The sequence below is a fragment of the Pseudoalteromonas sp. HL-AS2 genome, assembly GCF_031198805.1.
GTDB lineage: Bacteria > Pseudomonadota > Gammaproteobacteria > Enterobacterales > Alteromonadaceae > Pseudoalteromonas > Pseudoalteromonas nigrifaciens.
Genome location: NZ_CP133572.1, coordinates 57672 through 115342 on the forward strand (window position 1 = coordinate 57672; position 57671 = coordinate 115342).

The window sequence follows — 57671 nt, forward strand, 5'->3', positions numbered from 1 at the left end:
CTTTACGCCAACCATTACCGCAATGTTGGTTTATAGTATTTATTTGCTCATTAATAACGGGCTCTAGGCTGTTGAGCGTTTCGAAGTAGGGCATTGGCGGGGCCTTTGCTACATACACCGCCACGTTAAATTGCTCGTCACCTAAACCAATTAACTGCTTGCTCAAATTAGCCTGCCTTATTTTGCGCTAAAATACGATCGAGATTATTAGCAAAGTTTTGGCGATCGGTTTGGCTAAGCGGCGGCGGCCCGCCACTCATTTCTACGCCGCTCGAGCGCATGGTATCCATAAAGTCGCGTACATTAAGTATTGAGCGAATATTCTCAGTAGTATAAAGCTCGCCACGCGGGTTGAGTGCTTGCCCGCCGTTGTCTATTACTTCACTGGCCAGTGGAATATCGCCGGTGATCACTAAGTCACCTTTAGCAATACGTTTTACTATTTCGTCATCAGCAACATCAAAACCCGAAGACACTTGTAGGCGGCTAATATATTTTGATGGCGGGATACGCATGGCATGATTAGCCACTAATATGGTTTCGGTTTGTGTGCGCTCAGCGGCCCTAAAAAGTATTTCTTTGATAACCACTGGACACGCGTCTGCATCTACCCAAATTTTCATGATTAAATCTTTAAATTGCTCTAGTATTTAATTGATCCTATAGCAATTTTTTTTAATCGGCTAGCAAACTTTATTATAGCTATTACGTAATATTAATAACCACTCAAAAAGGAGCTTAAATGAACAAAATAAAATATTTTTTACTCACCATTACACTATTTTCACTCAGTGCATGTACTAGTCCGCCAGAAGGGATCACTGCGGTTAAAAACTTTGACTTACAAAAATATCAAGGTAAATGGTACGAAATAGCACGGCTAAATCATTCGTTCGAAGAGGGTATGGAGCAGGTTACTGCTAACTATACTATTAATGACGATGGCACTGTAAAGGTAATTAATAAGGGCTATATTACTAAAGAACAACAATGGAAGAATGCTCAAGGCCTTGCAAAATGTGTGGGGGATTCTGACATAGGACATTTTAAAGTATCGTTTTTTGGTCCATTTTATGGGGCTTACGTTATTTTTGAACTTGAGCAAGCTGATTACCAATATGCATTTATAACGAGTTATAACAAAGATTACTTATGGTTTTTATCACGTACGCCACAGGTAGGCGATGAGTTAAAAGAGCACTTTTTAAAAACAGTTAAAGACTTAGGCTTTGCAACTGAGCAAATTATTTGGGTTAAGCAAAAATAAATGTAAAGGGGGTTTACAGTAAATAATACCGTTAAAGCAATTGTAATAATTCTTTAAACTTCATACTCGCAATAACTAAAATGGTAAGCAATAAGCTTACCTTTTTAGTTTTTTACTACTTATTTAAAAACTACATTAGCAGATCAGTATTTTACTAACTTAGCCTAGTTTAATACTAAAAGTAGAGTAGTTAAGGCTGTTACAACCAAATTTAACACACTAAAAACTTTAACAAGCTGAGTTATAAAATTATAAAAAACCATTATAATTAAAGCACTTAGCGACATATAACCACAAAAAAGCAACGCACCATACCCGCCTTGATCATTCACACAAAGGAGCAGACTTAGTAAAATACTGATCCAAGCGGTAACTAGGAGGTATTTTCTTTGTAAATTAGTCGGCCGTTTTTTAAAAATATCTTTAAAATGATTAAATTTAGCCAACGCAAACGCGTTAAAAGCCAGCAAACAGAGGCTAAATTGTAATAACTCCATCATGCTTTTTGTCCTTTTAAGTCAGAACTAGTATTTTTTTTTATCGCTTTTGTAGTTGGCTTGGCAGTACGTAATTTTTCGGTTTGTATAAAAAACAATATGCCTGAGAGTATAAACAGCGCATCAAAGGTGAATAACGCCCACTGTTTATTTATTAAATAACTAACTATATTACCGTTAGTTGTTAGCGCATTAATTACAGGCACTGCTAAACAGGCTAAACCATTTATTGCCGCCATAACTCGCCATTGCACTCTATCACGCTTTATAAGCGCTACAATAGCCACCACAAGCCAGGTTAAAAAGAACGCCAGCACTTCTTTATCAGCACGCCCGGCAACTTGTAGGCTAAGTACTCTATTAGCAATAAAAAACGCACAGGTAGCTAAAGGAAGCCCCATTAAAGTAGCTAGGTTTAATCCTTCTACTAATTTTAAGCCAAACGATGGGTGAGCATTTTTTTTCATTCGCTCACGTAAGCGTTTTGCCCACATAATGCAGCCAGAGGCAATCATTACACAACCCGCAATACCTCCTAAAAAGTAGAGCCAACGTAGTAAGGGTTCGGCTAAACGCCCGGTATGCATTGAGTTTAACGATTCATAAAGCGCTTTACCTGCACTTAGTTCTTCATCGGTTTGGGCTACTAACTCCCCTGTGGCGCCACTAAATATTAGCCGAGGTGTTTGATCACGAAAGGCTTTTTGTGGGCTAACGAGCACAGTAATAGTTGATGCTGCCATATTAGGGTTACTTACCTGTACACGGCGAATATCGGCATTTGGCCACTTAGTATAAAGTTGATCTAAAATGCTATTTACTTTTACCATAGGCGCTGCACCCTGCGCTTTGTCAGTTACATTATTGCGTGGTGTAACATCATTAAAAAAGTCTCGCATACCTTTGTCGTAACTAGTTTCTGCCGGGTAAGGAAACAGCATAAATATTAAGGTAATTAACCCGGTATAGGTAATCATTAAATGAAAGGGCAGAGCCAATACTGAGCTTATATTATGAGCGTCGAGCCATGTACGGCTGCCTTTATTGCGCCTAAAGGTAAACATATCTTTAAAAATACGCTTGTGGATCACCACCCCCGACACAATGGCAATCAGCATAAATAAACTTGCAAAACACACAATCCAGCGCGCTGTAATAACATCTATGTAATGTAAATCAAAATGCAGGCGATAAAAAAAGTTACCGCCTTTGGTTTCTCTAAAAGGTGCAAGCGGCTGCATAGTATTTGGATCTAATTGCGTGTCTTCAAATTTACTTCTGCGCTGGCCCGGCTCTTTAGGTTTTGCAAAGCCGTAGGTTAAGTAAGGTACGCGTTGTTCAGGAAGTGTTATACGCCAATTTGGAGCATTGCTTGCTTGAGCGTTTAGGTAATCAAAACCTGTAATTATTTGCTGTTTTTGGGCACTTATACGATCAGTTTGTGCTTGAATATTATGAATTTCGGGCTGATTCCATAAACTCATTTCGTCTCTAAAAAAGCTCAACGTACCAGAAAAAAAGATCAAATAAAGTAACCAACACACTAATAGCCCAACCCAGGTATGTAACCAGGTCATTGAACGAAAAAAACTATCCTTCATACCCAACCCTTTATTAGTGCTAATAAACTTAATTGTGCTGCAGTAGCTAGTAAAATACTGATCCATACTGTTTTTAATGACTTAACATAAAAAGCGTAAATAAATACCAGCGTATAAATTAAAATACTTAACGACACGCTCATTAAAACTGCATCCGCTTTATTTAGTGGCAAAATAGCGCTCAGTAGCGAGCAGTTCACCGCAGTAAAAAAGTAGCCACCGACAATGGCAATAAAAAAGCGTAAACACACTTTAAAAGCATAACTAAAACGGCTTATGTGCTGAAATATCAAAAGCGGCTTTAATAAAAGCAGCTTAGTTGACCCTAAACTAAGTGATGAAGCCTGCATAATGAGTCAATCCCTTAAATATGGCGAAAAATAAAAGTGCTATTATATAGTTTATGAATGCAAAAGATAGTGATTCCTATTTGCATGCGTAAATTAACTTTAACTTAGTATAATATTGATCCCAAATACGCTTAAGCGCCTTGCTTGGTAGTTAACTTAGGTTTATGGTTAATTTACCCTTTAAAAATAGTAAGTAGAATAATGATGAATAATCACGAAAAGCTAAACTATGTAGAGTTTCCAGCCGCTAATTTAACCGCAACTAAAGCGTTTTTTAGCCAAGTTTTTAATTGGCAATTTACCGACTACGGCCCAGACTACACGGCTTTTAGCGGGCAAGAGCTTAATGGTGGGTTTTACCAATCGCCGTTAAAATCGAGTACTGAAGAGGGTGGGGCGCTATTGGTTTTTTACAGCAGCGATATTCATGCAACACAAAGAAAAGTAACCTTATACGGCGGTAAAGTAATTAAACCTATTTTTGAATTTCCTGGCGGTTGTAGGTTTCATTTTACCGAGCCAAGCGGTAATGAGTTTGCAGTATGGGCTGAAAAACACTAGGTTATATAACAGGTTAAGTGCATAACCAGTAATAGATCACTATTATACTAACTAGTAGTTAGGCACGCTAAAATAAACCGATTTTTTACCAACTCAATACCACAAATAACGAATAGAGGCCTAAATTTGAGTGAAAAACAGTCAAAAAAGATAGAATTGAATGAATTAGTAGCTCAAGTTAGTAAATGCGTGATCTGCGAGCCGCAATTACCGTTAGGAGCACGCCCCATTATACAATTTAACCCTAACGCCCGAATATTAATTGCAGGCCAAGCGCCCGGTATAAAAGTACACCAAAGCGGTATACCGTTTAACGATCAAAGCGGTGAACGCCTAAGGCAGTGGTTAGGGCTTACTAACGATCAGTTTTATGATGCCAATAACATTGCTATTTTACCTATGGGGTTTTGCTATCCGGGTAAAGGCAAGTCGGGCGATTTACCACCACGTAAAGAATGTGCCCCAGCTTGGCGCGCGCAGCTTTTAGCCGCCTTGCCTAATTTACAGCTCACTATTGTGCTAGGTAAGTATGCTCAGGCTTATCATTTACCCGACACTAAAAAGCTACCGCTTACTGAGTTAGTAAAATCGTGGCGTGACTATTGGCCAAGCCATTTAGTACTACCACACCCCAGCCCGCGTAATAATATTTGGCTTAAAAAGAATCCTTGGTTTGAACAGGAGGTACTGCCAGAGTTAAAAAAACGCGTAGCAGAGGTATTATTGTAGGCAAGTAGCTTGTTGCCGCGCGTATCTAATACAAACATTTAAATAATTATATTTTCGTTGAAAATATTGCGCCAGCAAGCTTAGCGCCTACGAGTAAAACCAAGTACGTTTGCTTTTGCCTTCTCATATTACGCGTATCTAATGCAAACATTTAAATAATTATATTTTCGTTGAAAATATTGCGCCAGCAAGCTTAGCGACTTCGAGTAAAACCTATTGCTGTGTTTAAAGTTTATTGTAAGTGCGACTTTAAATCGCACTTAGTACTAAACGCTTTATTTTTACTGATTTTGCAACAAAGACAATAACTGATCTTTTGATAATTGCCCGGTGTTGCTGCTGCCGCTGAGCACTTTGTCGGCAAGGGCTTGTTTGTGCTCATGCAGTTGCAGTATTTTTTCTTCTATGGTGTTTTGCGCAATTAAACGATACACGGTTACAGGGCGTGTTTGCCCTAAGCGGTGCGCTCTGTCGGAGGCTTGCTGCTCAACCGCGGGGTTCCACCAAGGATCTAAGTGCAGCACATAGTCGGCGGCAGTTAAATTAAGCCCGGTGCCGCCAGCTTTTAAACTAATTAAAAATAAAGGCGCCTCACCTGCCTGAAACTTATCAACCTGTTGCTTGCGTTTATTGCTGCTCATGCTGCCATCAAGGTAACAATATGCTATACCGCGTTTTTTTAGTCGCTGTTCAACTAATTTAAGTACATCAACAAACTGGCTAAAAATAAGTGCTTGGTGATCATTTTCAAGTAATTCTTCAATTATTGCTTCGGCGGTGTCGAGTTTGCTTGAAGGTAACTTACTGTTTTCAATTAATAACTGCGGAGCAATACACGCGCGGCGCAATTTAGTTAATGACGCCAATATAGTAATGTATTGGCTGTCTTCTTGGCTGGCTTGCTCAAGCGCGTTTAAGCGAGTGGCTTCGTAAAGGGCTTGCTCTTTATCGCTGAGCGCAAAAGTAAGGTTTATTTCGGTTTTATCGGGTAACTCGGTCAGTACCGTTTTTTTATTACGGCGTAAAATAAACGGCGCAATTAATGTTTTTAGCGTATCAGCCTGCTGCTGGTTTTTATCGGCATTACCAAAGCGCTTTTTAAACTCAGCTAATGAATGTAAAAAACCCGGCATTAAAAAGTTAAATAGGCTCCACAGTTCACCTAAATGATTTTCGATAGGTGTGCCCGAAAGCGCAACTTTAAACTGGCCATTAAGTGCAAAAGCAGCTTTAGCGCGAAGGCTTAATGGATTTTTAATGGCTTGTGCTTCGTCTAGTACAATATTGGCAAATTCGTACGCAGCTAATTGATCCCCTATTAAAGGTAATAAGCCATAACTAACAATTACTAGGTCATTAGCGGTAGCACCGGCTAGCACCTCATCAGTTGCGGCTGCATTATCAATAGTTTTAATATTGAGGGTAGGGGTAAATCGCGCAGCCTCTACCTGCCAGTTATGACATACCGATTTTGGCGCTATAACTAAGCTGGCACCTAAAGCACTGCGCATTTGTAATACGTTGAGTGTTTGTAGCGTTTTACCTAAGCCCATATCATCGGCTAAACAGGCATTTAACCCCCAGTTAGCCAGTTGCATTAACCATTTTACGCCAACCACTTGGTAGTCGCGTAATATATTAACTAAATGCGCGGGCAATACAGGCTCACTTGGGCGCTCAAATTTAGCTAAGCGCTGTTGCCAGTTTGCACCAAAGCTAACATCACTCAGTTCTGCAGCACTGTGATACAAAGGAAGAGCGCGCGCATTAGCAATACGAAGTTGATCGTCGGGGGCGTTTTTAGTTTTACTTTGCATGCCCTCTAAGCGATTTAATAAGTTAGTTAGGCGCTGATCTAATAATAACGAGTTATTTTCGTCAAACTCTATAATACTGCCACGACGCGGGGCTTTAAGGAGTGTTTGCAAAGCAATAATTTGACCATCGGGGAGCGATAATTTACCACTAACACTGAGCCAATCGTTATCATCATTTAAATTAAGAGAAAGGTGCTTACTATTGGCAACCTTCATACCTTGGGCGTTTTCATCCCAACTTAATACTAGTGCGTTGTCTTTTTGCGCGGCTTCTAATTGTATTATGGCTTGGCTAATATCTTCTGGTAAATAAAACTGCTGATGCGCGCTGTTATACTGCGGATGCTCTTGATCGGCAAATACGCCAGCTAAATTACTAAGTAGATTTTTTAAAGCGCGTTTTTCTGCTTTTAAATCACGTTTTACAACGCTGTTATCGGCTTGCTCGTTATCGCTATAGGCTAAGGTTATTGCGCCTATTGCGGGCTCAACCCATGGGCCGTCAACACCAAATGGCATAGTATAGAAGTTAACGTCTATACCCATTGGGGTTAACTTAATTACTGCGGCTAAATCAACAAGCCCTTGGCGCACGTTATTAACCGCAGAAAACTCGCTGCGGCTACTGCTAATATAATGATCCTCCGACAAGGCCTCTAATGCCGCATTAAGTTGTGGCAGTTTTTCTTCTGTTAAGTTATTAGGTTGCTGAGCAAGCAGGCTATTTAGTTTGTGTTGTTTGTCGTCTACTACAAATACTTGGTAACTATTAGCGTGGCTGTGGGTAAGTAAAAAGTCGCCGTCTATGTCGGTAATTTTAGGCTGTATAATTAATTGGTAACAGTCGTTAATATTTTGCCCAATTTCAATTATAAACTCACCTTTGTTAAGCGTAACTAAGTTACCTTTAATGTCCTCAAGCCCTTTGAAGTTAATTAGCGCTTGCAACACTGCGCTGGTTGCTTGTACTTCACTGTAACCAAAGCCCGCATGATTACTAATTACTTGCACTAAATTATGATCGGCTGGGCTAAGTAAATGTCGGTATTGATCATCGTCAAGATCATAAATATTTACTTTACGGCCTTTAGTCCATTCGCCTTTGCTGTTGTGTTTTTGCACTTTAGCTTGAATAAGTGGCAGGTCTAAATGGGTAAGGTCGAGTTGCCAAACTAGGCGCTCATTTTGCGCTGGAGTGTCTATTTTGCTTATTTCATTTAACCAACGCTGCCATTGTGGCACGCGTTTAAAATGCTGTAATAAACCGGTATCTGGCAATGGCGTATCGTGCGTTAGCCAATTTGCTAAATGCGTGCATTGCTCACCTAGCCAGTGCTGATGCTGTTGGCTTGAATGAATTAATTGGCTCAGCAGTTTACTGTTGTCTCTAAGGGTATTAATTTGCTCTTCGCTACCGTGCTTTATTAACGCCAGTAATAGGCAAAAAAGAGGCGCTAGTGCGTTTGGGTTTGCCTGTAGGTTTGCAATCGTATCGTGTAGTAAGCGCTGCTCAAAACTTATTACTTGTTCGGGTGCTAGTAACAAAAATTCAATGGCTTGCGTTGTACTACTGAGCTCGCCGAGTTGTTTGTTATACCAATTTTTATGTGTTTTTAGCTGTTTTAAATCAGCTTCTGTACCACTGGCATATAAACACACCATATACAGTAAACCGCTCATTTCACACGGATAGCTACCCTTAACAAAGGTTTTACGATAAAGCGTTAACCCCGTTTTAAATTGTTGCAGCGCTAATTCTAAATGAGTGCCGTCAATGGCAAGGCTATTAGCCTGACTAAATATTGCTAAGTTACTGTGCGACTTATCAATGAGTAGTTCATTATAGTCAGGTTGTTGCAGCAGCGTAGCTAAGCTTTCGTTTAAATAAATTCGCTTACTTGGCTCAATAGCAGTTGCAGTACTTTTTACTATTGATGGCCATGAATGCTCAGCTGTTAGATTAAAAAACTCACCGCGAATAAAATGCTCTAAACATATTTGTTGCCACTGCGCGGGTAAAGCTAACCAAAGCTGCTTACTGTATTTTGATTGTGCTAGTAAATTAATAAAGTGATGATCAATTTCAGGCTCTGCAGATGACGCTAACGGTGAACCTTCACTTTTTTCAATGCTATTAAATAGTTCAAACATAAACATTAAAGCACTGTCGTTAAAGCGGTATATGGTGGTTATTTGCGTTAAAAAGTTTTTAATTAAGCCAGGGCAGTACTCTAACAAACTTACAATTGCATATACGATGGCATCAATAGAAAGTTTATGATTTTGCCTAAACGGTTGCTCCCAAACCAGTGATTGTTCTTCTAACTCGCGGGTAATTTTTTTTACTTCGGCGAGTGAAAACGAATACCCGTTTATAAAATGATTAAATAGCAGTTTAGAAAATAGCTGAGGCGAATTTTGGTAGCTGTAAGATGAAGAACTTAAAAGTAAACTTAATAAAACACAAAGCTTTTTTTGATCATCAATCGTGGTTACTGGGGCAAAAGTAGATAAAGACATAAAACACTATAATAAACACAAGATAACTGAGTATATACTCCCGCGCCTTTAGGTTACAACCTAAAGGGCTGCTTAACCGTTAAGGGTTAAATTTACGCCAATTAATAGCTGCTTACCTTGATTTGGGTATAGTTAATTACAAATGGTACACTAGATTTTTATAAAAACTAGCTGAGTCTAATGTTAACTATTTCAAATACCGTGACCATTGATGAATGGGAAGTCGAATTAACCGCAGTTCGCTCGCAAGGTGCCGGTGGACAAAACGTTAATAAAGTAGCCAGCGCTATCCATCTTCGTTTTGATATTAACCGCTCTAAATTACCCGACTTTTATAAAGAACGTTTACTTGCACTAAACGACAGCCGCATAACCAAAGACGGCGTATTAATAATAAAAGCGCAAAGCCACCGCACACAAGAGCTTAATCGCGAAGATGCATTTAAACGCTTAAAAGATCTAATTATTAGCGCAACTAAAGTAAATAAAGCCCGCAGAGCCACTAAACCGAGCCGTAATTCGCAGCGTAAACGCATGGATAAAAAAACCAAACACGGCCAAACCAAAGCGTTACGCGGCAATATTAAGCTTTAAAAGTAAGGCGTTGAGCTTGCTGACGTGCGGGCGAAGCCCGAATATTCTCCTGATATAAGACTTCTTCTTTTTCTGATATCTATTTTATATGCGTCTGTTTTTTGTGTAATAGCCCATTAAGTAAATTATTCACAAAAAAGGGATGAGGCGCTGCGCTTTAAAGAAGAAAGGGAAGTGGGCTGCAAGCTCAGCGCTTGTAACCCAAAATCAGCATCGATGTTAACGCTAATCGTAGGTATGATGGCGTGTAGTATTAAATTTATTTAATAATCTATGCATCGCATATACCGCACTTAAGCTAATAACAACAGCCACTGTCACAGAGCTAAACCTATACAGCGCACTGTAAATCAAGTCTTGCCCCGGGGCTAACGACTGCCCAAATAAAATACCAAACGTGGTTAAAACACCAAAACCAATGCCCGGCGGCCCCCCACCTAAAATATGAAAACGACTAAATATAAACGATAAAATCCACAACACAATAACAGGAAACAGTAAAAAGTCGGTATGGGTGTATAAAAATAGCTGCGACAAAAGTGCGGCATTACAGCCTATAAGCGTGCCAATTATACGCTGCCAACTGGCTATGCCTGCGGCTTTCCAGCATAACGAAAATAAAATTAAAATAGATGCCGCCTGCGCCGAAATAGAGTCTTGTAAATCCAGTGCCTGAAAAACAATAAACGATAACGTAGCCACGCTCGAGCACAACAGCACTTCGTGACGAATACTTGCTTTATCTTTTGTTGGCACTGCACGCCCAGGGCGCGCAGTAACATCGGGAAATAAACCATGCATTAATGCTGCAATTACTACAGTTAAAATAATGGCTATACCGTTACTTAAAATAAGCGGATAAATACTGCTACTACCAGTTACATAGCTGGCAAAGTGTAATTGAATCGATAAACTAACCGCACCTAAGGCACCAAACAAAAAGCCACTTCCGCTACTCATTTGGTAAAATAAAATACAAAAGCAGGCAAATACAATCAGTACCATAAGTACCGGCAAGTGCGAAAATAACCCCTGCAATATAAGCACAACAAGCGCGCTAAATGCGGCACTGGCAAAAAACTGCCTAACCACAGATTTATTTAACGTTGGCACTAAACCTAATAGCAGCATGGGGTAAACAGTAAAAAAAATCCCATTTGGCCAGTTCATTAATTTACTAATAGCAAACCCTAACGTGCACCCGCCGGCAATACGCAGCGCTTGGCGTAGGCCGTTAGAGTCAAGTTGTGGAGACTGGCTAATTTTTTGACTCATTTTGCCTCCACTAATAAATGTAATGTAACCAGCTAATAAAACGTATTTGTGATGCGCCTAACCATTGTCCAAATTTTGACTCAGGAAGTAGTTGCACCGTAGCACGCGCGCCACTAGGCATATTAGCAATTAGCGCTTGATCGTTTTTTAATAACTGCAAATGAATACGTTGGCGCTGTGCGTCGCGTACCCAACGGTTACTGGTTTCGGTAGTGCTTAGCAAGCCATTGGCACTTAATTGGCCATCGCTTACACCCGCTTCAAAGGTACTAATTTTTGCGTCGTATACTTCACCGGGGCGGCTATCAAAAACCACTTTTGCTAAACTACCTGGGTGCATATTAAGCAGTGATTTTTCACGAAAGTCGGCTACTAAATCAGCCTTTTTAGCCACAATAGCTAACAAAGGTTGGCCACTAAGAGCATAAGCACCGTCAAGTAATTGCAAGTTGGCAACCACACCATCGCTTAAAGCACGTACTTGTGTGTACGATAAGTTAAGCTCAGCTTGCGCTAACTGATTCGCTCCATGGCGCAGCGCTAAGTTATCCTCCCCCGATGTGCCACGCGCTAAAACAGCTTCGGCTAATTGCGCTTCAAAAGCCGCTACGTTTGATTTACTTGCAGCAAAATTAGCCCGAATACTCTCCAGCTCTTGTTCCGATATAGAGTTTTGCTTATAGAGCTTTTCGCCTCTACTTTTTAATAAGCTTTGCTCATGTTGTTTTGCTTTAGCTGCACTAATTTGTGCCTCAAGCGCTTTAACATTAGTATCAAGGCGTTTATTTTGTAATTTGGCATCATCGAGGGTTAGTTTAGCTTGTTCAACAGCCAGTAAGTAAGTGCTTTGATCTATCTCAAACAATATATCGCCAGCCTTTACCGGTTGGTTATTGCTAACTAACACCTTAGTAACACGGCCACTTATTTGCGGTGAGATTTGTACTACTGGGTGGTAAACACGCGCTTGTGGCGTTACTGGCAGCCAAATATCAGCTATAACATAGTATAAAAACACTAAAATGAATCCAACGAGTGAAAGCCTCACATAGCGCGCAAATTTTTGATCAGGTGTCATTGTTAACCTTATTAGAACTGTGATATTTAATATAATTTTTTGCGTTGTCTTCCATTTTAATTAAACCATGAGCCATTGCATCTAACTGCTCATCGTTTAGTCCATTATAAAGCTGATTTTTAATATCAGTGATCTGTGCCTCTACCGCCTTTAATATATTGCGGCCTTGCTCTGTAAAATAAATTTTTTTACTGCGCTTATCGTGCTTATCAACTTGACGGGTAATAAGAGTAAGCTCTTCGAGTTGCTTAAGGGTACGCGTAAGCGACGGCATTTCTATGCCTAAACTATGCGCCAACGCTTGTTGAGTTACCCCTTCTTTAAGCATATTTATATGCACCAAAGCAATCCAACGCGATTGAGTTAAGCCTAGCGGCTCAACGGCAACTGTAACAACTTCTCGGCATAATCTATGCACTCGACCCATACTGCCACACAAGGTTAAATCGAGTGTTTCATGAAAAGGAACCGGTTTAGACATTTCAACCTCTAACTACTTAGCATGCTAAGCACTTTACCATTAGTTAGCATGCTAAGTAAATATTTAGCTAGGGTTTAGTAAAGGTTTAGCCGCTAAAACACTAGGGGTTGTTGATCTTTTAAGATTTAATTTGCAGCGTTATATTTGGTTTTAGGTAAGGCAGAGCCTGTGTAGTGTGGTTACTCCCATAAAAAGGCGGTAACCACACATAAATACCAAACACGCCCTAGGCTAAAAGTTGAGTAGGTTAGCAGGGGAGTATTGATCGGTAAGGACTTTTGTATTTTCAGGCCAATCGTGATTATTTTTTGTAAAGTGCAGCATTTGGCTAATAGCTTTAATATTTACACCGTAAGGCAATAGCAGAGGGGTTAACTCACTTACGCGTTTATTTATATGCGCTTGGGTAAGGGTACTTTTATTGCCGGCTAAAATAATACGATTACTGTGGTTTTTTCGGCTAACGTTAATAAAGTCGCCAAAAACAGCGTTATAAGTGGCCGACTCGTGCTCGTACAGTTTGCTCGATGAAAACGTATTGGCCGCAATAACGCCGTCACTCGCAAGCACACTTTTTAACTCTTCAAAAAACTCTTTAGTTAGTAAATGCTCGGGAATGTAGTCGCCATTAAATGCATCTAAAATTATCCAATCAAACTGCTGTTTTTTAAGCGCCGCACGTTTTATAAAAATACGACCGTCTTGTACTTTTGCCGTTACCTTAGTACTTTCTTTAAAATTAAAGTAATCGCGGGCCACTTTAATTACCGCAGGATCTATTTCAATATTTTCGATTATTGCCTTAGGGTAAAGCTCTGAAATGGTGTTAGACAAAGTGCCACCGCCTAAACCAATAATAAGTACTTTTTTAGGATCTTCTATTAGCAACAAGCTTGAAAACACCAATTTAGTGTAATTAAAAACTAACTTTTTTGGCTCGTTAATATACATGCAACTTTGACTACTTTGGCTAGATTTTTCATCAAACTTTAAACAGCGTAAATTACCGGTTTCTTCCACTAATATATTACGATAAAGCGAGCGCTCGCTATGTATTGTTTTAGCCACACTTAAGTGTGAAAACAACAAGCTTAATAACATCAGCACATATAAAACCATGTAAAAATTGCTTTTATGCATAACGACGCTCCGCTAAAAATAGTTTATTTACCAGTATGGCTAGTAAGCCTAATACCGCTAAAGTTAAGGCAAAACCAATTATTATGGCATTTACGTCAAACGCGAGCACCATATAAAATGAGGTAATAATAGTGCCTAGTGCGCTGCCCAAGGTACTTACAAAATATAACCCGCCAGCAACTTGGCCGCTGTGTTCGCTGTCGGTAACTAAAAGCCGAACCGAGTAAGGGGAGATCATGCCCAATATAATAGTAGGAACAAAAAATAATGCCGTAGAGGCGAGTAACGAGCCATAGCGGCTGTCTTCAATGTGAGTAAAAATAAATTCCATTATCGGGTTAGCAAATAACGCAATGGGCAACACCATAATGCTTGCCAGTAAAAAAATACTCCCGTACTTGGCTAGGCTAGGGCGCTTAATTGACAATTTACCGCCAAGTAAATAACCAAACGATAGGCTCAGCATAAATACCGTAATTATACTGCCCCAAATATGTACGCTACTACCAAAAAACGGCGCTAAAATACGCCCACCTAATAGCTCAATTCCCATAATACTAAAGCCACTACTAAAGGCCAAAAAGTAAATAAGTGCATTGGTTTTGTTTAACATTTTATAATTCTTATCGTGTTATTTTTGTCCATATTAACGTGATGCTCAATAACTGGCTATGCTTTATTTTTATACTGTAAAGGGCGTTTACAGTACTGCCCCAAATGAAGCAGCTAAGGCAACCAACTAAAACCCAATTAAGTAGAGACCCACTTTATAATTTATCAATTAAGTAGACACCCACTTTAAAAACCAGTGATTATTTAACCAAGAATAGTTTTACTCAAATATTGATAATAAGTGTAGGTGTCTACTTAACTCTCTATCTGAAATAATTATCTAGACACCTAACTATCTGAATACCCACTTTAAAACCAAAAATTAAGTAGACACCCACTTTATAATTTATCAATTAACTAGACACCCATCTTAAAAACCAGTGATTATTTAACTAAGAATAGTTTTGTTCAAATACTAACAATAAGTGTGGGTGTCTACTTAACTCTTACTTAACTCTTTTTGACACTAAGTGCTTTACCTAACAACACAACTGAAGCGGCTAACAATACCAAATCTTTTACCAAAAACTGGCCTGGTACTACGTTAAGAGCAGGGAACCCACCTAGGCTCATTTCCCAGACTGGAGCCGTTAACAATAAACTCGATGTGACCGCGAAGGTTGCAATAGCGCCTAAGCTACCAACTATACCTAAAACGCGGTTAAGTGGTGTGAGTAAAATGGCAATAGCGATAGCTATTTCTGTTGCACCAATAAAATTTGACGCACCTTGCACACTAAATATACTATACAACCAAGACGTTAAAGGGCTTGACGTGACTAGGCCCTCAATAGCGCCAGCTTCATAACCAGTAAACTTCATCGCCCCTATCCATATTAAAATAAGTGCAATTGACAAACGTAGCGCATTATCACCAAGCGAAGTAATCGAGTGGGCTATTTGTTGTTCGTTTGTTTGCAATGAATTACTGTTTGTAGCTTCGTTTTTAAAGTTCGTTGTTGGCATAGTGTTTTCCTTTATAAATAAAAGTAATTGATAAAATAGTGCTAGCTGAGATGATTAAACACGATCACCGATTAAATCAGCTAATGAGCCCGAATTTAGCGCATGATGAAAATCATCGCCGCCACCAATATGTTGGCTGTTGATAAATATTTGCGGTACAGTTTTTCGACCGCTACGTTGTTGCATTTCTTTAGTTAGTTTTTCAGAGTCAGTAATTTCAAATTCTTCAAAATCGAGACCTAAACGAGTGAGTGTAGCTTTGGCACGTTTGCAATAAGGGCAGTAGCTTTTGCTGTATATTTCAATTTTAGTCATGGGATATTTCCTATTTTATTAAATGGCTTTCTCATTGTTGATGTAGCTATTATGACGCATTCATTAGTACCAACAATGCTCAAAAGTCTTTACTTTTGTCACTAATCGTCTACATTGTGAATCAAATTTGGTTTCTGGTAGGGTTGGTATGGAAGTTTTGAGCGATATACTTAAATCACTGCGTGTGGGTGGCAGTGTATACTTCTGTAGTCATGTTGAGCCGCCTTGGACTAAGGAATTTATAAATAAGGAAACGGCATGCTTTCACTTAGTGAGACGAGGAGCATGTTGGGTAAAAGTGGGAGATATGGTGGAGCAGTTGTTTGCTGGTGATTTAATTTTTTTAGGCCCCGGCATTGATCACATATTAACCAGCGCACCAACTGATGTAAAAATGCCCATCAGCGCCGATCCAACTCTTTTATTATGTGGTGATTGCTCGTTTATAAACGATGAGCTATCACCTATTAGTGAAATGTTTGAGCAAGTCACCATTGTGCGCGAGGATGAAGTGATAAAACATCCTTGGTTAAAAAGTACCTTTGACCAATTAAGCTCAGAATTTATGTCGCAAGATATAGGTAGTGAAATAATAGTCAACAAACTGACGGAAGTAGTGCTAGTTGAGCTAATACGCATTAATTTTGGGCGTCATCAGCAACATTCATTTTTACATGCGTTACGTGATAAACGCATAAAGCAATCGCTAGAGTTTATCCATACCTCTCCTGAAAAACCGTGGACAATTGATAGCTTAGCTTCTAGTGTGGGAATGTCACGTGCTGCTTTCGCCAAGAAATTTACTACTTTGGTGGGTCAAACAGTTTTCACATATCTGTCTAATTTACGCATCCAAAAAGCCAAAGATATGATAATAACCACAACGCAATTTATTGACGATATCGCACTGGCAGTGGGTTACGAGTCAGAACGGGCTTTTAACAAAACATTTAGTAAATATGAAGGTATAACACCCAAACAGTTTCGTAAGAAAAATAAAGATATTTGAATACATTAACTTAGTTTTAAAAATTAATTACCTAAACACCCATCTTAAAAACCAGTGACTATTCAACTAAGAATGGCTTTGTTCAAATACCCTAAATTCGGATAATAAGTGTGGGTGTCTACTTAATTTTCTTAATTTTAGGCAATAAAAAAGCTGCAGTAGCTTACTGCAGCCTTTATATATTTAAATACTAGCTACACACTAACTTAGTATGCACCGGCACTATAAATAAGTTCGTAGCTGTGGCTGTATATTTCTAGGATATTACCAAACGGGTCTTCCATGTAGATCATGCGGTATGGTTTTTCACCTGGGTAGTAATAACGTGGCTCGGCCATACGTTTTTTACCACCGGCGGCTACAATACGCTCTGCTAGGCCTTCAACATCTGGGTCTTGCACACAAAAATGAAAAATACCGGTTTTCCAATATTCAAAGTTATCTTTTGGGTTTTCTTGGTTTTTAAATTCAAAAATTTCTACACCAATACGATCGCCTGTAGATAAGTGCGCTATTTTAAATTTTTCCCATTTTTCACCAAACACTTCAGTACACATTTCGCCTATTGGGCTTTTGTCTTCGAGTATTTCGGTTGGCTCCATAATAGTGTACCAACCCATAACTTGGGTATAAAACTCTACTGCTTTTTCAACGTTTGGTACCGAAATACCAATATGCGAAAAACTACGTGGGTAGGTATGACTCATAATAATATTCCTGCTTATCTTGTTACTGGTTAATGCGTTTAGTTTACGAAGCCAGTTAAATTAAGTAAAATAATCATTAATCATCATTTTGAGTACATTTTGTAATGATAAATCCCATATGGTTAAATACGTTTTGTACTTTGGTTGAGGTAAATCACTTTACGCAAACAGCCGTTCGCCTCCACATGACCCAGTCGGGTGTAAGCCAACACATTAAAAAATTAGAGCAGCACGTTAACTGTGCTTTGCTAGAAAGACACGGCAAACAGTTTTCGCTTACTGTGCATGGGCAAAATCTATATCAACAAGGCAGTTTATTACTTAAAGAGTGGCAGTTTTTAGAGCAGCAATTAAAAGACGACTCGCCTTACAGCGGTAAAGTAAAAATACAGTCGCCTGGTAGTTGTGGATTGCAGTTTTATAGCCAGTTATTAGCTTTGCAAACAAAGCACCAAGGGCTGAATATTGACTACCGCTTTGCGCCAAATATAAGTGTTGAGCAGGCTGTAGCTAACCATAATGCCGACCTTGGTTTTTTAACCCAAGCACCCACACTTAGCGAAGTAACCAGCCATAAAATAGGTACAGAGCCGTTACTATTAGTTACCCCTGCACATATTAAAACCCCAACATGGCAAGCTTTATGTGAACTTGGCTTTATTGCTCACCCCGACGCTAAACACCACGCGCAACTTTTGTTGAGCGAAAACTACCCGCGGTTTGAACATTTAGAGCAAATAAAACACACCGGTTTTTCTAATCAAATTAGTTTAATACTGGAGCCGGTAAGCTTAGGCCTGGGCTTTACTGTGTTACCTGCGCATGCAATAAGTGCGTTTAATAAGCCTAAACTTATACAAACTCATTATTTGGCAAACCCTATAAGTGAAAATATTTACGTGTGCCACCATCGCAACAGGCCATTAGCAAAACGTATGCATACAGTAATTTACACAATAAAAGAGAGTTTATAATTGCTGTAATAATAAATCCCTTAACCAGAGTTCAAATTAAATAATTTAAAGGACTTTTGAAGTACCCCTAGATAAATCAAGGGGATTCTTGTCGTCAACGGTTTAAGCATTGTAATACTAGATCACTTTAGACTTCTAAAACCTCTTACAAGCATTTAATGTGTCGGTACTACCTACCGCCACAAATTATTTAAGCTATAAGCCTTAATCCCTCATTATGGATATTAATAGCAGCATTATGATCTCTATCATGGATAGCTCCACATTCACAAGACCACGTTCTTATAGCTAATGACCATTTACCAGAATACAGCGAACCGCACTCATTACACATTTTACTTGATGGAAACCACTGGCTAATAGCTGACACTTTACGGCCATACCAATCGGCTTTATATTCTAACTGTCTTACTATTTCACCAAAATTAGCATCGTGGATATGCTTAGATAGCTTACGGTTCTTAACCATGTTTTTGACTTTCAATGACTCGATCCCTATCACTTGGTTTTCGTTTATAAGTTTCGTTGTCATTTTTTGGGTAAAGTCTTTGCGTGAGTTTGCTATCTTTTCGTAAATTCGAGCAACAACACGTTTTTGCTTGTTGAAGTTGTTGGAGCCTTTTTTCTTCTTGGCTAGTTTACGTTGTGCTTTGGCTAGCTTGCTAGCGTACTTGTTTGTTAATCGTGGATTATTGAACTTAGTGCCATCCGAACAGATAGCAAGATCTTTAATGCCAACGTCTACGCCTACCGTTTTATTCGCTACTGGCCGTTTTTTAATATCTTCTTTAACTAAGATACTAATGAAGTACTTACCTGATTTAGTTTTAGATACAGTCAGCGAACTAGGCTTACCAGTAAATGAGCGTGACCACTTAATTTTTAATGGCTGCTTCATCTTCGCAAGTGTTAACGATTGCTTATCAGCCTCCCACTTAAAGCCGTTACTCATATAGCTTACTGATTGATTACCATGTTTATTTTTAAACTTAGGGTAGCCAAAGCCAGACTTAAAGAATGATTTAAAGCCTTTATCTAGGTGCTTTAATGCTTGCTGCAATGGCACACTTGAAACATCTTTCAACCATGCAAAATCAGGGTTCTTTTTAAGCTGAGTGAGGTTTTTACTCCAATCGTTATAATTGGTTTTATTACCTAAGTCGTATTGCTCTTTAGAGTAACCAAGTGCTGAATTATAAGCGAAACGAACACAGCCAAATGTATGAGTAAGCATTAGCGCCTGTTCATTATTTGGGTAAACTCTGTATTTGTATGCTATTAAAATCACTTGGTCTTACTCCTTGCTTTTTCTTATTATATACCTAAGTATGACAATCAACTATTGGTCCATTATAATTATGACGCATAAGAATGAGGCAGAAGTAAGAAAAGGTCGGCACTGTGTTAGCGCATTACATGCACATTTAATATTCGTGACAAAATACAGGCGCAAGGTGTTTAATGATGTAATTTTAAATCGGCTAGAGGCGATACTATTAGGGGCTGTTGATCTTTGTAGTACATATATCAATCAGCCCACATTGGTAGCCACATCATAGTAAATGCTAAAGCGAGCATTGAATGATAATTTCGTTCAAGCTTTTCATACCGCGTGGCTATCCCTCTATATTGCTTAATACGGCCAAATGCATTCTCAACCAAGTGCCGATATTTGTACATGCACCAGTCAATATCTTCATTGCCTACTAAACTGTTGCCCTTACGTGGAATAACGGGTGTAGCGTTATTATCACGAACAAACGCTCTCAGTTTTTCACTGTCGTAGCCTTTATCTGCGACAACCATATTACTTGTTGGGCAATTAGCTACGAGTGACTCTGCATGGACGATATCATGCGTATTTCCACAGGATAATTCATAATAAACAGGCAACCCTCCGCTATCGACTGCAAGATGAATTTTCGTAGAATTTCCACCTCGGCTCTTTCCAATTGATTCATTGTCAGCAGTTCTTGCACCGCAACTATGTTGATGAGCCCTGACAATACTGCCATCAATGAAGACCCAATCCATGTCCGCATCACGAGATAATGCGCGAAACAGTTCATTCAAAATCCCTTTTTTGGACCATAAATTAAACCGTCTGTAGATAGCACTCCAACGGCCAAAATCAGAAGGTAAATCTCGCCATGGAATACCTGTGCGCATCTTATACAGTATGCCTTCGAGCGTTTTTCTATGGTCGGGCTTATTATAAATTCGACCACTTAAGTACATTACTTTTGATAAGACATTCCATGTCCCGTCTGTTAACATTAATCTTGGCATGTAGGTTCGGTGTAAAGTTTTCTGGCGAATTCAATTATACCTTATCTTCATGCTGTTTGTTTTTCATACCACAAAGATCAACACGCCCTAGATGTGTATAAAGATTTTGAAGTTGATTTAGTCGAATTTAACGGTGAGCAAGATCACGTTCATTTGTTAATTGAATACCCTCCTAAAGTACAATTAAGTAAATTAATTAATTCGCTTAAAGGTGTTAGCTCAAGACTAATGAGGAAAGAGTTTACAGAAATACACCGCTACTTATGGAACGGTGCGCTTTGGTCGCCTAGCTACTTTGCTGGATCTTGCGGTGGCGCGTCATTGGACGTATTAACAGCCTATATAGAACAACAAAATAGAGCTAAGTAATGTTAATGCTACGCATTAAAGACTTACACCCTCGACATAAATGACGGGGGTTTTCATCAGGAACGATAAATAGTTACAGTCCATAATGGTTTTTCTGTTACGTTATAGTTACGTTAAAGCTAAGTGATTGAAGTAAGGAAGGTCATAATGCAAGTAAAGCAACTCCCAAGTATAACTTTAACTGGTTTAAAGGTAAGAACGTGTAACGCCGATGAAATGAACTCTGGCACTGCAAAAATAACGGAGCTTTGGCAAAAATTTGGTGAAAAGCATGGACAACAGCTAACAAAAAATACAAAAACGTATGGTGTTTACACTAACTATGAAAGCGATGTAACCGGTGAATTTGATGTAATAGCCTGTTGCGACGACTTATCGATTGGAGATCAAAAGTCAGTAAAAGTAACTACCGAGGCAGGGAGTTATTTAGTATTTAACGGGACAGGTGAAATGCCCGATGCGGTAATCGACCTGTGGGGCGAAATTTGGCAATACTTTAGCTCAGACGACTGTCGTTTTACTCGTACCTACAGCAGCGACTACGAATATTACAAAAGTGCTGATGAAGTAGAAATAGCCATAGCGGTTAAAGAATAAAGCTTTAGGCTTTAGGCATAATTAAAAACGCTAGCTTAACTTGCTAGCGTTTTTTTATGCGCGTAAATATTAATTTTAGCGACTAGCACTTTTAAAGCCCTATATTACTAAGCTTCTAGCGCCATTGCTGCCATTTTCATCGCACTTGCAAACGACTTTGCGCCAGCAATAAATAAACCGTTATGACAAAAAACAGCATCTTCAAGCCCAGTTTCGTCCTGAAATTCTTTATCAGATAAACCAGCCCACGGTTTTGGGAGTGACTTGCGATCTTCAAACGATCCTGGCTCAACCGGTACAGTTTGCACAATCCACTGGCCAGAGTGCGAAGGATAAACCATATATAATGCTTTATCAGAAAGCGCATGCACGGTTTTTTTCCACGGTGTGTATTGCTCTAACACAATTACGCGTGGATCAGCTGCATTTTCAATCGCTTTAGCAACAATTGCTTTTGCATTAATGCCACCGTTAGCCGCAGCTATAAAGCGAGTTAAAATGCGCGATGCAAACTCAACCGCTTCATCAAAACAGGCATCAAAGTTACTCTCTTCTTGCCACGTTGGGTTAAACATTGAAATAGTTTGGCTAAGGCTAATGCCTTTAGCAACGCCTTCAACATGGCCGCAGTCAATTGCATCAATAGTAGAGACTAAACCAGAGTCAATTGCATTGGCTGTTTCTTGGCTGCCTTGGCATATTTCAAGGCCATATTTTTGCCAAATTAAACCAAATGAAGAAAAAGGAATACCATTTTCACGCGCCCCGGCACCGCCACGTTGGTGGTGATCAAAACGGCCTGTCTCTGGGTTATGCTCGCCACCTACATCAATCACAACATCGGCTTTGCTTATAAGCTCCATATCGCGGGTGCGTATAAGTTTAAAAGAAGGATAAATATACTTAAGTGCAGCTACACTAAAAACATCATCTGCATGAAAAGTACCGTTGTGGGTTGCTATCGTTATATCATTCATTGGTTTTGTATCATTTTCTAAAAGGATAAGAAGGTCTCGCTATTTAAACGTTACGGTTTTGAAAATACTTAACAAGTAAAAATCATAAGGCGGATTCTATCTGATGAACGCTAACAAAAACAGTAAACTGTTTTTTATCCTTGTTAAAGCAATTAAGCTCGCATGCAATAGCCCACTAATTATAGAGAGATGCAAAGCCACACGTTATTATTTTGCTGCGTTATTTTTGTATCAACAACCAAACTTTAGTTAAATTATCAGCTAAAGCATGGCTAAATGCCCTATTTTCTTAAACAACATAATATAAATGCAGATAAAATTATTTTAATTTTTATTATTGCTGTAAGTGCTAAAAAACAACGCATTGCACTTTAACCTTTATAAAAATAAGCTAACCATATGTTTAAAAACAATAAAAACTACATTTAACATCAAATACTACATTCAGCTATAGGTATATAAATGTTACTAAATAGTTTCATACAAGACCTTTGACTAATCGTAATCTGTTGCTAGCTGCTTTATCCTGCCGCCTCAATTTTTATTTGCTTTAAACAAAGCTGTATTTTTATTTTGAGTGAGCAACTATGTTGCAGGAGAAGCCATGAATACCACGCCGCAAGATGATATTTCATCTGATGCCAAACCAGGAGCGGATACTCAAACCGCTACCAATAGCTATAAAAATCTACACAAGCCTAGCTCTGAGTTTAATAGCCGAGACGAATACCTAGAACACGAGCTGCAAATTATGCAGCCTAAACGCTGGCGCCCAAACTTACCCTTTAGAGACTACAGATTCGAATTTGAAGACGCTATTCCTGCAATGGCTGCCACCATAGGTAAAGTGGTTATGGTTGCCGCTATTGCCGCAACGTTTGCAAGCCCACTGGGTTTAAGCGACGCTTTTGTTTTAGAAAACGTGCGTTACGAATTACTTATCGTCGCCTTTTTTATTATTTTGTTTTCAGGCTTTATTTTACCTACCGCTAACTTAGCCGGTACTCATGGCCCTTTAATTCCGTTAATTCCAATTGTAGTTGCAGCAGGGGGGCACCCTATGGCATTTGGCTTGCTCATAGCAGCCTTTGGTTTAATTTTGGCAATAAGTAAAGGCGGAACCCTACTGGCTAAACTAACCAGTAAAGGCGTATGTGGCGGCCTTTTACTCTACCTAGGGTTTATAGGCATAACCTCGCAAGTTAAAAAGCTGTTTGCATGGGCCGAAGCCATCGATATGACCCACATTGCCTTTATTGTTATTTTTTCCACTATAATTTTATATGCCATGTTAGAGCATTTTAAAAAGCGTTGGTTAGCCGTACCACTTAGCTGTATTTTAGGCGGCGCAATAGCCTTTGCATTAGGCGCACCGTTTGAGTTTCATACTGCACCGGGGCTACCAAACATGGACCCTATGTACTGGTGGGGCGAAGACACCGGCTGGATGTTAGGCCTACCTACTCTAGAAAGCTTTGTAGTAGTACTGCCATTTGCAGTGCTTGCTGTTGCTATGTGGTCGCCGGACTTTTTAGGCCATCAGGTATTTCAAAAAATAAGCTACCCAAAACGTACCGAAAAAGTACAAATGAACATAGACGACACCATGCTTAGCGCATCAGTTAGGCAAACCTTTGGCTCGCTACTGGGCGGCGCTAACTTTGCGTCATCGTGGGGCACTTACATAGTGCCAGCAGCCATTGCTAAACGCCCAATACCAGCAGGCGCTATTTTAACCGCACTATTTTGTATTATTGCCGGCGTATGGGGCTACCCTATGGACCTTGCAATTTGGCAACCTGTGCTGTGTGTAGCGCTAATAGTAGGGGTATTTATTCCACTACTAGAAGCCGGCATGGAAATGACCCGCGTAGGTAAAACCACCCAATCAGCTGCTATTGTAGTATTTGCTTCAAGCTTAGTTAACCCAGCATTTGGTTGGTCACTCACCATATTGCTAGACAACTTAGGCTTTATTGGCTGTAAAGAAAGAAGTAAAGAACTCACCCGCATGAGCCGCTGGATCATTCCACTGGTCATGTTTGTACTACTAACCAGCGTAATGGCCATGGTAGGCATGCTGCCAGGTATACCCGCGTTAGTATCAAGCTTTAGGCACTAACTTTAAAAGTTAGCTTAAAGTAAATTACTCCCAGTAAGCGCATTTTATATGCGCTTACTGCGTTTTAAAGCTTAATTTTTTAGGTGGCAGCATAGAGCGATAAGCGGTCATTCAGGGAATTGGTATTGGCGGAGCGATACTAAGAGGAAACTTTCCCCTTTTTCACATGTTAAATAAGCTACAGTAGGCATAATAACTTACACTATTTGTTATTAATGTAAGTTCATAGTATGACGACGTTTTCGCGCTAAAACAGGGAAAGTGTCCCCTGATAAAGCTGTTATAACACTTCGTCACAGTCTGGTGTTAAAACCTTAGTTATAATAATCTTCCACTTATCTTATTGAGGAATTTGAAATGTACGTTTTAGTAACTCCCAACATAAAGGGTTATCAGGCTCGTAATGCAAAACACGTTATTTATGCACATAAAAATGAAAAGGGTCACGTATATATCGGGCAAAGTGGATGCATGGTTAACCGATGGAATGAGCATCTACAAATAGCTAAATCAAAATCTCACCCTGAATACGGGCAAAAGTTTAAGAAATCATTGCGTGAAAGTAAACGATGGGAGCACTATGTTATAGGTATTGCTGAAACTGCAAGTATTGCAAATGATGTGGAATCAGCTGCGATAGTTTTCTATAAGCCTGCTTTAAATTCTATTCCTGGAACTAGTTCAAATACAGAAAATTTATACTATTTTCAACCGCTTGATGGAAATGGAAGAGAAATAAAATTAGAAGGAAAAACAATCGACAGGTATCGAAAACAAGAACGTTACAGTGATAAAGAAAGAAAAACTATCAAATGTAGAGCTATAAACAAATCAGGTAAATCTCATGTTAGCTTTGAGTGCATTGACGACGGTATGAGAGTTAATATCTCACATGATAAACGGATTGGCTTTTGTGCAGGTGATACCGTAAAAATTTCCTTTGCAGCTAAAGGAAAAACATTTTATACAACAACAGAATATAGTCAGGTGCAGAAAGTGTTATAACAAGAGTCTAAGGTCACGACAGTCCGCAATTGGCACTTTCCTGAAGCCTGCTGTGAGCGAAAACCGGACTGTCGGGTCAACTCGTTTTTGGACATTTTCGAGTTAGGACTTTTGCCTTAATGACACCATTTCAGATTACCAAAACTATGAAAAAGCTCTAATACCTGTGGCCAGTTTTATTTGACCACTACAACTGTTATTCTTCGTCCGCCTTAAGCTTTTTATAAATAAACAGATCATCTTCTATTTTAAAAATAACTAAGATTAAAAGCTTTAAGTAAAGTAAATAGGAATTTTCATGTAGATGAATTTCTGTCGGATTTGCCTGTGTACCATGTAAATAGCTATTTCTTAAGTCGTGCCCGTTTGTAAACTCACTTTTGTTTAAATAGTAATTGAAGTAATTTTGCTCAGGTATTGCGAAAAGTGAACTTCCAAAAAACACTACTCCATCATTACTCATATGCAAAACTTCGTCTTGAATATCGGCAGAATAATGGTGTAACGAGGCGACCTCATTTTCAAAAACATCTCTTAATATTAAAATTCTGTTCCAATTTGTAACTTGAACGCAATTATTTTCATCGACAGATATATAATTGCTATCTATCAAATAATTTAAATGCTCATGCTGATGTTCTTCATAATTTCCGAAATTTATTTCTTCTTCATTCACCAATAAATCAACAAAGTTCTTATATTTCTTGTCTTTGAACGGGTCAACATAAGTCAACAGAGTCTGATCCGAAAATAGCAGAAAGGTTAGAAAATTAACTTCTTTGTCATCCTTATTGATATATATGTACTTATTGCTGTTTAAGCTTGGGATGTCTTTGATGGCTGTAGGGCCAGATGACATTTGTAGAAGTTCAAAATCAATATGTCCATTTTCTACAAATAATTTGTATTGCTTCAATATCGACTCGAACTCAGGTGCGATTGTTCTTATTTTCTCTAAAGCAGAAGCATTTTGAGTAGGAATTGTAAAATTGACGTTACTAGGTAAGTCAAATAATTCCGGTAGAGTATTAGTGAAAACTGTTTTTAGAATATCTTCTAATGAATACCCAAGCCCTTTTAGTACGTTGGAATATGTGTAAATTTGGCCCATAGATGCCATTTCTAATTGTGTGAACGCTACACCAAAAACGTATTCAGTTTTTGATCTAACACCTAAAGTTCTTTCTAAAATTCCAAGCTGATTTTCTTTACTGGTTAGAGCTACAATATTCTGTTCATCCACGTACTCAAAAAGTGTCTCGAAGTTTCTGTACAGAATATATGGGTGATTATTTTCTTTAATGTAATCTAAGCTAAATTCGTGATGGACTGTACCCTGCTCAATCCAAGCATGTTTAATTTTAGAAGCATTTTCGGGATAACTGATAGCTACCCCGTATTTAAATGATGAACTAGAACCACTATCGAAAAACTCTTTAACAGACTGTTGGTATTTTCTCTTAGCTGCTAATTTAGTTTTATCTGAGATTCGGAAGCCACTATGTTTTTTAGCATTTTGTATTATTGGCAGGTAATTACTATTGCAATGCTCTGAGTCGATGTACGAAGCAATTATGCTTTCTTTATCTTGAATAGTTAAACAACTAGGTAGGTACAACTTCGTTTTATTAAAACTATTTTCGACTTCATATATAGAAAGGAGGATCTCTGCACTTTGCTGGTCACTTTTTAAAAACTCACAGAGAACAAGCTTATATTTATCCACCAAATTTTTATGGCTCAACAAGTGCCCCACTTGATGAGGGGTTTTCTTCAAAACTTCTTCTATTTTAGATGGCGATATCTTTTTATATTGTTGATAGTTATTTATTAATAACCAGAAACTATCATAGTAACCGTAAACTATATTTTCAAAAGATGACAGGAAGTTACTATCATCAATATTAGTTATGAATTTCCCAATTAAAATTTTAAAAGTATTAACTTTTTCTTTGTAAGCAACAATATCTGTATATGACCAACTTTTAAGGTATATGCCGTTTTCGAAAAACAGCGATATATTGTACAGTTCAAGTATATCGTTTATATCGTCTAAATCGTTTGCTATTTCGCTATTCAATAACCGCTCTGCTTTTGATAAGTAATGACCACTCGACATGTCGTGTACCGAGTGAAATACAACCCTATCTCTATCTGGCTTGTTCATAACAAACATTAACCTTGTAATTTAGTATCGTTATATCTTTTACTAAGGTATCGATTTTATACATTTATTACAAACACTTGTTGGCATGTATCACTTTGATCTGATCCTGCAATAGTGGACACGTTGTATCATTACTAAAAATTGGTCAGTTAGCTCATGATAACGAGTAACCTGTCTTATCGCTGTGGCGCGGAATGGGGCAGAAACGAGTTGATCATGAATGACTGCAAAAATCGAATGGGGTCAAATCTTGACTTCACACATTAAGAATCTTCAATGTCCATTCATGGCACTTTCCAGCCACTCGACAACTTAAAATGTTGATAATAATTGGCAAGAGATTTTACTGTGTCGGATGGCGCTTCGCTTATCCGACCTACAATTGGCACTGCGGGGCTAATTTTTAATTGAAAACTACTTGTTTACGTATTACGTGAACGTATAAGTAACTGGCAGTGCAAACGTAAGCTATCCATATTTTCACAAATCTACCCGCTAATGGGTGCAATTTTGCTACTTACAAACCAAATACCCACCTTTCATATGCCATTTATGGGATTTACTATGCAGCTTATGCTTATTTATAAAATCAATTAAGGTGAATATACTAGGCTAGTATTTTATTAATCGTTTAATTAAATAGCAGGCAATACTCTGTCGTTAAATAAAAATTGGCTGCCTTGTCTGTTTAACAGCTTAAAACTATTTATATTGCGACTTTCTTATATGGTGTTTTTGTAAGCCTTTATTACCTTATCAATTTTAAGCTAAGAATGGTGCAAGGGATCATGTTGGCTATGCAATTTAATGGCAACATTTCTTAGAGCGGCTACTTCATTCTAATTTATAAAGGAATCATTTAATTATGTGGATAATTTTTGCATTACTCGCCACGGTTTTTTTTGGCGCACGAGGAATAATGTATCAATGGACATCCCAGAAAAAAATTAATCGAAACTTATTATTATTCGGTGTGTTTTTTGTCGGATTTATAATCAGTGTTTTGGGTGTAACCTTGTTAAATCAAAAGTGGTATGGCTGGGCTGATATTGCTGTTGGCTTAGCATTGGGCTTTGGCTCTTTTGCCGCTAATGCTTTTTTGCATAAAGGTTTTTCGGTTGGAAAGGCTTCGCTTATTAGTATTTTGTCGGGTTTAACTCCTTTATTTGTGTTGGTTTTTGCCTTTTTATTATGGCAAGAAGCGAATGGGGTCAAATCTTGACTTCACACATTAAGAATCTTCAATGTCCATTCATGGCACTTTCCAGCCACTCGACAACTTAAAATGTTGATAATAATTGGCAAGATATTTTACTGTGTCGGATGGCGCTTCGCTTATCCGACCTACAATTGGCACTGCGGGGCTAATTTTTAATTGAAAACTGCTTGTTTGCGTATTAAATGAACGTATAAGTAACTGGCAGTGCAAACGTAAGCTATCCATATTTTCACAAATCTACCCGCTAATGGGTGCTATTTTGCTACTTACAAACCAAATACCCGCCTTTAAATGCCATTTATGGGATTTACTATGCAGCTTATGCTTATTTATAAAATCAATTAAGGTCAATATACTAAGCTAGTATTTTATTAATCGTTTAATTAAATAGCAGGCAATGTTCTGTCGTTAAATAAAAATTGGCTGCCTTGCCTGTTTAACAGCTTAAAACTATTTATATTGCGACTTTCTTATATGGTGTTTTTGTAAGCCTTTATTACCTTATCAATTTTAAGCTAAGAATGGTGCAAGGGATCATGTTGGCTATGCAATTTAATGGCAACATTTCTTAGAGCGGCTACTTCATTCTAATTTATAAAGGAATCATTTAATTATGTGGATAATTTTTGCATTACTCGCCACGGTTTTTTTTGGCGCACGAGGAATAATGTATCAATGGACATCCCAGAAAAAAATTAATCGAAACTTATTATTATTCGGTGTGTTTTTTGTCGGATTTATAATCAGTGTTTTGGGTGTAACCTTGTTAAATCAAAAGTGGTATGGCTGGGCTGATATTACTGTTGGCTTAGCATTGGGCTTTGGCTCTTTTGCCGCGAATGCTTTTTTGCATAAAGGTTTTTCGGTTGGAAAGGCTTCGCTTATTAGTATTTTGTCGGGTTTAACTCCTTTATTTGTGTTGGTTTTTGCCTTTTTATTATGGCAAGAAACCTTAACAACGCTGCAGCTAATTGGCTTTTTTATTATTTTTGGTGGGCTTTATATTATTCGCTACTCTAATGATATTTCGTTTACTAATTTACAAGGGGCGCAATGGGGGTTACTGGCTGCATTATTCTTTTCGTTTAATGACTTACTAGGTAAGCAGTCTACTTTGCTGGAGGCCGATACGTTCGCTACGCTCACCTCTATGTTTGGTTTTGGTAGTTTGCTTTTTGCTATTAGTTGGTTAGTAAGTAACAAAAAACAGGCCTGTGACACAAATGACTCTCGGCCTAATTGGTCGCCAGTAAAAACGTTTTCTTGTGGGTTACTTATTGGATTGACGAATGTGGCTGGCATGGTTGCAATAATATCGGCTTTTGCAATTGGCAATACAGGGCTGGTTTCTGCTATTTCTGGTATGAATATTTTAATAATTCTTTTGTACTCACGCATTATTTTAAAAGAGTCGTTTACTCGCCAAGAGCTGTTAGGACTAACGACCGCTTTTATAGGGGTAATTGTACTAAGGCTGAGCTATTAACGCTTAAAACCACACACAGTAAGGACGTTTCGGTAAATAATTAAATAGGAATAGTAAAAATGAAGAAGAAGTTAGCACTAATAGGGTGTGGTTATTTAAGCCAAACTATTGCTCAGGCTGTAAAAAGTGGCTCTCTTGCTGGTTACGAGCTAGTTGCGGTATTAGGCAGAAACCCAATTAGAACCAAACAATTTGCTGATTACTTTAACTGTACACCATGCACAGATATTGATGCGTTTATGGCTTTAAAGCCTGAGTTTGTAGCCGAAGCTGCATCGGCGGTATCTGTAATCGATTATTGTGAAAAAATATTAGCCGGTGGCTCGCACTTAATTGTTTTATCTACGGCGGCATTTGCAGATGTAGCTTTGTACCAAAGAGCCATAGCTGTAGCAATAAAAAATAATACTAAAATATACATTGCCGGTGGTGCAACAGGTGGCTTTAACCTGCTTCAAACCGCTTCATTTATGAGTTCAACACCGATTGATGTAACAATAACATCTAAAAAATCATCTGGTTTTATTGCTCGAACCCCTTTTAACAAAGAGGGCTTAATGAACATAACTGAGCCAGAAAGAGTTTTTAGCGGAACAGCTAAGGAAATTATTGATATTTTTCCTTATGTTTTTAATGTTATTTATGCAACTTCGCTAGCAAGTGCGGGGCCAAAAGCAACTAAATTTAATATTGATGCTGTGCCTAACTTTGCTGGAGATGACTACAGAATTGAAGTTAAAGGTGAACACGTAGCTTTAGATTTAACAATTAAATCGGGCGATTATGCTATTGCAGCATGGAGTGTGGTGTCTATTTTAAATAATGCGGCTTCTCCGGTCGTTTTTATGTAAAACACTAAGCTGAGCGGCTATAGCAGCCTGCTATTCTCACCTTATAATATTTATTATTCATAAATAAAAAGCCGATACTGCAATCAGTATCGGCTTTGACCTATTTGTAATTCAGGTATTAAAAAACTAATTAGTTATTGCTGAGTTTTAATTAGCTTTGCGGTGTAATTAAGTATTTTTCGCCTGTGGCTTGTTTAGAGTAAGCCGCTATTGATGCTAATTGTAGCGCCTCAGACAACGACACTTCATGGGTGTAATTGCTGGCAAATGTGGTAGTAATTTCATCGGCTATACGTTTACGCATTGCCACTACCGTATTCGTGCCTAATTTACCAAGCGCATTAAATAATAAAAACCCATTTACGCCCCAAGCAAAGCCAAAATTACGATTTAGCGTAATAGGGCCGCGATCAAGTGCGCCATAAATATAAACTTGCTTGAAAGTATCTGAGCCATACACGCTATACTCTTCTACGTCGCGAGTTATAGCAGCTTCCATACAGTTAAGAATGTCGCTGGTTAGTTGGCCACCGCCAATTGGATCAAACGCAATTGTGGCACCAGTGGCAATAATTGCTGCGGTTAAATCCTCAACAAACGACTCACTACTAGAATTAACCACATACTTTGCGCCCATGTTACGTAACAGTGTTTCTTGCTCTGTTTTGCGTACAATATTAACTAAATCAATACCGTCGGCAATACAAATACGGTTTAACATTTGCCCAAGGCTAGATGCCGCCGCCGCATGAATAATAGCTTTATGGCCTTCGGCGCGCATGGTTTCTACCATAGCTAGTGCTGTAAGCGGGTTAACAAAAGACGATGCGCCTTGCTTAGCGGTAGTGCCTTCTTTTAACTCTAAGCAACTTTGTACATTAACGCAGTGATATTGACGGTACGTTCCGCCGCCAATTACAGCAACCATTTTACCCATTAATGCTTGTGCCGCTGGCGATGAGCCCGCAGCAACTACAGTACCGGCACCTTCATTACCTACAGGCGTTGCTTTATTAACACGTGTTTTGAGCGCTGGCATAAACTTAGCTGGCACATTAGCTGTAATAGCTGGGCTTTGCCCAGTACCCGATTGCGTTGCTGTAGACATGTCAGCGGCGCTGAACATAACCGCTAAATCAGATGGGTTTAATGGCGCAGCTTCAATGCGAATAACCACTTCATCGGCACTTGGTTGTGGCATGTCGATGTTTTGTAAGGCAAGCGTTAGTGTGTTGTCTTCGCTGATTGTTGAAGTAAGTTGGATATTTTTGTCTGTCATCGGGATTTGCTCCTGCACATTATTAAATTAGTTAAACCAATAAGGTTAATGAATTGGCTGTTTTATAGCTAAGCATTAGCTGCTTGAATTTGCGCTGTGACCTTTTGCATAAACTCGGGCATGTTTGCGAGCCGATCTACCTCTACTTTTTGCGCAATAGCAGATTGGCGCATGGTGTCGTTCCACTGTTTCATTCCCGGTACATCACCCAGTACATCCCAATTAAGTTGGCTGGCACCAAAAGCGTTAACTATGGTGTTTACGTGATAAACGTAAATATCTGCCATAGTAAACTGCTCACCCGCAATCCAAGGTGAAAACTTACACAAGCGACTCAAGGCGGTAACACCACGGGTTAACACTTGGCGTACCTCATTTTTAAGCGATTCTGGCGCGTTTGTACCACTAAACGCATACGGTATAAAGCGTCTGCTTGGCAGTTCAAAGTACAGCTCTGCTATTTTCATTATTTGGCGCACTGCTGCACGCTCGGTGCTATTTTTTGGATAAAGCGGAATATCTGGGTATGACTCTTCAATATAGTCGCAAATAACACTCGACTCTGAAATATTAACGCCCTGAGATGTTGTTATAACTGGCACTTTACCCGCAGGACTCATTGCCAGTAACTCGTCACTACCGCCGTAAATAAGGTGCTCTTTAAATGGCAGTTCTTTATATAAAAGTACATGTTTTACTAGGTTGTAATAGTTGCTAGCAGCAAAACCGTGCAAAGTAATCATAATAAATTTTCCATCATTAACGTGAAGGGACTTTTTAATTACCTAAAATGCAATTAATGCCTCAGTGCTTAATACACTGCGACTGGACTATTTAAGCTAAACACATTATTACTGGTTTTAATTTGCTTATATATAGGGGTAAATGCTAATCACTTTTGCTTTTAAGACAAAAATAGAAAACTATTTGGCAAGGAGGTAGTGGCGGTACTAGCGCTCCCTATTTACATTTTTTAATAGGGAACCCCAGCTAAAGAAGTTATTTTTGTTGGTAATAATTTACGTTAAATTAAGTAAAACAGGCGAGCTCAGCAAAGTTATGCCAACAGGCTAAACTTGGTTATTACAAGCTCGGCGCTGAATTACTGCGGCTCTAATATGGTCGTAACTCAAGTTAAATAAAAAAGCATAAATAGTAATAAAAATAGTCACGCCTAAGTCCATTAAAAAAGCATTCCATAAGCTCACCGATAATAAATAAGCCATAATTGGAATAGTTAACACCAGTAAACCCGCTTCAAATAAGATAACGTGAAATAGCCGCATTGAAAAAGTACGCTTAGTTTTATCTCCTTTAACATAAAGATCAAAAACCCAATTAAAAGCATAATTCCAAACCATGGCGACACTCGCAATAACTATCATAGTTCCTGATAATGCAGCGATATCGTGCTCAGTAAAAGCAGCTAAACCGGCAATCGATAAAGTTACTGCTATTACTTCAAATGACACAGAGTGAAACACACGCTCTACAGCTCTCATTGTTATATTTCTCCAATAAAGGTATTACTTTAAAATTAAGTGATTAACACTAGGCAATTAACACTAAGGTGATAAAAAAGGATAACGAAATTATTAAGCGGCGATTATGACAGTCAATCAAAACAGATAAAGTTAACAGCTATCACGAATAGTGATAATCTGAGCCAAATACCTGTAACTCTCAGACACACCATGTATAGCTTCGAGCAATTGAAAGTATTTATCACTGTATGCGACACCGGATCTTTTTCAGCTGCTGCTCGTAAATTAAAGCGTGCTCAATCGGGGGTAAGTCAAGCAATTGCAAACCTTGAAATAGCCATTAATCAAGAGCTGTTCAATCGTGATAAAAACACTCCGGTATTAACTGATAACGGCAAAACCTTGCTGCCAATTGCAAAGTCTATTTTGCATCAACAAAAGTATTTTGATCAAACAATAGAATCGCTAGCAAAAGAGCATGAGCATGAAATGGTTATTGCTGTTGATGAGAGTGTAATGAGCCCAGACTTTTTAAATATTCTCATGCCGCTTGCCGATAAATACCCAATAACTCACTTTGATATCATCACCACCTCAACCTTTGATGTAGAACAACTCGTTCGTTCGGGTAGGGCGCAAGCCGGTATTGTTTATGCCGACGGTGAGTTAAAGGTGGATATGGATTTTTTCTTGCTAGGGCAAGCACGCTTTTTAACCGTTGCATCATCGACCCACGAATTAGCCAAACTAGCTAAAGTGCAAGGCTCTGATTTAAAACGTTATAGACAATGTGTACATCGCAGTGCTGAACATAAGGAGTTATGGTTTAGTTACGGTATTAGCTCTATGTTGTGGTATGCCAACACTCACCAAACACTGGTTGAGTTAGTTCATGCGGGCATGGGGTGGGCAAACGTACCTGAGCTATCAGTAAAAGAGCAGATAAACCAAGGCCATATTGTCGCATTGCCTGTTACCCATGAGTACAATGGGTGGTTAACGCCTGTAGGATGCTTAATTTCTCGAAGCCATCAATCGGGGCCTGTACTAACGAGTTTAATTGACACTCTTCAACAGTATCATTTTAGTAAAAACAGCTGGAAAATCAGATAAGCTACCCATTGTTTTGATAGAATAATTGTCACTTTTAAACAAATTAATCTATCATAAATACATAAATTTTAGAGCCTGCTTTATGATAATTTGAGGGCGTTTTTCTGCTTAAATTTTGCATTTAAAAAACCAGGGATTAATGTTTTCCTTACTCCTGCGTTTAGTAAAATATTAATTTTATTTCAGCTTTTTATGAGCAACGTCCTTTTCAAAGCCTTGTTATTCCCAAGGGCAATTTTAAAGTTGAGTTAAAAACAACAAATGGAGCAGCTCGTTGGATCAACTACGTGCAATTAGGTATTTTAGTAAAGTAGTCGAAACTGGCAGCTTTACCAAAGCAGCCAGTACTTTTAACGTGCCGCCGTCGTCGTTATCAAGGCGCGTTGCAGATTTAGAAAAAAGCTTAGGCGCTACGCTGTTAAAGCGCTCAACCCGACTCGTTAAATTAACAGAAGTAGGGCAAATTTATTATAACGATATACAGCAAATTTTGAGTCAACTAGAGCAAAGTAATGAAACCGTACGCAGTTATCAAACAACGCCAATGGGGCGTTTACGTATTAGCTCTATGGTGGGGTTTGGTGAGCAAATATTATTACCTTTGTTAGATGAATTTAGCGCCTTATACCCTGAAATAGTGCTGGATGTTAGTTTAACTGATCAGCTATCGACACTCGGACGCGACGATGTTGATATTGCTATTCGCGGTGGTTACGCACCCAATGAGCGAGTACTAGCAATAAGGTTAATGGACAATGGTTTTATTCCGGTGGCATCACCTTGTTATTTAAAAAAACACGGAACACCTAACAATGCGATGGAACTAAAGCAGCATAATGGCCTTTATTTTAAAGCGCCAACGGGGCCAACGCCTTGGTTATGTAATATGGACGGCCAATGGCATGATGTATCTGGCCCTGCTGTGGCTATTTCTAATAGCGGATCGTGGCTAGCAAAAAAAGCGTGCAACGGTGAAGGTATTTTAATGTCGACTCGGTGGGCGTTAGCCCCTTATATTGACTCAGGTAAGTTGCAACAACTTCACTTTGAACATGAGTTAGCTATAACTCAAAATGCTAATATGGCTGTGTATTTGTTGTATCAAAAACAGCGCTACTTAGTACCTAAAGTAAAAGCGGCAGTAGACTTTTTAGTGCAAAAAATAAAGACAGAAAATGAACAATAAACACAAAGTAACAGATTCCCTAGGCTGATTAATTTACAACTGTGTGGCTTGTTAAACAAAACTAACCGCAGGTTACTTTCGTTTTTTGCTTATGCAAACTGTAAACCCCCATTACAGTTTGCACAAAAGCCACAAATTAACACTGCATTTTACGCTATAGGCACTGTGCTAATAAAAGGATTAAGCTTAACTTTTAACGTGTTTAAAAAACACCTTAAAGCGAGTGTTCGCGTTTGAGGTTACCACTATGTTGCCCCCATTTGCTGTAACTAGCGCTTTTACTATCGCAAGCCCTAAACCCGCGCCGTTGCCTTGTCGCTGCCTTGATTTATCGGCTCGATAAAATCGGTCAAATAAATAGGGTAAATGCTCTGCTGCTATTTTTTCGCCTGGGTTGGTAACCGCAATACACACTTGATCATTTCCAGTGCGCTCACTACTAATAGTTATCGATTCGCCTGCTGGGGTATACCTAATCGCATTTGATAATAAATTAGATAGCAACTGCCTAAAGTGTAATTGTTCACAATAAAACTCAACATTACTACCTTGTTTAATAAAGGTAATATTGGCATCTTCTGCTACCGCATCAAAATATTCTAGTAACGCGTCTATTTCTTCATCACTTTGTAATACTTGTTGTTGTGCTTTTATCAGTCCATTTTGAGTTTTTGCCAACCACAGCATATCACTAACCATTTTTGTTAGTCGCTCTAGTTCTTCAAGGTTTGAAAACAACAGTTCTTGGTATTGCACAAGGTCGCGCTGTTTTGTTAAGCCAACTTGTGTTTGAGTAATAATATTAGTAAGCGGGGTACGCAGTTCGTGGGCTATATCGGTAGAAAAATTTGATAAACGCATAAACTCATCTTGTAATCTATCCAGCATGGCATTAAATGAATGCACCATATTCACCAGCTCAATTGGCACTTTACTTTCATCTAACCTAACATCCATTTTATGGGTTTGAATGTCATATATTTTTTTGCTTAAGCCACGCAGTGGATTTAACCCCTGATGTACCGCAAACCAAGCAACGAGTAAAATGAGCACAGCTGAGCCAAACATAATCACCCATAGGCTTTGTTTAAATTGGCGCAAAAAATGTTTATGAAAACTCATATCAATGGCGGCGGTAATTTTATAATGCTGTTGCTGCACGTTAAAGTCGCTAACTAATGCGCGATAGGTATGATCATTGGCTTGCCAATGCACTATGTTATCGCGATTAAAACCAAGCGCCGATGGCGCACTCATAATCTGCTTAGTAAAATCGCGACCTGAACTTTGGTAAATTAAGGCTCCTTGCTGGCTATTTACTTGATAATAAACACCATGGTGCCCTGCCACAGCTTTAGATAATGCCTGCCCTAAAGGTTCACTTGAGCTATGCTGCTGGGCTAAAACAGCTGCAACTGACTGGCTAATAACCTTTAACTCGCCACTGTCTTGCTCAATAAAGTGATGCTCAATGGAGGAGTTAATTAATGACGCGACTAAGGTTAAACAGGCTATTACAGTAACAGCAATAAACAATACCACCCGCATGGTCAACGACATTGGTCGAGCGTTAATTTTGGGCATTTTCGACCTCTAATTTATAGCCCATACCGCGCACTGTATGAATAAGTTTAATACTATACTCATCGTCAACCTTGCCCCGCAGGCGTCTAATCGCAACATCTATTACATTGGTATCACTTTCAAAGTTCATATCCCATACTTGCGACGCTATAAGTGAGCGAGATAGCACTTCGCCTTCTCGGCGCAGTAGTAGCTCTAATAAGCTAAACTCTTTATTACTGAGCAAAATACGCTTGCCTGCTCGCTGTATTTTACGCTTTGGTATATCCATTTCTAAGTCTGCAATTGTGAGTATGTCGGCCACTTTTTGCACGCCACCACGGCGAATAAGCGTACGTACGCGGGCAAGTACTTCTGAAAAAGCAAACGGTTTTATTAAGTAATCATCTGCGCCAAGTTCAAGCCCTTTGACTCTGTCATCAACACTATCGCGAGCCGATAAAAATAATACTGGCGTGTCGTTTTTGGCTTCTCGTACCGACTCTAAAATTCGCCAGCCAGATACATCGGGCAACATTATATCTAATATAATCACATCAAATAATTCGGTCATTGCTAAATGGTGACCGTCAAGGCCATTGCGCGCCAAACAAACCTGAAAGCCGGCTTCGGTTAAGCCCTGTTTTAAGTAATCACCGGTTTTAATCTCGTCTTCAACGATTAGTATGCGCATATAATTCCTTTGTTACTTTTATTATAATTTTAGTTATCACTTAAACAGCACTATGCCATATGCGCTACAACAGCAACATGACATTAAGATTACAACTTTGTAATGTTCGCGTCATGTCGATGTCAGGTTTAAATATTATACTCAATGCATATTTTGCTATTCAGGTGTAATAAAATGGGTTTTAAAAAGTCATTGCAGCACATTTCAAAGCCACGTAGGCGTTTTGTTCAAGGATTAATTGCAGGCGGTGTGCTGGCAGCTTTTCCAACTGTTTTACATGCAGCATCATCTTTAGCGGCTTCAACATTAACAGGTACTGTGCCTGAGTTGAGCGGTAAAGTTATTGACCTGGTTATTGATGAGTCCCCGGTAAACTTTACCGGTGTAGTGCGTATGGCAACCACCATTAATGGCTCTATTCCCGCGCCAACATTACGCCTTAAAGAAGGTGACGATGTGACCATTCGCGTTACCAACAATTTAGCGGTACCTAGCTCTATTCACTGGCACGGAATTATTTTACCGTATCAAATGGATGGTGTACCGGGCATTAGCTTTAAAGGCATTATGCCTGGCGAAACGTTTGTTTATAAATTTAAGTTACAACAAAGCGGTACTTATTGGTATCACTCACACAGTGGCTTTCAAGAAATGACCGGTATGTATGGGGCGTTAATTATTGAGCCTCGTGAGCAAGATGTTATCAGCGCAGATAATGAACATATTATTCAACTCTCTGATTGGACTGATGATGATCCTATGGAGTTATTCCGTAAATTAAAAATTCAGGGGGATGTGTTTAACTTTAATCAGCCCACTGTACCTGAGTTTTTTGATGACATAGCAACAAGCGGCGTTGCTAATGCACTTCAACGACGTGAAATGTGGAACCAGATGCGAATGAGTCCAACCGATTTAGCTGATTTATCGGCTTCGGCAATGACCTATTTAATGAATGGTACTGCGCCAATGGCTAATTGGCGTGGGCTGTTTAAAGCGGGCGAAAAAGTACGTTTAAGATTTATTAATGGCTCAAGTAACACCTTTTTTGATGTACGTATCCCAGAGTTAAAATTAACTGTGGTACAAGCAGATGGACAAAATGTTGAACCCGTTACCGTAGATGAGTTTCGCTTTGGTCCAGGTGAAACCTACGATGTGGTTGTTGAACCTAAGAATGACGCATACACAATTTTTGCACAAAGCATGGACCGCTCAGGTTATGCCAAAGGGACTTTGTCTGTCGCTGCTAATATTGATGCGCCAGAGCCTGCACTTGACCCCGTTGAGTGGTTAGCAATGCGGGATATGATGGGCAATATGGATCACTCTGCTATGCCTGGAATGGATCACAGCGCTATGGGCCACGCTAGCATGGACAAAACCAGTATGGATCAGGGGGCAATGGATCATAGCACAATGGACCACGGTGCAATGGCAATGGACCATAGTAAGCATAATATGGGTAAAAATCCACTGGCTGTTCCAAGTCAGAAAGTTCGCCACGCTAAAACAGAATATGGCGCCTCAGTTGATATGCGCGTTGATACGCCACGCACAAACTTAGACGATCCTGGTATTGGGCTGCGCAATAACGGCCGTCGTGTTTTAACACTTGCAGATTTACGCTCTCTTGATGGCATAGTTGACCACCAAGCGCCTGAAGCCGAAATTGAGCTGCACTTAACCGGCAACATGGAACGCTACAGCTGGTCTTTTGATGGCTTAGAGTTTGGTAAAAGTACCCCTGTGCATATGAAGCATAATCAGCGGGTACGAGTTATTTTACAAAACGATACCATGATGACACACCCTATGCATTTACATGGTATGTGGAGCGACTTGGAGAACGATCAAGGCGATGTGTTAGTTCGCCGCCACACCATAATGGTACAGCCCGCCCAAAGAATTAGCTTTTTAACTACGCCACATGATGTTGGTCGTTGGGCTTGGCATTGTCATTTACTGTTTCATATGGATGCAGGTATGTTTAGAGAGGTGGTTGTATCATGAAAAATTTAACCTTATCAACGGTACTTACTAGTGCACTATTAATTAGCGCACCGTTATTGAGCCTGCATGTGTTTGCTCAAACTGAAATGGGCGACATGTCTGGCGATATGGCGGGCGATAAAATGCAGCCGCAAGGCGGCAATGCCCCTAAAAATGCTCGCGATCCACACGCTTATGCTAATGGCACAACCTTAACGCAAGGGCCATATGCTTTAGCTAATGGCGAGCGCTTAACCCTTGCGGATGAGCATAAGTTTTACGCTATTTTAGGTGATCGCCTTGAGTATAACGAACAAGCCGATGCTGCTGTTTTCGATTTACAAGCTTGGTACGGCACCACCTTTAATCGATTAGTGATAAAAACCGAGGGCGATGTTAGTGATGGCAAGCTTGAAGAAAATCAAACTGATATTTTATGGGGCCATGCAATTTCGGCTTATTGGGATACGCAAGTCGGTATTCGCTACGATTATTATAAAGAGGGCAAAAACCGTCAATGGTTAGCGTTTGGTATTCAAGGCTTAGCACCTTATTGGTTTGAGCTTGATATGACAGCGTATGTAGGTGAGAGCGGCAATACAGCATTTACAGCAGAAGCTGAATATGAGCTGCTTTTAACACAAAGGCTCATTATACAGCCTCGTGCTGAAATAACATTTTATGGTAAAGACGATGAACAAAATGAGCTAGGCAGTGGGCTATCTAGTACTGCTATTGGCGTTAGGGTTCGTTATGAATTTACTCGCCAATTTGCACCTTATGTAGGTGTAGAGTGGACTAATAAATTTGGTAGCACAGCAGATTACGCCAAGCTAAACGAGCAGAGCAGCAACGATACTGAGTTTGTTGCCGGTATAAAATTTTGGTTTTAATATTTAAAAATAAGAGGTAATTATGAAATTTATAACTATTGCGGCAATTTTAGGCTTAGCTTTAAGCTTTTCGGCATCAGCTCATATTTCGCTAAAGCAATCAACACCACAAAATAGTGCGATGCTAATGCAAAGTCCAGAGCAACTTACGTTAACGTTTAGCGGCGAAGTACAACTTGCCAAAGTACTCTTAAGTGATGCTGCAAACAAGCAAGTAGATTTTAACTTTAAACCCAGTGCAAAAGCTAATAGCAACTTTAGCTGGCCGTTACCCAAGCTTGAACAAGGTAATTACACAGTTAAATGGATAGCGCTTGGTGGCGATGGCCATAAAATGTCAGGCAATTTTGACTTTATGCTGCACGCCAGCGACACACATTCTAAAATGAAAAACATGGCGGCTAGCCATAAACAACATAATCATTAGGTAGTCATATAATGCAATTAAGTGATTGGTCAGTGCTGTTACTATTATTAAAAATAGTAAGCTATTTAGCTATTGCAGCCCTTGCGGGCTGCTTGCTAATGCGCTTACTTAATAATGAGAGTACAAGCTGTTTTAATCGGTATTTAAAGCGCTGGCAAATCACCCTTGTTATGGTGGGCTTTATTGGTGCAATATTACAAATACCAATTGAAGCGGGGGCCATGGCTGAATCTGGTTTTGCTGGCATGATAGACCCCTTCATGCTGGATATAATTTGGCAATCAGTAATTGGTGAGCAGGTAAGTATGAGAGTGCCTGCATTTATAATTGCCTTGTTTGCGGTGTGCACTTGGCGCACCCATTCAAACTCAGCTAACGTGGCTAATTTTGTTATTACACTATTAGCACTTATTATCCTTACCTATAGCTTTACCTTAACCGGCCACAGCGCCGAAAAAGGCCTATTAATTAAAAGTATATTAACACTGCACTTAATTGCCATTGCTAGTTGGATTGGCTCACTATGGCCTCTTTATAAAAGTTGCCAACTGCTATCGTTAAATACGATAAAACATTTAATGGAACGCTTTGGACAGCTAGCAATTATTATCATAGCGGTACTGCTCATATCTGGTATAACCTTATTATGGCAATACTTAAATTCATTTTCTGTATTATTTACTTCAAATTATGGCCAGCTAATAATGTTAAAACTGTTGTTAGTGAGTGCTATGTTACTACTGGGTGCTTGGCATAAACTACGTTTAGTTCCGCAAATTACACAGCAACATCATGTTGTTACTTTAAAGCGTTCTATTTCTGTTGAAATGCTTATTGCCGTGTGTGTATTGCTAACCACCAGTGTATTTACCACGCTCGTTGGGCCGCCCGTATAATTTATCTTATAAAGAGAAAAACATGTTAATAAAACACCCTAAATTTGGATTGATCTCAGCGCTGTTATTTACTGCAACAAGCTCTTTTACTGTAAACGCGCATAGTGATGAAGAGCACGCAAAAAAATCAGCTTTATTTGTTAATGTAAGCAGTGCTGCAGCAAAAGTTGTTAGCTCGTTTCATACTGCGCTTAAGCAAGGCGATAAAGTAACTGCTCGACAATTACTAGCCGATGATGTGATTATTTTTGAAGGTGGCGGCGTTGAGCGCTCAGCCGATGAATACGCTAACCACCACATGTTAGCTGACATGAAATACCTAAGTGCAATTAACAGCGACCTATTAGAGCACCAAGTGTTTATTAATGGTGATATGGCTTACTCGGTATCAAGAAGTAAAAGTCATGGCAACTATAAAGGTAAAGAAATAAGCGCCACAGGTATGGAGTCAATCACCTTAAAAAATACCGATTCAGGCTGGAAAATAACTCATATTCATTGGTCAAATTAAGGCGTTAATTATGCGTATAATTAAAATCACCTCAAGTGTGCTTTTAGCACTAGCACTGCCTCTTATGGGGGCGTGCTCTGAGCAATCACCGCAAGTACATAAAGCAACTAGCTCAGCCGATAGTCCCAAAAAACAGGAGTTAAAGCTTACTGTTTATAAAGATAAAAACTGTGGCTGTTGCAAAGGCTGGATTGAGCATATAAATCAAAGCGACATTAATACAAAAGCCATTGATGCAGACGATATGGGATTAATAAAATCGCAATATCAAATAAAGCCTAACCAGCGCTCATGCCATACAGCTGTGTCGGCCAACGGTTTTGTGTTTGAAGGCCACGTACCGGCTAAGTTTATTAAACAATTTTTATCGGAAAAACACCCAGCGCATATTATCGGTTTAACCGTACCCGCAATGCCACTAGGCACACCAGGTATGGAAATGGGCGATGCATTTCATAAATACAACATTGAATTTATTACCACAAACACCACCACAGGTGTGTACAAGCACATTAGTCAATACGACGAGCAGTTTTAACTATTGTGGCATAGTTTGTGAGACTGTTTAGTACCTATAAAGAACTGTAAACCCCCATTACAGTTTGCACAAAAAAGCCACAATTAAAAATTGTGGCTTTTTTAGTTTTTAATAATTAATTAGACATTATTTTAGTAAGTTTTTCTCAAAAAATTCGGCCATCATAGTGTGGTAATGCAAAGCCGTTCCTTTGCCTTCTTTTAGGCTGTGTGAACGATTAGGATAAGCAAAAAACTCAAATTGTTTATTATGCTTAACAAGCTCGTCAATTAAACGCTCAGACCCCTGATAGTGTACGTTATCGTCGCCAGTACCGTGGATCAGTAATAATTTACCGTTAAGGTTTTTCGCAAAACTAATTGGCGAGGTATTATCATAGCTTTGTGGGTCGGTGTTTGGGTTACCCGAATAACGCTCTTGATAAATAGTGTCATATAAACGTATATCGGGCACAGGTGCTGAAGCAATACCTACTTTAAATTTATCTCCGTGACGAAATAATAAATTAAGTGTAGAGCTGCCGCCGCCAGAGTGTCCCCATACGCCAACCCGCTCTGTGTCTATTACATCCCAGCGTTTAGCCATCGCGTCGAGCGCGTCAACTTGGTCTTGCACTGTAATTGAGCCTATTTTTTTATAAATAGATTTGCGCCAATCTCGGCCTTTTGGTGCGCGTGTACCGCGGTTATCAACTGATGCAACAATAAAGCCTTTTTGAGTTAATAACGATTTGTATAAATAGCTATTACCTTCAAAGCGATCTTGTACGGTTGATCCCCAAGGTTCGCCATAAACATAAAATACGATTGGGTACTTTTTATTTAGATCCATATCCGCAGGAAACATAATATAACCATCAAGCTCGGTGCCATCACGCGCGGCTACTTTAAAAAACTCATGGTTTGGTAAACTTTGCTCTGCTAATTTTTGTTTCAGCTCGCTGTTTTCGACCAAGGTTTTTACATTACTGTGATCGCTCACCTTAATAATTTGCTTAACGGCCGGCTGATTAAATTTAGAATAGGTATGCATGGCCCAAGAAGCATCCTTTGACACGTAGTAACTGTTGGAGCCGTTAAACTGCTCAGGTGTTACTCGTACTGGTTTACTGCTGCCATCTATTGCTGTGCGATACAAATAGCGCTGAGCTGCATCATCTGGCGATGCACTAAAATACAATACGTTTTTGTCTTCGTTGATTGCAAGCATATCAACAATGTCGTAATCGCCAGGGGTTAGGTCAATAATTTTTTTGCCATCGCGCGATATGCGATATAAATGACGCCAGCCGTCGCGTTCGCTGTGCCAAATAAAAAACTCACCACTTTTTGACCAATTAGCACTATAAAACCATTCAATAAACGCATCGTCTTTTTCTGCCAGTATTTTAGTTAGCTGCTGCTTTTGCCAATTAAATAACCATAAATTATTATGGTTTTGTGGGCGGTTTAAGTCTTGGATAAGTAACGACTCACCATCGCCTGCCCAGCTAATGCGTGGTATGTAACGATCGCGGTTATCGCCCTCAAGTTTAGCCCACCGGGTTTGCTTGTCACTCAGGCTCACTACGCCTACGCGTACAGCTGAGTTAGTTTCGCCCGCTTTAGGGTATGGAAATTCAGTAAGGCTAGGGTAGAGCGCTTTGGTGTTGTTGATCATGGTAAAGTATTTAACGCCGCTAGTATCGAGCTGCCAATACGCGATTGATTTATTATCTGGGCTCCAACTAAAGCCATCACGAATAGAAAACTCTTCTTCGTATACCCAATCGAAATTACCATTAACTGTGGTAGCGCTGCCATCGGTTGTTAATGCGCTAACGGTATTGCTGCCAACTGCTTGCATATAAATATTATTATCGCGCACATACGCTACTTTTGAGCTGTCGGGGGAGAACTTAGCAAACATAAGCTTTTTGGGCTCAGGGTTTTCGCCGCCCAACTGCGAGAGTTTATTCGTATTTAAGTTAAGTAACCAAAAATCCCCTCGGCTGCGCGAACGCCATACTTGCTCACTGTTGGTAAATACCATGAGCCACTGGCCATCTTTAGAAAATTGATAACTCTCAATTGCAAACGCTTCATCTGCGCCCTCTGGCAGTAACTTTTCAAAAGCAACCAGTACTTTTCGCCCTGTGCCATCGGCGTTGTAAAATACAATGTCGTTGCTTTTTACACCGTGCTCTTTCTCGTCGTCAGCTTTAACGCCTACTTTTTTATCGGCTTCACGTTGCTCAAGTACTGTGTAGCCAGTGCCATCGTCTAACCATTTAAAGTAAGTACTACGCTGTGCTTTAAAGTATTTATCTTTATAAATTTGCTCAAGAGTAAGCGGGTTACTAATAGGTGTAACTGCATTACCGGTTGTTAATGGTGATGTATTTGACGTCATAGAACACCCTTGTATGGTTATACCCGCCAGAATGGCAACTAACAGTGCTGAGGTTTTAATTATTTTCATCGTGTTTCCTAGGGGGGGTTATTAAATAAATACTGACCCCGCTACTTTAGCAAATAAGCAAAATAGGATCTGAGCGTTTATCGCGTTATTAAGGGATTAAGCTTAAAAACGGAATTAATACGCCATGTTAATTAAAAGTAGGCATTAGCTGTGTAATGAAGGTTACCGTTTTTAAATACCTAACCCTTTTGCTACGCAGTTAATCTAATTCTAAATTTGCACGTTCAACACTCTCTGCTGGCAGCTCTTTTTGTACCGATACGCCCAGCTCTTTAAACTCGCTTGCCTGTTTAATTAGGTTACCTTTACCTCGGTAAAGCTGCGAAAACGCTTTGTCGTAGCTTTCTTTAGCACGATCGAGCTGTTTGCCAACCCCTTCCATGCTGGTTAAAAAGCCATTGAGCTTGTTATAAAAACGCTCGGCTCGAGCTGCCAATTCTTTTGAGTATTTAGTTTGTTCTTCAAAGCGCCATAGCTGTTTAACTATATTTAAACTAGTGAGTAAGGTAGTGGGGGTTGCCACTAGAATATTTTTTTCGATTGCTTGCTGGTAAATATCACTTTGGTATTTAAGCGCTTCAACAAAGGCTGACTCTATTGGTACAAACATCACCACTACTTCAGGCGAGTTAAGCCCAGGTAGACGGTCGTACGATTTACTCGCAAGCTCGTTTATACGCGCTTTAACAGCCTCAACGTGCTCTTTAATAGCTTGCTGTGCTTCTAGCTCGTTATCGGCGTTAACATAGCGTGTGTAGGCGTTTAACGAAGTTTTAGCGTCAATAACTAAATGGCGACCTTGGGGTAAATACACAACTACATCGGGGCGTAAGCGGCCGTCTTCGGTGTTAAACGACACCTCGCGTTTATAGTCTACGCCTGCGCGTAAGCCTGCGCTGTCGAGCACGTTTTCTAGCATTAACTCGCCCCAATTGCCTTGGGTTTTCTTTTGCCCTTGTAGAGCGTTACTGAGCCTGTCGGCTTGCTCGGTTATGGCTTGGCTTTTTGCTTGTAAATGTAATAACTCGGTTTTAAGCGCGGCGCGTTGTTTTAAGTCTTCAACATGGATTGACTCCATTTTGTCGCGAAAGCCTTTTAGCTCGCCTTGCACTGGTTTTAATAGTTGCTCAATGCTTTCTTGATTGAGCACTTTAAACTTTTGAGACTTTTCTTCTAAAATTTGATTCGCTAAGTTTTCGAACTCTTTTTTAAGCATCTCTTTGCTTTGCTCTATTTGCGCAAGTTGTTCGCTAAAGTGTTGTTGTTTTTGCTCAAGCGTAGTGCGTATATTATTTAGCTCTACATCGCGTTGGCTATATTGTTTGCGCAGTGCACTTAGCTCGGCTTCGGCTTTTTGCCAAAACTGATTATATTGCTGGCTTTGTTTTTCTTGTTCGGTAAAGCGGGTTTTAAAGTGCTGCGCTTGGTCGCGTTGCTCTTGATGGGTATGCTCTAAAAGTTCGTGATCATCCGCTAACTGGGTGTATTGCAGGGTTTTGCTCTCAAACTGACTTTGCAATAACGACAACTGCTGTTGCTGCTCACTAAGTTGTTGTTTTAATTTTTTACTAAGCGATGCAGATACTAGGCTACAAATTACGCCACCTGCGGTAACGCCTACGCCTACACTTAGCCAATCAATGCTAGTTAATAACTGAGAAAACATAAAATAAACTTATTAAATTTAGAGACATGCCATCATAACGAATAACTATCGATAGCAGTAGGGGCGGGATATAAATTAAAGGCATAAAAAAAGCCAACCTATAAAAGGTTGGCCTAACATTACTAAAACTAGTAACCAAATAGGGAAATCAACATGAAACTTGCGTTAACAACAATTCATCACAAGCATAATAGTAGACGGCAAATTGAATATTTAGTTCAACAATAATTTAAATTTATTTATATGTTGTTTAAGAAGGCTACTAAGTAAATTTTTTGCAAAAAAAAGCCAACTCAAACGAGCTGGCTCAATCATTACTAAACTTAGTAACTAAATAGGGGAATCAACATGAAACTTGAATTAACTGCAATGTAATCACAAGCATAATAGTAGACGGTAAGTTGAGTATTTAGTTCAATAATAATTTAAATTTATTTATATGTTGTTTAAGAGGGCTACTAAGTAATTTTTTGCAAAAAAAAGCCAACTCAAACGAGTTGGCTTAATCATTACTAAATTTAGTAACTAAATAGGGGGATCAACATGAAACTTGGTTGAACTGCAATTCAACCGCTAGCAAAATAGTAGACGCTGCATATTTAATTAAGTTCAAAAAAGTATAAAAAAATTAAACTTAAGTTTTGTGTAAAGCAGCCGTGTAAAAAAGGCATAAAAAAAGCCAGCCCTAAAGTGGGCTGGCTAAATCATTACTTATTTAAGTAACTAAATGGGAAATCAACATAATGCTTGGTTAAACTGCAATTTAACCGCTAGCATAATAGTAGACGCTGCATATTTAATTAAGTTCAAAAAAGATCTGAATATTTACAGACATTTTTAATCTTTAATTAAAGAGAGCATTTGTTGCTCGTCAAACTGGGTAAAACTCATTGATTTTTCGGTAAATAATGCATCTACAAGAGCTTGTTTATCTTGTTGCATTTTAAATACTTTTTCTTCAATTGAATTTGCCATAATAAGTTTATACACAAACACAGGATTAGTTTGGCCAATACGATAAGCACGATCTGTCGCTTGTTTTTCTACTGCTGGGTTCCACCAAGGATCGTAATGAATTACTGTGTCGGCTTGCGTTAAATTAAGCCCCGTTCCACCGGCTTTTAAACTAATTAAAAACACCGATGTTGCACCACTGGTAAACTCATCAATCACTTTATCGCGCTGGCGCGTTTGTCCGGTTAGTAAACTAAAGTTTATATTTATTTCTTTTAGGCGTTCAGCAATAAGATCGAGCGCAGAAGTAAACTGACTAAATATAATTACTTTTCTACCTAGGCTTAGCATTAGCGGTAAGCGATTACTTAGCCATTCTAGTTTTGCACTGCCAGCCTGAGTTGTTGGCTCTATTAATTTAGGGTGACAACAAATTTGCCTTAATTTTAACAGCGCTTCTAAAAAGGCGAGTTTACTTTTTTGCATACCTTGTTCAGAAAAAAGATCAGTTAGTTTTTCTTCTAATGCCTGAGTAATACTGTGGTACATTTCTTTTTGTTTTGGCTCAAATTCAAACTCTTTAATTAACTCTGTTTTTAGCGGTAACTCTTGTGCAACTTGCGCTTTAGTACGGCGTAATATAAACGGCATAATTAAGTCTTTAAGTTGCTGTGCTCGCTCTGCATTGCTCTCACGCTCAATTGGCGTTTGGAAGTGAGTTTTAAAATGCGTTTGCGAGCCAAGTAATGACGGCATAGCAAAATCAAGTAATGATTTAAGCTCGAATAAGTTGTTCTCTATTGGCGTACCACTTAAGCAAAGCTTAAAGTCGGCATTAAGGCGCTTCACTAAACGCGATACCTGCGCGGTATCGTTTTTAATATATTGCGCTTCGTCGAGTATAATATTTTCAAAATAAAGTGGTGAATAATACGCAATATCGCGTTTAAGTAGCGGATAAGTAGTTAATATACATTGTGCTTGCGCTACATTTTGTAATAACTCATTACGCTGGGCACCAAAAATAGTGGTTACTTTTAAGTTTTTAGCAAACTTGGTTATTTCTTTTTCCCAATTGCTTACTAGGCTTGTAGGGCACACAATGAGTGTAGGGCCTGCTTGCGCATTATTATAACTACTTGTTAGATAGGCAATAACTTGCAGAGTTTTACCTAATCCCATGTCGTCTGCTAAAATTCCGCCAAGCTGATGGCGTTTTAAAAAGTTTAACCACGCAACGCCTTGCTGCTGATACTCGCGCAATACAACTGAGTCATTTAACCCTTGTATAAGCGTAGTGGGGCGCGACTGGTCATTACTATTTAGCTCTTCTAAATAACGTGACAATGACTCGTCGTGTAGTTCAACATTTATAGCAGTATGACTTACCAGTTCAGGCAAGTATGAAAGCGGAATATTAAATTCATCTCTGGTTTTTATAAATTCAAATCGTTGTTTAAACTCATTTAACAAATGCAACGCTGCTTTATTTATAGCGCCAAACTCACGACCTATTGGGTAGTAATAAAACAACTCACTTTGACGATTTAACGATTCATAATGAGCATCTGTTTGATTAAATAATAATATAGCTTTAGCATCGTTTAATATAATTTTACACTGCATTTGATGCCCCGCAGTACGGTGTACATGCAAAGCTACTTGGCTTTGTGGGTTAACAGCATTTACTTTACTAACCGATACTTTCCAGCCTCGTTGAACAAAGCTAGGAAACACCTCATACACTAACCAGTGTAAGTGAATTGGCGATTGTTTATTAAAAATAAACTCACTTTGTAAACCCCCTTTACAAAAATCGAAACCTAAGTTTATTAGCTCGTTTTTTACGGTGTTTTCAAAAGCACTATTTACTAGGGTTTCTGGCGCTGTGCCTGCCAAATAATTTTTATTTTTATATTTGAACAATAACGAAAGCGTTAATCCTTCTGTCGACATTGTTACTTTTAAAACCGCATTACTTGAGAGTTTTGAAGTATTGTTTTTTTCATTAGTGGGGTGCGGAATAACACCCGAGCCAAAGTTATCGGCGAGTTGTTTATAAATACGGTCAAAATTAGTGTCGTGTAATGCTGGAATTGTTTGTAAATGAGCAATTTCGTCTGCACTTAAAGGGGTGCGAATGCGTCCTACTTTATAAGTATCAAGATCTAAATAAGTAGGTGGCGTTGTTTTAATTAGTGTCCAATTTTTGCTGTTTTCTAAATTAACTTTTAATTGGGTTAGATCTTTTACTTGCTGCCAACTAAAGCTTAACGCTTGCCCTGTTTGCGCTTTAATTGATACGCGTGATCGTTGTAAAAACAATCTTTCAGTTGCTATAAGCTGTTGCAGTGCGTTAAAACCCCATTGCCCTTTAAGCTCAATATTACCTACTGCATTTTGTGAACGTATCCAGCTAAATAATCTAAAGTCGCTTTCTAATAAATCGCTAGGAGTTACAAAGCTGTTTAGCTGTTGCTCGGTAAGGTTACGGCCTAAGGCATAGCTTTGATTTTCATCGTAATTAGCTATTTTGGGCGTTAAAAACACTTTATTGTTTTCTACATCTAATACAAATAAAAGCACTTGTGAAGGCGGTTGTTCGGTACTGTTTTTAAGTGCTCCGAGTTCAGTAAACCAATCATTAATAAAGTAGTCTTCGCCGTACTCACCCGAGTGTTCTATTTTAAGTTTGAGCAAAATAGCAGCTAAGTGGCGGCATTTTGTTTTAACATTACAGGTACAGTGAGTATCTACCGAATAACCAGTAGGTACTTTACTGATCTCAATACGTTGATTAAACGAAATACCTTTGTCGCCACGTACTGTTGAATCCACAACTGAAAAATCGCTATTATGCTCTAACCAGCTAATTTGGCCGTTTTTATAATACGCTTTACCTTTAGCCAATACGGCGGGCTTAAACAATTTTTTAATGAAGCGTTCAGAAAGAGGAAACTGGGTAGCCTGCTCATTTTTAATTTCTTCAAAAATAGCCATTAGATCAGTTTTAGATAAGTTAGCAGACATGTCACTCAAAGTATTAAATTTTAAAAACAATTTTTTTAGTATATGCCTTATATGCTCTGAGCTAAAGCAATATTAACGTTAAATAAACTGGTTGGAGCTGAGCGCTTAGTAAAAAATTGCTTTATAGCTAAATAATGCGCTAATTATTATTTATTTAAAATAAAACACACAGCTAACTCACAAGTTAAAAACAACTTACTAACACAAGGAGGGGGTTTACAGATCAGCTTTATACTAACAAAGCGCAAAACAGGTAGGATCTAAGATAAAAAGGTAATTTAGTTAGTAAAAAGCTGATCTAAAATAGGCAAGTAACTCTTTTATGCTTAAATTTTGCTATATGGGATCAGTTTTTTACTAACTTAAAGGGTGTACAGATCAATATTTAACTAAGCTAACACCCTTATAGATCATTATTTTACTAACTAGTTAAATGCAGCTAATAGCTTAGTAAGTTGTTCTAAGCGCTTGTCTGTCATAACTTTATTGTTTATTTTTACTGAAACATCACCATTTTTTAAACTGCGCTGTACTGAAACAAAGTTACTCTCAAGCACAACTTCACGTTTAACGGCTATTTGTGGCTCGGTAGTTAAATACTTAGTAATGGCCATTGCACGCTTGTCATCGCTTGCTGCTGCGTTTATGTCTTCATGGTTAGCAATGTCAGCAACTAGCAAGTTAAAGGCTGCTTGGTCGCGCTCCTTTGCGCTAATCAGCTTTTTAGCCACTTCACGGCCAACATGATTAGCTGTAGGGTAAAGTGCAACAACATCTGCAGGGATTTGCTCGAATGCTTTTATTGCATCGGCAACCGCGGTATGCGATACGCCTTCAATAACTGCAATTTCACGGTAAGAGCCTTTTTTACCTTGCTCAATTAATTCATTTTTAGTGTTTTGATAAGCTTGTCCAAGTTCCCACAAGCTAGGTGCTATGTATTGATCAGACGAAACAGCTAAAATTTTTGCATCTTGATCAGTAAAGTCGCTAGAGCTCAACACTAAATAATCGGCATTACCCAAAATGCAGGCTTTACGGCGGCGTGATCCCGCAAGTACTAAGCTTGTATCGCCTTGATCCCAAAGAAGTGCCGGGTGTTGATTACGGCCATCTTCTTTTATTGCCGGTAGAATATCGGATACCGACTTTTCATTTAACAGCGACTGTACACGGCGGTTTTTGCCATATACCTGGGTTGTTGACTCAATGTCACTATGGGAAATCACTTTACAAACTAGGGTAATTTCTCTGCTAGGATCACTTGGCGCTGGCATACGAATTACATCGCCTGCATTTGCTTGCTCTAATAAAGCATCAAGACTACTACTACCAACCGCTGTTGCAAAAGGATCTAAGCGGGTGTCATTTTTACGTTTTTTAGCCATTTTTGTTTAACATCCTTACTTAGGGGTATTTAGTTTTGATTGTGTAGATTGCCAATTAGAGCGGATCAGCATTTCAAGCTCATCAACTACATCTTTTATATTTTCTTGCGCACGCATTAACGATTCGCGACTTGCTAAACTATCTGATGCTTTTTGATCAAAAATAGTGTTAAACGAAGACGAACTCGCTGTAATTGCTGAGCTATGATTAATTGGGTAACTCATCACTTGGCGACCAAAGGCACTACGAACATCTTTAACGATATCGCGTTGCGAGTGGTTACCTTTTACATAGTTAGTTACTAAAAACTGCATAAAGTCCCATCCTTCATGGCCTAGGGCTGCAACTGTATGATAAATCTCACCTAAACGTTTTAAATATTTATTATTTGCATCAAAGTCTACTGCTTCTGGATGAACCGGTATTAGCATCGCTGTAGATGCCATTAACGCATTATAAAACATAAAGTTAAGTGTTGGAGCTGTGTCGATTAATAACACATCAAACTCGTCTTTTACTGGGTCAATTACTTTTTCAAGTAACTTATGATAATGACGGGTTTGTTCGTAATTTGAGGTGTCTTTGAGTAAAGTAGCTGTTTCATGTTCAAAATAAAAATCATCCATACCAGATGGTAAAACACGAATATTTGGAATATGCGTAGGTAAAAATGAGTTTGATACAAATTCAGGCCAGGTTTCCCCTTCGTCTAAATCAATACAATCACGCATTAAATCGCCAACGGTAATTGGATCGGGCTCTGCCGATGGAAAAAAGCTAGATGATGAACCTTGAGGATCTAAATCAATAATACCAATACGATAGCGTTTAATATTTGTAGTTGCCAATGCTGCTGCAATATTAACCATACTAGTTGTTTTACCACAACCGCCTTTTAAGGAGTTAATTACAATAACTTGCAGTTTGTCATCACCAGTACGGTGATCTGGCTGAATATCCATAATATCGGCCATAGCAAAAATATTTACCAAAGTGTAAGCGTAATGACCATTTGCACCACGTTTGATATTTAAATTATCAAAATCACCATTGTCGTGGCGTCTTTTTAAGGTACGATTGTTACAACCAAGCAGATCGGCAGCTGCTTTTTGCGTATAAGTTCTTAATTCTTTTTCTTCAGATTTAAGATGAGCGCGATAATGTTGTATACGTCCTTCTAGTGACTTTTCGGCAACTTCAGCTGTTGCTTTCAAAAGCCGGTAGGTACTTAGCGCATTATTATTGATAGACATACTTAATTCCTCAAAGTTAGGCTGTTAGTATAATGTCCATTCAATTTGCTGTAAACAACTATTTATAGTGACATGTGTTTTATAAACAAGACATCTAATAATATTTTTACATGCTTAATATCTCTTAGTATAAATAGAGAGGTTAAGTATGGTTAAGTATATAAGGTATTAAGGGATAGAGGCTTAAATAAAGGTCATAAACACATGATTTATATGAATAATAATAAAATAAGCAGATCAGCTTTATACTTGGTTAAGATCAGATCTTTATCTACTAGCAGATCAGCTTTTTACTAAGCTGAAAATTAAAATAATAGTTACACACAGGTTAATCATTAAGTTGTGCACAAAAAAGGTCTGTTAGATCAGTTTTATACTAAGTAAATTATAAAGTTATACACCGATTCTGTAGTAAAAGAAGGCTTTTAATTAGTATAGATCTGATCTGTAGTAGGTACAGATCAGATCTATGCTAACTCAATATGTGCTTATCCACAGGGCTTTTAGTTTTTTAGTTAATTTGTCGTGTTAAATATTAAAAATTTAGCTTTGTAATGGACAAAAATCTCACTGAGTTAGTAAAAATGAGATTTGTAACTGCCTAGTTAGTAAAATAATGATCTGAAATTGAGTTAATTAGCATCCGCTTAGTATAATAGTGATCCGAAGGTTTTATTTTAGCTCAGATCACTTTTATACTAACTTAAACATTTAACTTTTTTGTCTTTATGTGTTGTTATTAGCTGTCGCAATAAAAATGGAAATAACAACAATGAGCCGAAAGGTCAACATCTCGGTAGATAACTTGCCCGATACACTAAGGGGCCAAATTCACGGGGTGGAAAGTGCAATTGATAATGAAAGCTTAGCACTGTTTACAGATAATAAAGATGTGCGGATTTCGATAGAAAATGCAGCTCATGGATTACGTGCTTATTCGAATACTTTTAACCATTATGATTTATGGGGACGCTTTGTCCGTTCGGGGCATAAAAAATTACCATTAGAAGAAGCACCTAAAAAAACAATAATTACACGCAAAATATCTGAAAAAATAGATGGTATTTTGTACGACGGTGAATTAAAAATAACGCCGGCGGTTGTTAGCACACGCAAAGATGGTGAAGACGTAGAATATTTGGTTTGGCCATCAGATCGAGAAGAAAAAGTAGAACGTGCGCTGATCCGTTTAGCTTCTAAAGGTAAAATAGTAAAAATAAATTTTAAGTCCGGTATTCAATATGCTGTTGTTTTTTCAATGAACGAATTAGCACAAGAGCTGAAAACCGTTGGCCAATCTATGCCATATCCACAAATTAAAGAATCACTTGAAGCATTACAAGGCTCGAAACTTTCGTTTAAATATTCAGCAACAGACACCAAAAATACAAATATTGATGATTCATTTTACGAGTCGAACATGAACTTTTTATCGTCACTGCATTTTAGTGGAAAAAAAGGTCAAGGCGGAAATGTTAAATGTGTTGCGTGTTTAAATGCATTTGTGCATAACATGATTGATAACCTTGAATACAAAGGATATTACTTTAACAGCGCCCAAGAATTAAAACGCGGATTATCGCGTTGGATGATGCTGCGCTTATATCATCTTTGGCGTTATGCAGCGCCGGGTAAAACATACCATTTTAGATTACTGTCTATTATGGAAAAGTACGGCTCAATTTATTCAACGGATAATATTACCGAAAATAAATTAAAAGCGCTGCGTCGTGATATGACCACAACAATGAAAGATTTGATCGAGAAAGGAGCTATCTCTGAGTACAGTATTACCAATGTTAAAGACGATAAAACCGGTAATATTATTGACTACACTTACGAAATGCATCCATCAGACCAATTTTGTGATGAGATACTTACTCTGAATAAACACAATAAACGAATTGAAATACAAGGCGGTAAGCGTATTGTAGAAAATGCTGTGCTTATTGATGAAGACAAACTTGTTGAAATAGTAGATAAGTAATTTTTATTGCAGAGTCCAATAATAACAAAGGTCACCTAGCGTGACCTTTTTAACATAATCACTTTTCTACTTGTTCTAAATAAAGTCGATCTACTAAAAAATCATAGTCACGTTTTCGTGGATGACTTAATGGTTTTTCGTAATTTGGTAATACCCCAAGTTTTACGTCTGGTTCTGGGTTTATTAAAATAAAAGGTAGCGCCGCACTGACGTGATAACGGTTTTGCGCGGTATAACGCACATTTACCTGAGGGCTAACTCGAGTAGGGCGCCTAATTCTAAGTTTTTCTTTTTCACCTAAACTTGCTACCCGTAATTGCTCTTGTGCTACTAGCGCCTGCCATTTTTGCTGGTCGATCATTCTGGGGTTTCTATAACTAGCTGACTTTTGTAACATTTCGAGGGCCATTTTTTTGGTCAGTGTTTTAGTTGCATGTTTGTGCATCCAGGTAAATCGTACTGAAAAAGGCGATTCATGTTCACTATGAATTTTTCGATAAGCAGCCAAAGTAATTAAGTTGGGTACTGCATTATGCACCGCTTCAAAACGAGCATCGTTGTTATCAATAGCTAAAATACACTCTTTAAACGCTGCTTTTGCCTTATTTACTTGAGCAATTCGATTAATTAGTGCTTGTTTGTCAGCATTTTTTATAACTAATAGGCCAGGATGACGCTTTAAAACTCGGCTACTTAGCCCTTGTTTTTTATAAATGTCAGTAAAGGAATTTAATATAGCTTTATGTGCTAGTTCGCCTGATATTTTAGTAACTTTAATCGA

At 38.8% G+C, this 57671-nt stretch carries 51 protein-coding genes and 1 pseudogene (2 of these 52 cut by a window edge); 23 read left to right on the top strand and 29 right to left on the bottom strand.

The features are described 5' to 3' along the window. Both RB215_RS15150 and RB215_RS15155 read right to left on the bottom strand, forming a co-directional pair. A protein-coding gene (locus RB215_RS15150) for a DUF6942 family protein (protein ID WP_309217347.1) crosses the window boundary here: on the bottom strand, positions 1-166 show its beginning. 398 nt of this gene lie to the left of the window's left edge; only the first 166 of its 564 coding nucleotides appear in the window; its start codon is at positions 164-166; its stop codon lies off the left edge, out of view. A 1-nt stretch (position 167) separates the two neighbouring features. Then, positions 168-623, bottom strand: a complete 456-nt coding sequence (locus RB215_RS15155) for a YaiI/YqxD family protein (protein ID WP_011329688.1) — start codon at positions 621-623, stop codon at positions 168-170. Between the two features lie 119 nt (positions 624-742). Between RB215_RS15155 and RB215_RS15160 the strand changes: the two genes are divergently transcribed. After that, complete coding sequence (locus RB215_RS15160) at positions 743-1267, top strand: lipocalin family protein (protein ID WP_309217349.1); 525 nt, start codon at positions 743-745, stop codon at positions 1265-1267. 164 nt (positions 1268-1431) lie between these two features. Here RB215_RS15160 and RB215_RS15165 read toward each other — a convergent pair whose 3' ends face one another. From RB215_RS15165 to RB215_RS15175, 3 genes are read right to left on the bottom strand one after another with little or no spacing between them, the layout of a single operon-like run. Then, positions 1432-1767, bottom strand: a complete 336-nt coding sequence (locus RB215_RS15165) for a DUF3325 domain-containing protein (RefSeq protein WP_086997225.1) — start codon at positions 1765-1767, stop codon at positions 1432-1434. Further along, positions 1764-3365: a PepSY-associated TM helix domain-containing protein gene (locus RB215_RS15170; protein ID WP_309217350.1), complete on the bottom strand. Its 1602-nt coding sequence runs from the start codon at positions 3363-3365 to the stop codon at positions 1764-1766. Before RB215_RS15170 ends, RB215_RS15165 begins: the two co-directional genes overlap by 4 nt. Next, a complete protein-coding gene (locus RB215_RS15175; protein ID WP_193039033.1) occupies positions 3362-3715 on the bottom strand; it encodes a hypothetical protein in 354 nt (117 codons plus the stop codon). The genes RB215_RS15170 and RB215_RS15175 overlap by 4 nt, the downstream gene beginning before the upstream one ends. A 204-nt stretch (positions 3716-3919) precedes the next feature. On the opposite strand from RB215_RS15175, the gene RB215_RS15180 reads away from it, so the two are divergent. After that, positions 3920-4276 (top strand): VOC family protein, encoded by a 357-nt coding sequence (locus RB215_RS15180; protein WP_011329684.1) that lies wholly within the window; start codon positions 3920-3922, stop codon positions 4274-4276. A gap of 156 nt (positions 4277-4432) precedes the next feature. Continuing rightward, complete coding sequence (locus RB215_RS15185; RefSeq protein WP_231613326.1) at positions 4433-5005, top strand: uracil-DNA glycosylase family protein; 573 nt, start codon at positions 4433-4435, stop codon at positions 5003-5005. 281 nt (positions 5006-5286) lie between these two features. On the opposite strand, the gene RB215_RS15190 is transcribed toward RB215_RS15185, so the two are convergent. Further along, on the bottom strand, positions 5287-9342 hold the full coding sequence (locus RB215_RS15190; protein ID WP_309217352.1) for a DEAD/DEAH box helicase: 4056 nt from the start codon (positions 9340-9342) through the stop codon (positions 5287-5289). A 180-nt stretch (positions 9343-9522) separates the two neighbouring features. Here RB215_RS15190 and arfB point away from each other — a divergent pair, with 180 nt between their 5' ends. Further along, complete coding sequence (gene arfB / locus RB215_RS15195; protein ID WP_011329681.1) at positions 9523-9936, top strand: alternative ribosome rescue aminoacyl-tRNA hydrolase ArfB; 414 nt, start codon at positions 9523-9525, stop codon at positions 9934-9936. Positions 9937-10161: 225 nt separating this feature from the next. Here the strand turns inward: arfB and RB215_RS15200 are convergent, their stop codons facing one another. From RB215_RS15200 to grxC, 7 genes are all read right to left on the bottom strand, one after another. Beyond that, the gene (locus tag RB215_RS15200; RefSeq protein WP_182684563.1) at positions 10162-11211 is read right to left on the bottom strand and encodes a DUF2955 domain-containing protein; all 1050 of its coding nucleotides are present in this window, start codon (positions 11209-11211) and stop codon (positions 10162-10164) included. Positions 11212-11221: 10 nt separating this feature from the next. Next, positions 11222-12289, bottom strand: a complete 1068-nt coding sequence (locus RB215_RS15205; protein ID WP_179807978.1) for an HlyD family secretion protein — start codon at positions 12287-12289, stop codon at positions 11222-11224. Further along, on the bottom strand, positions 12279-12770 hold the full coding sequence (locus RB215_RS15210; RefSeq protein ID WP_086997207.1) for a MarR family transcriptional regulator: 492 nt from the start codon (positions 12768-12770) through the stop codon (positions 12279-12281). The genes RB215_RS15205 and RB215_RS15210 overlap by 11 nt, the downstream gene beginning before the upstream one ends. 231 nt (positions 12771-13001) lie before the next feature. Continuing rightward, positions 13002-13889: a spermidine synthase gene (locus RB215_RS15215; RefSeq protein ID WP_041454960.1), complete on the bottom strand. Its 888-nt coding sequence runs from the start codon at positions 13887-13889 to the stop codon at positions 13002-13004. Positions 13890-13902: 13 nt separating this feature from the next. Further along, complete coding sequence (locus tag RB215_RS15220) at positions 13903-14523, bottom strand: fused MFS/spermidine synthase (protein ID WP_089369011.1); 621 nt, start codon at positions 14521-14523, stop codon at positions 13903-13905. A gap of 449 nt (positions 14524-14972) precedes the next feature. Continuing rightward, entirely contained in the window at positions 14973-15488 is a 516-nt protein-coding gene (locus tag RB215_RS15225) for a YkgB family protein (protein WP_011329675.1), read from the bottom strand. A 54-nt stretch (positions 15489-15542) separates the two neighbouring features. Beyond that, the gene (gene grxC / locus RB215_RS15230) at positions 15543-15803 is read right to left on the bottom strand and encodes a glutaredoxin 3 (RefSeq protein ID WP_193039037.1); all 261 of its coding nucleotides are present in this window, start codon (positions 15801-15803) and stop codon (positions 15543-15545) included. Between the two features lie 148 nt (positions 15804-15951). On the opposite strand from grxC, the gene RB215_RS15235 reads away from it, so the two are divergent. Further along, positions 15952-16812 carry an AraC family transcriptional regulator gene (locus RB215_RS15235; protein ID WP_309217355.1) on the top strand — a complete coding sequence of 287 codons (861 nt, stop codon included), beginning with the start codon at positions 15952-15954 and terminating at the stop codon, positions 16810-16812. A gap of 206 nt (positions 16813-17018) precedes the next feature. Here the strand turns inward: RB215_RS15235 and RB215_RS15240 are convergent, their stop codons facing one another. Beyond that, positions 17019-17519: a lactoylglutathione lyase family protein gene (locus RB215_RS15240; protein ID WP_011329672.1), complete on the bottom strand. Its 501-nt coding sequence runs from the start codon at positions 17517-17519 to the stop codon at positions 17019-17021. Positions 17520-17623: 104 nt separating this feature from the next. On the opposite strand from RB215_RS15240, the gene RB215_RS15245 reads away from it, so the two are divergent. Then, positions 17624-18493, top strand: coding sequence for a LysR family transcriptional regulator (locus tag RB215_RS15245; protein ID WP_309217356.1), 870 nt, complete (start codon positions 17624-17626; stop codon positions 18491-18493). 190 nt (positions 18494-18683) lie between these two features. Here RB215_RS15245 and RB215_RS15250 read toward each other — a convergent pair whose 3' ends face one another. After that, positions 18684-19781 (bottom strand): RNA-guided endonuclease TnpB family protein, encoded by a 1098-nt coding sequence (locus RB215_RS15250; protein WP_309217357.1) that lies wholly within the window; start codon positions 19779-19781, stop codon positions 18684-18686. 70 nt (positions 19782-19851) lie between these two features. On the opposite strand from RB215_RS15250, the gene RB215_RS17865 reads away from it, so the two are divergent. Beyond that, positions 19852-20052 carry a transposase gene (locus tag RB215_RS17865; RefSeq protein WP_375144266.1) on the top strand — a complete coding sequence of 67 codons (201 nt, stop codon included), beginning with the start codon at positions 19852-19854 and terminating at the stop codon, positions 20050-20052. On the opposite strand, the gene RB215_RS15260 is transcribed toward RB215_RS17865, so the two are convergent. Then, complete coding sequence (locus tag RB215_RS15260) at positions 20021-20782, bottom strand: IS5 family transposase (protein WP_024600859.1); 762 nt, start codon at positions 20780-20782, stop codon at positions 20021-20023. The genes RB215_RS17865 and RB215_RS15260 overlap by 32 nt on opposite strands. 93 nt (positions 20783-20875) lie before the next feature. On the opposite strand from RB215_RS15260, the pseudogene tnpA reads away from it, so the two are divergent. Beyond that, positions 20876-21151 (top strand): annotated as a pseudogene (tnpA, locus tag RB215_RS15265) (IS200/IS605 family transposase); the annotation flags it as partial. 147 nt (positions 21152-21298) lie between these two features. Next, a complete protein-coding gene (locus RB215_RS15270; RefSeq protein ID WP_011329668.1) occupies positions 21299-21748 on the top strand; it encodes a GyrI-like domain-containing protein in 450 nt (149 codons plus the stop codon). A 107-nt stretch (positions 21749-21855) separates the two neighbouring features. On the opposite strand, the gene RB215_RS15275 is transcribed toward RB215_RS15270, so the two are convergent. Continuing rightward, positions 21856-22725, bottom strand: a complete 870-nt coding sequence (locus RB215_RS15275) for an MYG1 family protein (RefSeq protein WP_011329667.1) — start codon at positions 22723-22725, stop codon at positions 21856-21858. 604 nt (positions 22726-23329) lie between these two features. Between RB215_RS15275 and RB215_RS15280 the strand changes: the two genes are divergently transcribed. Next, positions 23330-24847: a DUF3360 family protein gene (locus RB215_RS15280; RefSeq protein WP_011329666.1), complete on the top strand. Its 1518-nt coding sequence runs from the start codon at positions 23330-23332 to the stop codon at positions 24845-24847. A 357-nt stretch (positions 24848-25204) separates the two neighbouring features. Beyond that, complete coding sequence (locus RB215_RS15285) at positions 25205-25852, top strand: hypothetical protein (protein ID WP_309217359.1); 648 nt, start codon at positions 25205-25207, stop codon at positions 25850-25852. Positions 25853-26048: 196 nt separating this feature from the next. Here RB215_RS15285 and RB215_RS15290 read toward each other — a convergent pair whose 3' ends face one another. Further along, positions 26049-28019, bottom strand: coding sequence for a hypothetical protein (locus RB215_RS15290; protein ID WP_011329664.1), 1971 nt, complete (start codon positions 28017-28019; stop codon positions 26049-26051). An 865-nt stretch (positions 28020-28884) separates the two neighbouring features. Between RB215_RS15290 and RB215_RS15295 the strand changes: the two genes are divergently transcribed. The 3 genes from RB215_RS15295 (at position 28885) to RB215_RS15305 (ending at position 31575) form a co-directional block, all read left to right on the top strand. Beyond that, on the top strand, positions 28885-29241 hold the full coding sequence (locus RB215_RS15295; protein WP_309217361.1) for an EamA family transporter: 357 nt from the start codon (positions 28885-28887) through the stop codon (positions 29239-29241). Positions 29242-29851: 610 nt separating this feature from the next. After that, entirely contained in the window at positions 29852-30724 is an 873-nt protein-coding gene (locus RB215_RS15300; RefSeq protein ID WP_309217362.1) for a DMT family transporter, read from the top strand. Positions 30725-30783: 59 nt separating this feature from the next. After that, on the top strand, positions 30784-31575 hold the full coding sequence (locus tag RB215_RS15305) for an aspartate dehydrogenase domain-containing protein (protein WP_309217363.1): 792 nt from the start codon (positions 30784-30786) through the stop codon (positions 31573-31575). Positions 31576-31726: 151 nt separating this feature from the next. On the opposite strand, the gene RB215_RS15310 is transcribed toward RB215_RS15305, so the two are convergent. From RB215_RS15310 to RB215_RS15320, 3 genes are all read right to left on the bottom strand, one after another. Next, positions 31727-32854 (bottom strand): zinc-binding dehydrogenase, encoded by a 1128-nt coding sequence (locus RB215_RS15310; protein ID WP_086996225.1) that lies wholly within the window; start codon positions 32852-32854, stop codon positions 31727-31729. 68 nt (positions 32855-32922) lie between these two features. Then, the gene (locus RB215_RS15315) at positions 32923-33597 is read right to left on the bottom strand and encodes a glutathione S-transferase family protein (RefSeq protein ID WP_179807985.1); all 675 of its coding nucleotides are present in this window, start codon (positions 33595-33597) and stop codon (positions 32923-32925) included. Between the two features lie 327 nt (positions 33598-33924). Further along, the gene (locus tag RB215_RS15320) at positions 33925-34356 is read right to left on the bottom strand and encodes a PACE efflux transporter (protein WP_086996219.1); all 432 of its coding nucleotides are present in this window, start codon (positions 34354-34356) and stop codon (positions 33925-33927) included. A gap of 192 nt (positions 34357-34548) precedes the next feature. Between RB215_RS15320 and RB215_RS15325 the strand changes: the two genes are divergently transcribed. Both RB215_RS15325 and RB215_RS15330 read left to right on the top strand, forming a co-directional pair. Continuing rightward, complete coding sequence (locus RB215_RS15325) at positions 34549-35451, top strand: LysR family transcriptional regulator (protein WP_011329658.1); 903 nt, start codon at positions 34549-34551, stop codon at positions 35449-35451. Positions 35452-35725: 274 nt separating this feature from the next. After that, positions 35726-36637 carry a LysR family transcriptional regulator gene (locus RB215_RS15330; RefSeq protein ID WP_011329657.1) on the top strand — a complete coding sequence of 304 codons (912 nt, stop codon included), beginning with the start codon at positions 35726-35728 and terminating at the stop codon, positions 36635-36637. Between the two features lie 186 nt (positions 36638-36823). On the opposite strand, the gene RB215_RS15335 is transcribed toward RB215_RS15330, so the two are convergent. Both RB215_RS15335 and RB215_RS15340 read right to left on the bottom strand, forming a co-directional pair. Continuing rightward, on the bottom strand, positions 36824-38221 hold the full coding sequence (locus tag RB215_RS15335) for a heavy metal sensor histidine kinase (protein ID WP_089369003.1): 1398 nt from the start codon (positions 38219-38221) through the stop codon (positions 36824-36826). After that, a complete protein-coding gene (locus RB215_RS15340) occupies positions 38208-38894 on the bottom strand; it encodes a heavy metal response regulator transcription factor (RefSeq protein WP_011329655.1) in 687 nt (228 codons plus the stop codon). The genes RB215_RS15335 and RB215_RS15340 overlap by 14 nt, the downstream gene beginning before the upstream one ends. Positions 38895-39068: 174 nt before the next feature. Between RB215_RS15340 and RB215_RS15345 the strand changes: the two genes are divergently transcribed. From RB215_RS15345 to RB215_RS15370, 6 genes are read left to right on the top strand one after another with little or no spacing between them, the layout of a single operon-like run. Next, on the top strand, positions 39069-40907 hold the full coding sequence (locus RB215_RS15345) for a copper resistance system multicopper oxidase (protein WP_309217365.1): 1839 nt from the start codon (positions 39069-39071) through the stop codon (positions 40905-40907). Beyond that, positions 40904-41779, top strand: a complete 876-nt coding sequence (locus RB215_RS15350) for a copper resistance protein B (protein WP_309217367.1) — start codon at positions 40904-40906, stop codon at positions 41777-41779. Before RB215_RS15345 ends, RB215_RS15350 begins: the two co-directional genes overlap by 4 nt. 22 nt (positions 41780-41801) lie before the next feature. Continuing rightward, positions 41802-42206 carry a copper resistance CopC family protein gene (locus RB215_RS15355; RefSeq protein ID WP_011329652.1) on the top strand — a complete coding sequence of 135 codons (405 nt, stop codon included), beginning with the start codon at positions 41802-41804 and terminating at the stop codon, positions 42204-42206. Between the two features lie 11 nt (positions 42207-42217). Continuing rightward, positions 42218-43102: a CopD family protein gene (locus RB215_RS15360; RefSeq protein WP_309217368.1), complete on the top strand. Its 885-nt coding sequence runs from the start codon at positions 42218-42220 to the stop codon at positions 43100-43102. Between the two features lie 22 nt (positions 43103-43124). After that, positions 43125-43613: a nuclear transport factor 2 family protein gene (locus RB215_RS15365; RefSeq protein WP_309217369.1), complete on the top strand. Its 489-nt coding sequence runs from the start codon at positions 43125-43127 to the stop codon at positions 43611-43613. A 10-nt stretch (positions 43614-43623) separates the two neighbouring features. After that, positions 43624-44151, top strand: a complete 528-nt coding sequence (locus RB215_RS15370; protein ID WP_089368997.1) for a DUF411 domain-containing protein — start codon at positions 43624-43626, stop codon at positions 44149-44151. Between the two features lie 126 nt (positions 44152-44277). Here RB215_RS15370 and RB215_RS15375 read toward each other — a convergent pair whose 3' ends face one another. The 5 genes from RB215_RS15375 to RB215_RS15395 form a co-directional block, all read right to left on the bottom strand. Beyond that, positions 44278-46611 carry a S9 family peptidase gene (locus RB215_RS15375; RefSeq protein WP_309217372.1) on the bottom strand — a complete coding sequence of 778 codons (2334 nt, stop codon included), beginning with the start codon at positions 46609-46611 and terminating at the stop codon, positions 44278-44280. Between the two features lie 199 nt (positions 46612-46810). Then, positions 46811-48277, bottom strand: coding sequence for a DNA recombination protein RmuC (gene rmuC, locus RB215_RS15380; RefSeq protein WP_089368995.1), 1467 nt, complete (start codon positions 48275-48277; stop codon positions 46811-46813). A gap of 837 nt (positions 48278-49114) precedes the next feature. Next, on the bottom strand, positions 49115-52261 hold the full coding sequence (locus RB215_RS15385) for a DEAD/DEAH box helicase (RefSeq protein ID WP_309217373.1): 3147 nt from the start codon (positions 52259-52261) through the stop codon (positions 49115-49117). A 425-nt stretch (positions 52262-52686) separates the two neighbouring features. Then, positions 52687-53649, bottom strand: coding sequence for a transcriptional regulator (locus RB215_RS15390; RefSeq protein WP_011329645.1), 963 nt, complete (start codon positions 53647-53649; stop codon positions 52687-52689). 15 nt (positions 53650-53664) lie between these two features. Further along, positions 53665-54903: an AAA family ATPase gene (locus RB215_RS15395; RefSeq protein WP_011329644.1), complete on the bottom strand. Its 1239-nt coding sequence runs from the start codon at positions 54901-54903 to the stop codon at positions 53665-53667. A gap of 772 nt (positions 54904-55675) precedes the next feature. Here RB215_RS15395 and RB215_RS15400 point away from each other — a divergent pair. Continuing rightward, positions 55676-56890, top strand: a complete 1215-nt coding sequence (locus RB215_RS15400) for a hypothetical protein (RefSeq protein ID WP_011330184.1) — start codon at positions 55676-55678, stop codon at positions 56888-56890. Between the two features lie 58 nt (positions 56891-56948). Here the strand turns inward: RB215_RS15400 and RB215_RS15405 are convergent, their stop codons facing one another. Next, positions 56949-57671: the 3' portion of a DNA replication terminus site-binding protein gene (locus RB215_RS15405; protein ID WP_089369317.1), read on the bottom strand. Its footprint extends 153 nt past the window's final position; 723 of the gene's 876 nt are visible here — the last part of the coding sequence; its start codon lies off the right edge, out of view; its stop codon occupies positions 56949-56951.

Excerpts from the sequence above, each read along its gene's own strand:
- RB215_RS15155 (WP_011329688.1), bottom strand. The coding sequence starts at position 623 with ATGAAAATTTGGGTAGATGCAGACGCGTGTCCAGTGGTTATCAAAGAA.
- RB215_RS15160 (WP_309217349.1), top strand. The coding sequence starts at position 743 with ATGAACAAAATAAAATATTTTTTACTCACCATTACACTATTTTCACTC.
- RB215_RS15165 (WP_086997225.1), bottom strand. The coding sequence starts at position 1,767 with ATGATGGAGTTATTACAATTTAGCCTCTGTTTGCTGGCTTTTAACGCG.
- RB215_RS15170 (WP_309217350.1), bottom strand. The coding sequence starts at position 3,365 with ATGAAGGATAGTTTTTTTCGTTCAATGACCTGGTTACATACCTGGGTT.
- RB215_RS15175 (WP_193039033.1), bottom strand. The coding sequence starts at position 3,715 with ATGCAGGCTTCATCACTTAGTTTAGGGTCAACTAAGCTGCTTTTATTA.
- RB215_RS15180 (WP_011329684.1), top strand. The coding sequence starts at position 3,920 with ATGAATAATCACGAAAAGCTAAACTATGTAGAGTTTCCAGCCGCTAAT.
- RB215_RS15190 (WP_309217352.1), bottom strand. The coding sequence starts at position 9,342 with ATGTCTTTATCTACTTTTGCCCCAGTAACCACGATTGATGATCAAAAA.
- arfB (WP_011329681.1), top strand. The coding sequence starts at position 9,523 with ATGTTAACTATTTCAAATACCGTGACCATTGATGAATGGGAAGTCGAA.
- RB215_RS15200 (WP_182684563.1), bottom strand. The coding sequence starts at position 11,211 with ATGAGTCAAAAAATTAGCCAGTCTCCACAACTTGACTCTAACGGCCTA.
- RB215_RS15205 (WP_179807978.1), bottom strand. The coding sequence starts at position 12,289 with ATGACACCTGATCAAAAATTTGCGCGCTATGTGAGGCTTTCACTCGTT.
- RB215_RS15210 (WP_086997207.1), bottom strand. The coding sequence starts at position 12,770 with ATGTCTAAACCGGTTCCTTTTCATGAAACACTCGATTTAACCTTGTGT.
- RB215_RS15215 (WP_041454960.1), bottom strand. The coding sequence starts at position 13,889 with ATGGTTTTATATGTGCTGATGTTATTAAGCTTGTTGTTTTCACACTTA.
- RB215_RS15220 (WP_089369011.1), bottom strand. The coding sequence starts at position 14,523 with ATGTTAAACAAAACCAATGCACTTATTTACTTTTTGGCCTTTAGTAGT.
- RB215_RS15225 (WP_011329675.1), bottom strand. The coding sequence starts at position 15,488 with ATGCCAACAACGAACTTTAAAAACGAAGCTACAAACAGTAATTCATTG.
- grxC (WP_193039037.1), bottom strand. The coding sequence starts at position 15,803 with ATGACTAAAATTGAAATATACAGCAAAAGCTACTGCCCTTATTGCAAA.
- RB215_RS15235 (WP_309217355.1), top strand. The coding sequence starts at position 15,952 with ATGGAAGTTTTGAGCGATATACTTAAATCACTGCGTGTGGGTGGCAGT.
- RB215_RS15240 (WP_011329672.1), bottom strand. The coding sequence starts at position 17,519 with ATGAGTCATACCTACCCACGTAGTTTTTCGCATATTGGTATTTCGGTA.
- RB215_RS15245 (WP_309217356.1), top strand. The coding sequence starts at position 17,624 with ATGATAAATCCCATATGGTTAAATACGTTTTGTACTTTGGTTGAGGTA.
- RB215_RS17865 (WP_375144266.1), top strand. The coding sequence starts at position 19,852 with ATGACGCATAAGAATGAGGCAGAAGTAAGAAAAGGTCGGCACTGTGTT.
- RB215_RS15260 (WP_024600859.1), bottom strand. The coding sequence starts at position 20,782 with ATGCCAAGATTAATGTTAACAGACGGGACATGGAATGTCTTATCAAAA.
- RB215_RS15270 (WP_011329668.1), top strand. The coding sequence starts at position 21,299 with ATGCAAGTAAAGCAACTCCCAAGTATAACTTTAACTGGTTTAAAGGTA.
- RB215_RS15275 (WP_011329667.1), bottom strand. The coding sequence starts at position 22,725 with ATGAATGATATAACGATAGCAACCCACAACGGTACTTTTCATGCAGAT.
- RB215_RS15280 (WP_011329666.1), top strand. The coding sequence starts at position 23,330 with ATGAATACCACGCCGCAAGATGATATTTCATCTGATGCCAAACCAGGA.
- RB215_RS15285 (WP_309217359.1), top strand. The coding sequence starts at position 25,205 with ATGTACGTTTTAGTAACTCCCAACATAAAGGGTTATCAGGCTCGTAAT.
- RB215_RS15290 (WP_011329664.1), bottom strand. The coding sequence starts at position 28,019 with ATGAACAAGCCAGATAGAGATAGGGTTGTATTTCACTCGGTACACGAC.
- RB215_RS15295 (WP_309217361.1), top strand. The coding sequence starts at position 28,885 with ATGTGGATAATTTTTGCATTACTCGCCACGGTTTTTTTTGGCGCACGA.
- RB215_RS15300 (WP_309217362.1), top strand. The coding sequence starts at position 29,852 with ATGTGGATAATTTTTGCATTACTCGCCACGGTTTTTTTTGGCGCACGA.
- RB215_RS15305 (WP_309217363.1), top strand. The coding sequence starts at position 30,784 with ATGAAGAAGAAGTTAGCACTAATAGGGTGTGGTTATTTAAGCCAAACT.
- RB215_RS15310 (WP_086996225.1), bottom strand. The coding sequence starts at position 32,854 with ATGACAGACAAAAATATCCAACTTACTTCAACAATCAGCGAAGACAAC.
- RB215_RS15315 (WP_179807985.1), bottom strand. The coding sequence starts at position 33,597 with ATGATTACTTTGCACGGTTTTGCTGCTAGCAACTATTACAACCTAGTA.
- RB215_RS15320 (WP_086996219.1), bottom strand. The coding sequence starts at position 34,356 with ATGAGAGCTGTAGAGCGTGTGTTTCACTCTGTGTCATTTGAAGTAATA.
- RB215_RS15325 (WP_011329658.1), top strand. The coding sequence starts at position 34,549 with ATGTATAGCTTCGAGCAATTGAAAGTATTTATCACTGTATGCGACACC.
- RB215_RS15335 (WP_089369003.1), bottom strand. The coding sequence starts at position 38,221 with ATGCCCAAAATTAACGCTCGACCAATGTCGTTGACCATGCGGGTGGTA.
- RB215_RS15340 (WP_011329655.1), bottom strand. The coding sequence starts at position 38,894 with ATGCGCATACTAATCGTTGAAGACGAGATTAAAACCGGTGATTACTTA.
- RB215_RS15345 (WP_309217365.1), top strand. The coding sequence starts at position 39,069 with ATGGGTTTTAAAAAGTCATTGCAGCACATTTCAAAGCCACGTAGGCGT.
- RB215_RS15350 (WP_309217367.1), top strand. The coding sequence starts at position 40,904 with ATGAAAAATTTAACCTTATCAACGGTACTTACTAGTGCACTATTAATT.
- RB215_RS15355 (WP_011329652.1), top strand. The coding sequence starts at position 41,802 with ATGAAATTTATAACTATTGCGGCAATTTTAGGCTTAGCTTTAAGCTTT.
- RB215_RS15360 (WP_309217368.1), top strand. The coding sequence starts at position 42,218 with ATGCAATTAAGTGATTGGTCAGTGCTGTTACTATTATTAAAAATAGTA.
- RB215_RS15365 (WP_309217369.1), top strand. The coding sequence starts at position 43,125 with ATGTTAATAAAACACCCTAAATTTGGATTGATCTCAGCGCTGTTATTT.
- RB215_RS15370 (WP_089368997.1), top strand. The coding sequence starts at position 43,624 with ATGCGTATAATTAAAATCACCTCAAGTGTGCTTTTAGCACTAGCACTG.
- RB215_RS15375 (WP_309217372.1), bottom strand. The coding sequence starts at position 46,611 with ATGAAAATAATTAAAACCTCAGCACTGTTAGTTGCCATTCTGGCGGGT.
- rmuC (WP_089368995.1), bottom strand. The coding sequence starts at position 48,277 with ATGTTTTCTCAGTTATTAACTAGCATTGATTGGCTAAGTGTAGGCGTA.
- RB215_RS15385 (WP_309217373.1), bottom strand. The coding sequence starts at position 52,261 with ATGTCTGCTAACTTATCTAAAACTGATCTAATGGCTATTTTTGAAGAA.
- RB215_RS15390 (WP_011329645.1), bottom strand. The coding sequence starts at position 53,649 with ATGGCTAAAAAACGTAAAAATGACACCCGCTTAGATCCTTTTGCAACA.
- RB215_RS15395 (WP_011329644.1), bottom strand. The coding sequence starts at position 54,903 with ATGTCTATCAATAATAATGCGCTAAGTACCTACCGGCTTTTGAAAGCA.
- RB215_RS15400 (WP_011330184.1), top strand. The coding sequence starts at position 55,676 with ATGAGCCGAAAGGTCAACATCTCGGTAGATAACTTGCCCGATACACTA.